This window comes from Leclercia sp. Colony189, assembly GCF_009740165.1.
Classification (GTDB): Bacteria; Pseudomonadota; Gammaproteobacteria; order Enterobacterales; family Enterobacteriaceae; genus Enterobacter.
The window spans coordinates 228153-285823 of record NZ_CP046557.1 but is presented as its reverse complement, the minus strand read 5'-3'; the positions used below and the strand labels follow the sequence as shown (position 1 = coordinate 285823).

Sequence of the window (57671 nt, the reverse complement as noted above, 5' to 3'; positions counted from 1 at the left end):
GTTCAGTTTACGCCATTCGCCTGAGACGATACGGCCAATCACCAGCGAGGCAAAACCAATCATGATGCCGGTAACAATGTTACAGGTCAGCACGATAAATACCGCGGTGATAAGGCCGGACATTGCGTCGACGAAATCGGCAAAATCAATCTTCGCCACGTTGCTCAGCATCAGCAGACCCACATACATCAGCGCAGGGGCGGTGGCGTAAGCCGGCACCAGATACGAGAGCGGCGCGAGGAACAGGATCAGCAGGAACAGCACGCCGATGGTGATCGCCGTCAGACCGGTTTTACCGCCTGCCGCCGTACCCGCCGCCGATTCGATATACACCGCAGCAGGTGCCGCCCCGACCAGACCCGAGAAGACGCTGCTCAGGGAGTCGGTGGTCAGCGCTTTGCCGCCGTCGATAATCTGGCCATCTTTATCCAGCAGGTTAGCCTGACCGGCTACCGCGCGGATGGTACCGGTGGCATCGAAGACCGCGGTCATCACCAGCGCCAGTACGCTTGGCAGCACCACCGGGTTGAGCGCCCCTACGATATCCAGGCTGCCAATCAACGAGTTGCCGTTTTCGTCACTCAGGGATGGCATGGCGAATACGCCGGAGAAGTGTACGGCAGGATCGAAAATCAAGCCGACAATGGAGACGCCGATGATGGTCAGCAGGATGCCGCCCGGCACTTTCAGTTTTTCCAGACCAATGATCACCGCCAGGCCAATCAGCGACATGATCACCGGGAAGCTGGCGAAATTACCCAGCGCAACCGGCAGACCGTCCAGCGGGTTTTTGATAACCAGACCCACGCCGTTGGCGGCAATCAGCAGCAGGAACAGACCGATACCAATCCCCGTCCCGTGGGCAATGCCCTGCGGCAGGTTGCGCAGGATCCAGCTACGGATACCGGTGGCAGAGATAATGGTAAACAGCACACCCATCAGGAACACGGCGCCCAGCGCAACCGGCACGCTGATCTGCTGACCCAGCACCAGGCTGAACGCGGTAAAAGCGGTCAGCGAGATGGCACAGCCGATCGCCAGCGGCAGGTTAGCCCACAGGCCCATCACGATGGAGCCGACACCGGCAACCAGACAGGTGGCGACAAAGACCGCCGCCGGTGGGAAACCAGCTTTACCCAGCATGCCCGGCACCACGATCACCGAGTAGACCATCGCCAGGAAAGTCGTCAGACCGGCAACGATCTCCTGACGCGCGGTGCTGCCGCGGGCAGAAATTTTAAAAAAGGCGTCGAGTGAACCGCCGGTACGCGCAGATGGCGTAGACATAGAAAACATCCCCTGAAAATTATAATTGTCGTCTGTCAGCGTGACGGACACTCCACGACCCGCTAAACGTCATATCCTTGTGCTGCGTTTATGACAAAAAGGGGAGTCATAAAAAAAGCAAACGTTTAGCTTTGCGCTGACAAAACGGGTGTTGAAATGAAGGCAAACGATTATCCGTCCTCAATGCGGGCATTTTCAACTTAACTTTGACGTTTTTCGCTAAAATTCGTGCGAGGCGGTGAAGAAGTGAACAGAGTATGCGCAAACGTTATCGTGAATGCGCAATTTGATAACAATTTCAGGACCCGCCAGGGATCTCGAACGGCCCGCCCTGCTGGATCGCCCGCTGCCAGGCCGGACGCATTTCGACATTTTTCTTCCAGTTTTGCAGGCGGGGAAGATTATCTATGCCGCCGCGTTCCAGCAGGGCGAAGACCGGAAAGCTCATCTGCACGTCCGCCATGCTGAGATGATCCCCGGCGAACCAACGATGCTTCTGCAGCGAGGACTCCAGAAAGCGGGCATGCGTTTCCAGCTGGCGGTTAAGATAGGCCTTCTCTACCCCCTGCCCCAGCACCTTGCCGAGCGTTCGCAGGCCAAACGGGACGGGCGGTTTACCGAGGCTGGCGAAGACCAGCTTCATCAGCAGCAGCGGCATTAACGAGCCTTCTGCGTAATGGAGCCAGAAACGGTATTGCAGTTTTAGCTCACGCTCCTGCGGCTTCATCTGTCCCCCGGGATCGTAAGTTTCCTGCAAATATTCGAGGATAGCGCCCGATTCCGCCAGGATCAGGCCGTTGTCTTCCAGCACCGGAGATTTTCCCAGCGGGTGGATTTTACGCAGCGTGGCGGGGGCCATCATGGTCTTATCCCGCTGATAACGAACGATCTGGTAAGGCAGCGAGAGCTCTTCCAGCGCCCAGAGCACGCGCTGCGATCGGGACTGATTGAGGTGGTGGACCGTTATCATTGTTATCTCCAGTCAGGCGTATCCACTAACTATAGAAAATTGCACAACCTGGCGAAAAAATTTTGCCGAGTTTTTGCGCGATGAGGCTGGCAAAGCTAAGGCTGCGGCCTAGACTTAAAGTGTCAGCACAAGCCGGAACCTCCACCAGATGCTCGACTGAGGGGTGTTGATGTCGGGGGAAACCCTCCTGTGAACCAGCGGGATAGAGAGAAAGACAAAGACCGGGAATAACTAAAGCGCCCTGTTGTGGCGCTTTAGTTTTTTATATGTCCGGCTAATCCTCTTCCAGCAGCCGCGCGCCGGTACCCTGTTCGCCCAGCTTATCGCCAGGGTTACGCAGCGGGCAGTCGCTGCGCGACAGGCATCCGCAACCAATACATCCATCCAGCTCATCGCGCAGGGCCACCAGAGTGTGAATGCGCCGGTCCAGCTCATCGCGCCACTGGGAAGAGAGAGCCTTCCACTCCTTTGCGCTCAGGGTATGCCCTTCCGGCAGGATGCCAAACGCCTCGCCAATGGTGGCCAGCGGGATGCCAATACGCTGGGCAATCTTAATGATCGCCACATAGCGCAGCACGTCACGGGTATAGCGGCGCTGGTTGCCGGCGTTGCGGATGCTTTTAATTAACCCTTTGCTTTCATAGAAGTGCAGTGCAGAGACCGCCACACCGCTACGCCTTGCCACCTCGCCCGGCGACAGCAGCGGTTTAATCCGCGGTAATTTCTTTTCCATAAAACCTCTTTACCTCAAGTTAACTTGAGGAATTATACTCGCCCGCAGACAAAACGACGAATCAACCGATACAGGTGTATCCAGAGAGAGGCTGCTCTATGTCACATCAACAAATTATTCAGACACTTATTGAATGGATGGATGACCATATCGATCAACCTTTGAGTATTGATGTGGTGGCGAAGAAGTCGGGTTACTCGAAGTGGTACTTACAGAGAATGTTCCGCGCCGTCACGCACCAGACGCTGGGCGAATACATTCGTCAACGCAGATTATTGCTGGCTGCCCAGGCGTTACGCACCACCCAGCGGCCCATTTTTGATATCGCCATGGATCTGGGATATGTCTCCCAGCAGACGTTCTCCCGCGTCTTCCGCCGCGAATTTGATCGCACCCCCAGCGACTATCGCCATCAGCTTAACTAGTGGCTATGAGCAAGGGCTGCCGCGACGGGCTGATGTTGCCAGGTCATGAAATCCTGCGGTGACATCGCCTTGGCAAAGTGCCAGCCCTGGCAATACTGAACGCCGCGCTTGTTCAACCACATCACCTGCTCCACGGTTTCTACCCCTTCCGCAATGGTTTTCAGGCGCAGGCTTTGGGCCATTTCGATAATGTGCTCGACGATAAGATGGCTGGTGCTGTTGGTGGTCAACGTATCGATGAAGGTCTTGTCGATTTTCAGGATATCCACGTTCAGCGAGTAGAGGTTGTGCAGGTTGGAATAGCCGGTACCAAAATCGTCAATCGCCACTTCATATCCCGCCTGGCGGAATGCCTGGATCACCGGCGTGGTCCTGGGGACATCAATGAAACCGCGCTCCGTCACTTCAATTTTGATCTGCTGGGCCCGCACATTATAGTGTCGGGCTTTATCGGTGATCATCGCAATCAGGCGTGAAGAGTGGAAGTCCGTTGCCGAGAGGTTAATGGAGATATAGAGATGCGGGTTACAGGCCAGGAAATGGCCCAGATCGCTGAAGACTTCTTCTACCACATAATCGGTGATGCGTTCGCTCATCCCCTCTTTTTCTGCCAGCGGGATAAACTCTACCGGGCTCATTACCGGACCGTTAAAACCAGGCCAACGCAACAGCGCTTCTGCGCCGACACACGCATTTGTTTTTATGTCGATAATCGGCTGGTAATGCAGGCATAGTTGTCTTTTATTTAATGCCCGGTGCAATAAGCGGCCTGGTGAATTAAATTCGCGTCGCGTCCGCGACCACATCAGTAAAATGATAATACTGCTGATCATGCCCAGCGGCAGGGTTAACGTTGCCTGATAATAGAGAACTTCATAAAAACGCTGATTGGTGGTCGAAACAATCGCGGCAATCGGGCGTTTCTCGGAGCGAACAATAGTGTAAAAACGACCTTCTTTCTGGAATATAGCTTCGTTATCGCCAATCAGCTTTTTTAAGGCATTTTCTTTTGCCTGTTCGCTAATGGAGAAAAAGTCGTTGTTCACCGTATCAAATACCCCCCACGCCAGGGAGCGGTCGGATGACATGACTTCGCTATAGGTCAGAGGATTAACCACCACCACATAATTACCGACCTGCATATAGGTCATTTTATATCCCGCATAAAATGGCGTATCGCGGTAATAATAGATAGAGACGTCAGGCGCGCGTTGGTAATTGGCAGCAGAAATTAAATAGGGGTTTTCAGGCGTGCTGGTTGTTGAGCAGAGAAACTCTTTACCTTCGGCGTACAGCAGGTCGGCAATGTAGAGTCGGCCCCGGACAATATTTAACATATATTGTCGGTGTTCCGGTGTACAAATATCACCCGAGTATTTTTCAGCCGCCTGACGTGCCAGTTCAACCTGCTGAATAACCAGTTCGGTTTTGTCTAAAGCGAGTGCGGCAAATGAGCGAAGTTGACTGCTTGTTTCGTTGACCGCGCGTTGCTGAGCAAACCATAGCGCAAGCATCACAGGTAGCAAAACTACCATGATAACCCCGACTATCCTCAGCACCTTGTCCCGTGCGTTACGATTCATTTCCGCCCTATTATCCCTGCTTTTTATGTGCCTGTAGTCATGAAGGCCGGATGCTTTGCTAAACAGGTGATTACGTTGCATGAATCATGCGAAGTTAGCAACTGACTTTTAACGTCAATAACCTAATATTGAGTTATGCCGATAATATTTGTCCGTAAGCCAAACTGAAAGTATTCGTTTCGTGTTTATTAAGTTAAATAATTACCGTTCCAGGAAGCCAGGCTCCCGGATAACTCAACAGAAAATCGTCGATTAAGCCAAACTACCTACAGAATGAAAAAAGCGCAACTTCATCATGAAATTTTGTGCTATTTAACCCGTCAGGATGATTGAAGTGATTTATAAATAATCAACCGCGACGATTGTTTTACCTCTTCCGCCGCGCTTGGCATCGTAAAGTGCCTTATCTGCGCTAATGAGTAGCGATGAGGTATCGCGTGGTTTTCCATTCACCTCCACCACGCCCGCACTGAAAGAGAGTGTTAAGGTGCGGCTGCCGACCTTGAGCGGCGTGAGAGAGAGCGCCTGACGGAGCACCATGGAGAGCTGCACCGCCGCGTCACTGCGGGTTTTTGGCAGCAGCAGTAAAAACTCCTCTCCCCCTACCCGGCCCAGCGCTGCCCCCGAGGGGATCACCCTCCGCAGGCAGTCGCAAAAATGCATCAGCGCAGCATCACCCACCAGATGCCCCCACTTATCATTAATCTGTTTAAAGAAATCCAGGTCGAGCATCATGACAGAGAAGTGGCTATCCGCCTCTTCGCGCTGGCAGGCCTCCAGCGCAGCGCCAATCTGCTGCAGGATGGCAGAGCGATTCAGACAGCGTGTCAGATCGTCGGTGGTCGCCTTCATCTCCAGCTGCTGCTCCGCTTTTTTACGCGCGGTAATATCGAGCCCGATATTGAGGATTGAGCCGTCCGGCAGAGAGATATTCGACCACAGGATGGTCAGCTGAACCCCGTCCCGACGTAGCGGATGCCATTCGTACATATCGTTCAGCGGGGTGGTATTCACCGACTCGTGCACCCGGCGGCGCTCCTCCGGGTCTTGATAAAAGAGCGCCAGCGGATCGGCATGGGCGTTGATCTCCACCATCGTCCAGCCAAACACCTTTTCGCACTCGGCATTCCACAATACGCAGCGGCTATGGCGGTCAAAGGAGTTCATCAGTACCGGCGCCCGCTCAAACAGGGTTTTATACTGGGTGATCACCCGCTGCATCTCTTTTGCCGTGCGCTCACGGGCAACGAGGCCGGTCAAATAGTCCTTCAGTTTTTCGACCAGGATCACCACCACCTGTTTCAGCACGGTGATGCTGCTTTGCGGTTGCGCAAAGCCGAGGAAGAAGTAGCCGTTGCAGCGATCCTGTTGCAGCGACAATTTATACAGCACGCCACACTGTAGTTGCCTGTGTCCCGGATGCATGGCAGGAAATAAAAGCGTACCGGTCTTCTCTTTCCAACAGATGACCCGCCATGCGCGGTGGTGACGCTGCAATAACGTGCTGGAAAGAAAGGCTTTAATTTCTGAGGAATGGCAGGTTAATTCACCGACGCTGACTACCTGCTGCTGACCCGCATCGTCCTCCACCATTACCCAGCTGGTCTGGGCGCCAAAGGTATGATTAATCGTCTGCAGAAGATCCGTTAAGGTTTGCTGCGACGATAATTTTGGCATTAATTTAGCTAATGCGTGCAGAGCCCGCGTACTGTCATTTATATTCTCTCGATTTGCTTGCTTCATCGTTTTATTCGTCGCTCATTTAACGAGATAAAAAATGTCGCAACGAATAAATCAGGAGTGAAAGGATACGCAGCCAGCATCTATTATTACGGCTGTCTGACCCTGTCGAAAAAAGATGTGTGTGTAAAATTAAAAGTACAGCAAATAATAACCAGTAAAAGCCTGATTTATTTATTACGGGCTAATTACGTAACCGGATGAAGCATAATCCATAGGTCTGAGGCTGTAAATATTGTACAACCACAGGTTACCTGTACACGTTTTCTTATCTCAATGAATTATCGATAAAGTTACCGCAACCCGAGCAATTAGCTGATTAAAGATATATTCCTGCGGCCCTATAACCATATTAAATAAAGGGTTAAAAAAGGCCATTTTCATGCATTTGCCCACTGGCGAATAAAAGAACAAATGTGATATAGTTCACACATATGATGTAACGCAAAACATCGTTTCATTTTGTCAGTCTGAGCTTGCCGATAGCCAGTTTGCCACGTCCGGGCAACGTCGCGCTATACCCGGCGGCGGATATCTTTGAGGATCGGTCTTATGGCAGCTATTACCACCGGTGTTGTCTTTGCACGCTGGGAATTGTTGAGCGCGGTGCTGATGTTTCTGGCCAGCACCCTGAACGTTCAGTTTAAAAAGTCGGATTACGCAGTACTGGCGGTGATCAGCACCTGTCTGGGTCTGGCGGCGGCATGCTGGTTTGCCACCGGCCTGCTGGGCATCACCCTGCTGGATATGGCCGCGGTCTGGAATAACGTTAAAACGATCATGGTTGAGGCAATGAGCCATACGCCGCCGGACTGGCCAATGATGTACACCTAGTTCCAGCGATAAAAACCAGACCAGGGTCTGGTTTTTTTATGACCATCGCCGGCCTGATTGTCAGATCGCTAATTCACCTTATTCATTTGCATGCGCTTTGAGCTTATTGATAAACCAGCGTCCGGCCGGGCCTGGAGGGTATTCCCTCAAATGTACGGCGTACATTGAAAATCCCGCGCCAACGTCAGGCTGCATCTGTAAATTCAAAGCGACCAGCCGACCGCTGGCAAGATCTTCCTCAACCATTGGCAAAGGCATATAGCCCCAACCCAGCCCCGCGCGTAAGAATGCATGCTTCGCTCCCATGTCCCCTATACGCCATGTCTTGCCCGACATAACGCCGAAGTTGCGCCCCGCAGTGAGCGTGGAACGATCGGCCAACACCAGTTGCACCTGCTCCTGCACAACCGAACGAAGGAGAGGGCCGGCTATTTTAGCCAGCGGATGATCTGGCGATACCACGGCTACGGCGCCTACGCTGAGAAGATACTCAGCTGCACAACCCGCAGGTAAATCGGGTAGCGAGCCGATTACCGCCACCCGGCAGCTACCGGCCAGTAAAGGCTGAAGTACCCCACCCAACGCCTCCACGTACAGACGCAAGGGCGTAGCAGGAAAGGCCTGCTGAAAGGCTTGCACCGCGGCAGTCAATTTTTCAACAGGAAACATCACATCCACGGATACCACAAGTTCAGGCTCCAGCCCTTCAGCCAGGGTGCGTGCCTTAGCCTTGAACGCGTCCATTCCCGCCGTTGCAATACGCGCTGACTCCAGCAGGGCAAGCCCCGCCTCCGTCAGTCTGGGATAGCGCCCCGTTCGCTCAAACAACGGAAAGCCAACCTGAGACTCAAGGTTCGCCAGCGTCGCGCTGACGACCGACTGCGCCCGCCGTAATTTGCGCCCAGCGGCCGAGAAACTGCCCTCATCAACTGCGGCAATAAACGTACGCAGTTGATCAATAGACATACCGTCAAGCATGTATCGCTCCGTTAGATGGGATCCATCTAATTATATAGGCTACACAGATGGAATGGCGATGATTACTATTTGGTCAGCTTCTCAACCATACATTTAAGGAAACAAGCGATGAAAACAGAAACCGTGGGTATTATTGGCGCTGGCGCCATCGGGCAGGCTTTTGCCAGACAGCTTGTCAATTCCGGGCTGAACGTTATTCTGAGCAATAGCCGTGGCCCCGACAGCCTGGCGGAAGTGGTGAACGCGTTAGGCGACAGGGCTCGCGCGGGTACCGTGCAGCAAGCGGCTGAAGCCGGGATAGTTTTTGTAAGCACCAACTGGAGCAGCACCGAAGCCGCGCTAAGCGGTCTAAACTGGAGTGGACGTATCCTGATTGATGCCACCAATCCGGTGATTTTACCCGGCTTTACCCTGGCCGAACTGGGTGGAAAAAATTCCAGCCAGGTGATGACGCAGTGGGCACCCGGCGCCCGCGTCGTCAAAGCCTTCAACACGCTTCTGGCCAGCGTGCTGGCGCAGGATCCGGCCCAGGCGGGCGGACGCCGCGTCGTGTTTATCTCTGGAGACGATGCCGGGGCGAAATCCGAAGTGGAAGCATTGGCCGCGCGAATGGGCTTCGCCACTATAGATTTAGGCAGCCTTGAAACGGGTGGTCATCTGCAACAGTTCCCTGGCGGTCCTCTGCCAGCCCTGAACCTGGTAAAACTGGCATAGTCGATTAACATGACCCAGCGTACTTCCGCAGAGACATTCGAAGAATACATTCCCGGGGAGTTGCAGAAGGAACACCGGGCGCTCTCCTCCCGGGATGTATTTGTCCAAATCCTGACGCGTCGCCAGGTCCAGGAAAAGATTATTATTCCCGCCGTGCCGGAGCCCTTCATTGTGTGGATACTTTCAGGCTGTGCCCTGGTTGAAGAACGCTCCCCGGGAGAAGGGTGGATAGCAAACCCCGTTGTCGCAGGGGATTTTTTTCTCACTACGGCAGATTCGCCCACCGAAATGAGATGGCGAGCCGAGCCAGGCGCGCCGTTCATCGTAATGCACGTCTATATTGGCGTAGCCATGATGCAGGGCGTTGAATTGCGCGAAGTCTCCGGAGAGCGGGACGAAACGCTGTCCGCTTTGCTGGAACATATACGCGCGGAGCTTTACCAGCAAAATCAACCCAGCGGCCCGTTTATTCAGGGTATCGCCCAGGCGCTGGCGGTCCATCTGGCACGTACTTACCGGACCGATGCGAAGCGGCATCGCGGCGGCCTGCAGGCGTTTAAATTACACCGGGTCTTTAAGGCGATGCGTGAAGATCTGGCTCAGCCCTTTGACCTGGCGCGGTTGGCCTGTCTGACCGGACTGAGCGAATTCCACTTCAGCCGCGTCTTTAAGCAGTCTACCGGGCTTTCGCCTTCCCACTATTTTATCCGGCTGCGGATGGAAGAGGCGCGTCGCCTGCTTTCCGAAACAGATGATTCCATTATCAGTATCTCCCTGACCGTGGGTTACAACAGCCCCAGCCATTTTGCCTCAGCATTTCGCCGGGTAACCGGCATATCGCCTTCAAAATATCGCAGCGATTATCGTCGTAGCAAAATCACGACAGTTTGAGCAATCCGCCGCGCGAAGAGACCGGGTGAAAGAGACATGATTGTTCCGTACTTCAGAGGTTCTTTCTGAAGCGCTGAAATCCATTCACAAGAGGATCAATTATGGAACTCAACGGTAAAACCGCCATCGTGACCGGGGCATCAAGCGGCATCGGTGCTGCTACCGCCAAAAAATTAGCCGCACATGGCGTTAAAGTTGGCCTCGCCGCGCGCCGCCTGGATCGCCTGCAGGCTCTGGTCAGCGAAATTGAGGCTGCTGGCGGTAAAGCCATCGCGCTGGAAATGGATGTGACAGACCAGGCCTCCGTATCTGCTGGCGTGGCGACGTTGCACAAAACCTATGGCCGCATTGATATCGCCTTTAACAATGCCGGGCTGATGCCCATTTCGGACATCGCCAGCCTTAAACTTGAAGAATGGCATCGAATGGTAGACGTCAACATTAAGGGCCTGTTTAATACCGTCGCAGCGGTACTCCCTGTTATGCAGGCCCAGAAATCAGGACATATTATCAATACCTCCTCGATCGCCGGGCGTAAAACTTTTCCGGGACTGGGTGTCTACTGTGCGACCAAACACGCGGTAGCGGCCTTCAGCGATATTTTGCGCATGGAGATATCGCCTGAATTCAATATCCGTGTTACCTCGCTACAGCCTGGCGCGGTTGAAAGCGAGTTATTTGAGCATATCAGTGACGAGAATTACCGCGCCCGGATGGAGCAGTTAAAAGAGCAGATGACATTTCTGAAGTCTGCCGATATCGCTGACGCTATTCTCTACGCGTTACAGGCGCCGGACCATGTGGACGTGGCAGAGCTATTTATTATGCCTACCGAACAACCGTGGTAAAACGAAAAAAGCTGCCCGCCGGGCAGCTTTTTTTGCAGTAACCATGTGCACTTATTTATTTGGTCAATTCAGCCGTTACGTAAGCCTTATTATTAAAGCGCGCACTGATGATTTTATATGACGCACCGGCCTTTTGCGCCTGGGCCGCTATTTTTGCTTCCGCGCCATCCAGAGTGGAATCAACTGCGCTTACTGTCTGTGCCACACTACAGAATGACATCACAGATAAAGCAATACCTGCCATTAAGCCAGTCATATTTTTCATGTCTGATCTCCTTTAATCGGATCGGTATACGGCTGGATAGCTTTCCAGCGAAACGGAAATACTATCCCCACCTGATTTCAGCGAACGTTTTTTAACAGAATTAAATCTGCCGTAAACAAATGGGACGAATTTACTCAAGACCAGCGTTATTTTTTCATCACGCTTATTTATCAGGCCCTGTTAATAGCGAAACGCGTACAATATTCAGCTTTAATTTGCTGACGCAGTAGGTCTGATGGTTATTTCGGTTGTATCCACATTTTCGGGTGCCTCAATAACCTGCCGCACAGCGCGGGCAATATCAGCAGGTTTAAGCGAAATGGCGCGATAAGCATCCATCGCCGCCATGGTTTCTTTGTGGGTGATGGTCGAAGCCAGTTCGCTTTCCACCACGCCTGGATTGACGCAGGTGACGCGGATATTCGAACTTTCCTGGCGTAAACCATCCGAAATAGCCCGTACTGCAAATTTTGTTGCGCAATAGACGGCGGCCGTTGGCACAACGGAAAGGGCACCAATAGAGCCAATGTTGATAATCTGACCGCTGCCCTGTGCCTCCATAACGGGAAGTACCGCCCCAATTCCCCAGAGAACGCCTTTGATATTAACGTCAACCATGCGTTCCCATTCATCCTGTTTCCCTGCCGCAAGGGGTGAAAGCGGCATAATGCCTGCGTTGTTGATTAAAACGTCAACGCGCCCCCACTTTTCAACCGCCGCCTGGACGAAGTCAGCCATCGACTGACGGCTGGTGACATCCAGCTCATGGGCTTCAGCATGGCCGCCCGTATTGCGGATTTCTGTCGCAATGGCTTCTATGCGATCCAGCCTGCGCGCCCCCAGCAATACTTTCGCGCCGGCATGTCCAAGCTCTCTGGCAATACCTTCACCAATACCGCTGGATGCGCCCGTGATTAAGATAACTTTATTCATGATGTGCTCCTTCAGTTGAGTTCAGGAAGATAATAGAACCTTGAGATTGTTTCTTGTATCCTGCACTTACTTGACTCACTGGTTAGCAACGGTAAACAATGAAGGTCGATCTTAATCTCCTGCCTCTTTTTCTCGCGGTCGCCGAGGAACACAGCTTCAGCGCGGCCGCCGCACGCCTTGGCGTCACCCGGTCGGCAGTCAGCCAGGGTATAAGGCGTCTTGAGGACACTTTCGAAACCCTGCTTGTCATGCGCACAACGCGTTCGGTAAACCTGACCGAAGCAGGCGAGCGGCTGCGTAACGCCTTATCTTTGCCTTTATCAAATATTGAAGCGGCCTTCGAAGAGATCGCCTCGGACAGCGTGCCGCGCGGGCTTCTGCGGATCGCGGTGACCTCTATAGCCGAAGAATTTCTTTCAGGCCCCCTGCTCGCCTCTTTTGCGGCTGCGAACCCTGGCGTGACGATTGATGTTCTGGTGTCGGATGAGGAGTTCGATATCGTGGCGGCAGGTTATGATGCCGGCGTGAGGCTGGGAGAGGTTATCGAAAAAGATATGATCGCCGTGCCTCTGACGGGGCCGCAGCGGGAAATGGTGGTTGCATCACCCTCCTGGCTGGCAGCCAACAGCGCCCCCCGGCATCCCCGGGAGCTGGTTCGCCATCGCTGTATCGGCTGGCGCCCTTCCCCGGATGTAGCACCCTATCGCTGGGAATTTGAGGAGGCAGGCGTACCTTTCGATGTGGCCATCGATCCGCAGATCACCACTAACGATCTGCGTCTTATGCTGAACATCGCCCTTGCCGGCGGCGGCATCACTTTTGCTCCTCAGGAGACCTTCAGGCCCTATATTGAAAGTGGGCAGCTTGTATCCATACTGGATGAATATCTCCCTCATTTTCCGGGTTTTTATCTTTATTTCCCGCAACGCCGCAACATGGCGCCAAAATTGCGTGCCTTGATCGAGCATATAAGGCAGTGGCGACAGCCGTAACTCACCCTTTCCTGACCTACAGGTATAAAAAAACCCTGCCAGGCAGGGTTTTTATTTCGTTCTGCAAGAGATCAGAACGGGATGTCGTCGTCGAAGTCCATTGGCGGTTCGTTGGACTGCGCTGGCGCAGATGGCTGCTGCGGACGGGACTGCGCGCCGCCGCTGAACTGGTTGCCGCCCTGCGGCTGCTGAGGCTGACCCCAACCGCCCTGCTGCTGCTGGCCGCCTGCTGGCGCGCCACCGCCCTGACGGCCACCCAGCATCTGCATGGTACCGCCAACGTTCACCACCACTTCAGTGGTGTATTTTTCCTGGCCAGACTGATCGGTCCATTTGCGGGTACGCAGCTGGCCTTCGATATAGACCTGAGAACCTTTACGCAGATACTCACCGGCCACCTCGGCCAGTTTGCCGAACAGCACGACGCGGTGCCATTCGGTCTGCTCTTTCATCTCACCGGTCGCTTTATCACGCCAGGATTCGGAGGTAGCCAGCGTAATGTTGGCCACTGCACCACCACTCGGCATATAGCGTACTTCCGGGTCCTGGCCCAGATTACCGACGAGAATCACCTTGTTTACGCCTCTGCTGGCCATGATCGTGTCTCCTGAAAACAATTTCTAAATAGTGTAAACGCGCGAGTGTACCATTTCCATGCCGCATGTTCATAGCTGCGAGGCGGATTCCACCCAACTCTTTTCGTGGTCTATTTTTGCACAACGAATCTGAATTTGCATCTCAATACTGTATATCCAGCCAGGTCAATTTGTGTCATAATTAATCGTTTATGCCGGTTGTCCTTCAAACAAACCAGGCATTCCGTGTATCTACCTACCGGGAAAGGTGAATGGATAAGATCGAAGTTCGGGGCGCCCGCACCCACAATCTCAAGAATATCAACCTCGTCATCCCTCGCGACAAGCTGATTGTCGTCACCGGGCTTTCAGGCTCAGGCAAATCCTCTCTGGCTTTCGACACCCTGTATGCCGAAGGTCAGCGTCGTTACGTTGAGTCGCTCTCTGCCTATGCGCGCCAGTTCCTGTCGCTGATGGAAAAACCGGACGTCGACCATATTGAAGGGTTGTCGCCTGCCATCTCCATTGAGCAGAAGTCGACCTCCCACAACCCGCGTTCCACCGTCGGGACCATCACCGAAATCCATGACTACCTGCGTCTGCTCTATGCCCGCGTAGGCGAGCCGCGTTGTCCGGATCACGATGTCCCGCTGGCGGCGCAGACCGTCAGCCAGATGGTGGACAACGTGCTGGCGCAGCCGGAAGGCAGACGCCTGATGCTGCTTGCGCCAATCATTAAAGAGCGTAAGGGCGAACACACCAAAACGCTGGAAAACCTGGCAAGCCAGGGCTATATCCGCGCCCGTATCGACGGGGAAGTGTGCGATCTCTCCGATCCACCGAAGCTGGAACTGCAAAAGAAACACACTATAGAGGTGGTGATCGACCGCTTTAAGGTGCGTGACGACATGACCCAGCGCCTGGCGGAGTCGTTCGAGACCGCACTGGATCTCTCCGGCGGTACGGCGGTAGTTGCCGATATGGACGACCCGAAAGCGGAGGAGCTGCTCTTCTCCGCCAATTTCGCCTGCCCGGTGTGCGGCTATAGCATGCGCGAGCTGGAACCGCGTCTGTTCTCGTTCAACAACCCGGCGGGCGCCTGCCCGACCTGTGATGGCCTGGGCGTACAGCAGTACTTCGATCCCGATCGGGTGATCCAGAATCCCGAACTGTCGCTGGCTGGCGGCGCCATCCGCGGCTGGGATAAGCGTAACTTCTACTATTTCCAGATGCTGAAGTCGCTGGCAGAGCACTATAAATTTGACGTTGAAGCGCCGTGGGGCAGCCTGAGCCCAACCGTGCACAAAGTGATCCTGTTCGGTTCCGGCAAAGAGAACATCGAGTTCAAATATATGAACGATCGCGGCGATACCTCGGTGCGTCGCCATCCGTTTGAAGGCGTGCTGCACAATATGGAGCGCCGCTACAAAGAGACCGAATCCAGCGCCGTGCGTGAAGAGCTGGCGAAGTTCATCAGCAACCGCTCCTGCGCCACCTGTGACGGCACCCGTCTGCGTCGTGAAGCGCGCCATGTGTATGTGGAAAACACGCCGCTGCCAGCCATCTCAGACATGAGCATCGGTCATGCGATGGACTTCTTCACCAACCTGAAGCTCTCCGGCCAGCGGGCGAAAATCGCCGAGAAAGTGCTGAAAGAGATTGGCGATCGTCTGAAATTCCTGGTGAACGTTGGCCTCAACTACCTGACGCTTTCCCGCTCCGCAGAGACGCTCTCCGGCGGCGAGGCCCAGCGTATCCGTCTGGCGAGCCAGATTGGTGCGGGCTTAGTGGGCGTCATGTACGTGCTGGATGAGCCCTCTATCGGCCTGCACCAGCGTGACAACGAACGTCTGCTTGGCACCCTGATCCACCTGCGTAACCTCGGCAACACGGTGATTGTGGTCGAGCATGATGAAGATGCCATCCGCGCCGCCGACCACGTGATCGACATCGGGCCGGGCGCGGGTGTCCACGGCGGCCAGGTAGTGGCGGAAGGGCCGCTGGACGCCATCATGGCGGTGCCGGAGTCCCTGACCGGCCAGTACATGAGCGGTCAACGCAAGATTGAGGTGCCAAAACAGCGCGTGCCTGCCAACCCGGAAAAAGTGCTGAAACTCACCGGCGCCCGCGGCAACAACCTGAAAGATGTGACGCTCACCCTGCCGGTCGGCCTGTTCACCTGCATTACCGGGGTGTCGGGTTCCGGTAAATCGACGCTGATTAACGACACCCTGTTCCCGATTGCGCAGACTCAGCTGAACGGTGCAACGCTGGCAGAGCCTGCGCCGTACCGTGACATCACCGGGCTTGAGCACTTCGACAAGGTGATCGATATCGACCAGAGCCCGATTGGTCGTACCCCGCGCTCTAACCCGGCGACCTATACCGGTGTCTTCACGCCGGTACGTGAACTCTTTGCCGGCGTGCCGGAATCGCGCTCACGCGGCTACACGCCGGGCCGCTTCAGCTTTAACGTGCGCGGCGGGCGCTGCGAAGCCTGTCAGGGCGATGGGGTGATCAAAGTTGAAATGCACTTCCTGCCGGATATCTACGTGCCGTGCGACCAGTGCAAAGGCAAACGCTATAACCGCGAAACGCTGGAGATCAAATATAAAGGCAAGACCATCCACGAAGTGCTGGATATGACCATCGAAGAGGCGCGCGAGTTCTTTGATGCCGTTCCGGCGCTGGCGCGTAAGCTCCAGACCCTGATGGATGTTGGTCTGACCTACATTCGTCTGGGCCAGTCAGCAACTACCCTCTCGGGCGGGGAGGCGCAGCGCGTGAAGCTGGCGCGTGAACTCTCCAAACGCGGCACCGGGCAGACGCTGTACATTCTGGATGAGCCGACCACCGGTCTGCACTTTGCCGATATCCAGCAGCTTCTCGACGTGCTGCACCAGCTTCGCGATCAGGGCAACACCATCGTGGTGATTGAGCACAACCTGGACGTGATTAAAACCGCGGACTGGATTGTCGATCTCGGTCCGGAAGGCGGCAGCGGCGGCGGTGAAATTTTGGTTTCCGGCACCCCGGAAACCGTCGCGGAGTGCGAAGCCTCGCACACCGCCCGCTTCCTTAAACCGCTTCTGAAGTAGTTACACTGACAGCTGCTGCCGGGTCATCTCCGGCAGCAGTTCCACCGCCTGCGTGTAAGAGGCATCCACCAGGTAATAAATCTGCGAATCGGGAATCGACCCGTCCAGATAGACCGTGCTCCAGTGCGCTTTATTCAGGTGCTTGCTGGGACGCACGTCGCTGTGCTGCTGGCGCAACAGTTCTGCCAGTTCAGGGCTGGTTTTTAACGAGGCCGCCGGACGCCCCTCCACATCTTTCACCATCGCAAACAGCACGTCGGCGACTTTGATCTGGGTTGCCTTCCAGTCGCTGTGCACGCTTTGCTCCGCACCCGGCTTATTCATGCAGTACTGAAGTATCTCCGAAATTGTCATCTTTATTCCCCTTGTAGCGTGGCGATGATTTTGCGCGAACCGCCGTGGATACGATGTTCTCCCAGCCAGATCCCCTGCCAGGTGCCCAGCTGCAGACGGCCATGATTGACCGGCAGCAGCAAAGAGACGCCTAGCGTGGAGGATTTAATATGGGAAGGCATGTCGTCTGGCCCCTCGTCATCGTGTTCCCAGCGGGCACTGTCAGGAATGGATTTGAGAAAATGCTGCTCCATATCGGAACGGACGGTGGGATCGCAGTTCTCGTTAAGAGTGAGAGAGGCTGACGTGTGTTGCAGCAACAGATGAAGTAAACCCACGTTGATGCGGGGAAGATCGCGAATCTGACCGATGACCTCATCCGTCACCAGGTGAAAACCGCGAGACCTGGCGCGCAGGGTCAGGGTTTGCTGATACCACATGTGCTGCTCCGTTTTACAGGTTGATCCCTCTAAGTGTGCAGCAATACGACGAAAGGTAAAACCCGCAGCAGGTAAATCTGCTTAAAAAGTGTTCTTTCCTGCGCCAAAAGAGACTCAATATTCTGAGTTAACGATCACCTCTTCCCCAAAGTCTCCCGCCTGAGGCAGCGGTTTTTGGGTGGAGTTCGACGCCCGCAAAACCCGAATCCCCCTGGCACCCGCTTCACGCGCCGCGTTGATGTCGCTATCCGCGTCGCCGTAGTAAATCTTAATCTGTTTCTGGGCAATCCACGGCGTTTTGGTCCTCTCCCCCTTTCCGCCAATAAAAATCACCGGATTCATAGATACGGCGGGTATCAGAAAGGCGTCCTGCAAGGTTTTCGTGACCGTTTCGGTTTTAGTGAAATGACGCCCGGTAATAAACCAGATGTTGTCGCCGCGCTTCAGGTGCATGGCGATCAGCGCCCGCGCCACCTCTTTGGGAATGCTGAACGCATCCCAGCCGTTATTCATCTGCTCCCAGAATGCCGGATTTTTCAGGTACTCATCGCTCTCCGGAGACCAGGTTTTTTTACCCCGCCAGAAGCCAGGGCTGGAAAACAGGACGGTGTCATCAATATCAAACCCCACCGACATGGGTGGACGCCCGAGCAGACTTTTTTCAATTTGTGCGACGGAAACCCAGTGGACGGGCGCCTGCTCAGCCAATCTGGCGGCGGTTGTGCCCGGATATAACGGTGGAGGTGAAGAGGGGCGAGCCACGGCTGGGTTGCTGAGCGAGAGCAATAAGCAGGAAGCGCTGAGCGCCAGTATGATCTTGCGCATTTTTTACCCAGAATATTCAGATTGTTGTTTTATTTTTGAGCGGATGGTCAAAAGCCCCATCGAAAATAACCGCAGCGGGAGGGGAAGGAAAGGAGAATTTCTCTCTCTGTCGCAATAGAAAGAGGGATATCACAAAGCGCGGCTGTACTTCTTAACGACCCCCTTCGCTAAAGAAGGAGGTCGTGAGTAAGTGCTTACATTACAGCGGCAAAGGCCTTCGCCACACGCTGAACGTTGCCGCTATTCAGGCCTGCAACGCACATGCGTCCACTGGCAATCAGATAGACGCCGAACTCGTCGCGCAGGCGGTCCACCTGCTGTGCGCTGAAGCCGGTATAGCTGAACATGCCGCGCTGCTGTAGCAGGTAGTCGAAGTTGTGCCCCGGAACGGCATCCTTCAGCACATCCACCAGCGTCTGACGCATGGCGAGAATGCGGGTACGCATCGCTTCCACCTCTGCCAGCCACTCGGCTTTGAGTTCGTCATCGCCGAGCACGGTCGCCACCACCTGCGCCCCGAAGTTTGGTGGGCTGGAGTAGATACGACGCACGGTCGCCTTCAGCTGGCCCAGCACGCGCCCGGCGGCGTCCTGATCTTCGCAGACCACAGACAGACCGCCGACACGTTCGCCATACAGCGAGAAGATTTTGGAGAAGGAGTTGCTGACCAGCGCCGGCAGACCTGCGCTGGCAATGGCGCGGATGGCGTAAGCATCCTCTTCCATCCCGGCGCCAAAGCCCTGGTAGGCGATGTCGAGGAACGGGATCAGGTTGCGGGCTTTCAGCACCTCGATAACCGCATCCCACTGCGCATTCGTCAGATCGGCACCGGTCGGGTTATGGCAGCACGGATGCAGCAGCACGATGCTGCGTTCCGGCAGGGTGCTCAGTTTTTCCAGCAAGGCGCCAACGCGTACGCCGTTAGTCTGGTCGTCGAACCACGGATAGGTATTCACCGTGAAGCCCGCGCCTTCAAAGATGGCGACATGATTTTCCCAGGTCGGATCGCTCACCCAGACACCCGACTCCGGAAAATATTTGTGCAGGAAGTCGGCGCCGACCTTCAGCGCGCCTGACCCGCCCAGCGTCTGGATGGTTGCAACACGCTTCTGTGCCAGCACCGGATGGTCTGCGCCAAACAGCAGTGGGGCGATGGTGTGACGGTAGCTGTTGAGTCCTTCCATCGGCAGATAGAGCGACGCACCGTGTGGCGTGGCGTTCAGACGCGCTTCGGCTTTGGCAACGGCCTGCAGCTGCGGGATGATGCCCGCTTCGTTGTAGTAAAGACCGATACTGAGGTTAACTTTATCGCCACGCGGATCGTCTTTGAAACGCTCCATTAAGGAGAGGATAGGGTCGCCAGCATAGGCGTCGACTTTCTGGAACACGCGATGGTTCTCCGGATAATAATGAGGCAGGGAATTCAACAATAAACCGGAAGTGGAAGAAGATCGAGAGGATGTTAATGAAGATGGGGTATGGTCGACACGTTGCGTGGCACTTCATAAAAAACAGGCACAGTCGGCTTCTTCAACCTGAGGATGAGGGGGAACCTGCGACTCAGGTGGTGGTTCCGTTCACCTTACGTTCCTTGCTTCTCTGATACATCTGAACCGGTGAACGTGCCAGGGTGGCTCAATCGCCACCACCCTGGCGACCTGGGCTACCGGCAAGAAAATTACTGGCGCTCTCTCATCCCTACAAGCAAAGTCACGCTCAATCCAGGTACCGCATCGCCAGGCGCGACGTCAGTCGCGTGATAAGTTCGTAAGCACTTACTTTCGTGATTTCCGCGATCCGTTCCACGGGCAAACCTTCACCCCACAGCGTCACCGGATCGCCCGCTTTCTCCAGGGCCTCTGGCCCGAGGTCGACGCAGATCATATCCATCGCCACGCGGCCAGCGATGGTCACTTCCCGGCCATTCACCAGCACTGGCGTCCCGGATGGCGCCGCGCGCGGATAGCCGTCGCCGTAGCCCATCGCCACCACGCCTAAACGGGTGTCGCGCTCGCTGATCCAGGTCCCGCCGTAGCCCACCGGCTCCCCGGCTTTGTGCTCGCGCACCGCAATCAGGCTGGAGGTGAGCGACATTACTGGCTGAAAACCGAGGTCCGGCCCCCAGGGCTTACCCTCCAGCGGCGAGACGCCGTACAGGATTATGCCTGGACGTGCCCAGTCGAAATGAGACTGCGGCCAGAGCAAAATACCGCCGGATGCCGCAATCGAGCGCATGCCCGGCTTGCCTTCGCAGAAGGTGTTGAAGATATCGAGCTGCTGCTCGGTGGCACCACAGTCAGGCTCATCGGCGCGGGCAAAATGGCTGACGATATTGACCGGCTGACGTACATTCCTGCACTGGCTTAAGCGCTGGTAAAACGCCTCCGCCTGCTCCGGGCGCACGCCCAGACGGTGCATGCCGGTGTCGAGCTTCATCCAAACGGTGACGGGCTCGCTGAGCACCGTGTTTTCCAGCGCTTCGAGCTGCTCAAGATTGTGTACGGCGGTATGCAGCCGTTGCGTGGCGATAGTCGGGAGATCGGCGGCGTTAAAGAAGCCTTCGAGCAGCAGAATCGGCTGGGTGATCCCCCCTTCGCGCAGACGCAGGGCTTCTTCGAGACGGGCGACGCCAAAGGCGTCGGCATCAGGGAGCGTTCGCGCGGTCTCAATAAGACCGTGTCCGTAAGCGTTCGCTTTCACGACTGCAACGAGCTTGCTGGCGGGCGCCAGTTCACGCAGGCGTTGCAGGTTGTGTCGCAGAGCGCGGCGGTTAATGACAACTGTTGCCGCTTGCATTGCAAATCCTTGTTAAAAGAAGGTCGGAGAGTTATTCGTCATCGTATTGCGGGCCAGCATAGTTGTCGAAACGCGACCACTGGCCGTTAAAGGTAAGCCGCACCGTACCGATGGGGCCGTTACGCTGCTTACCGATAATAATTTCCGCGATCCCTTTCAGGTCGCTGTTCTCGTGATAAACCTCGTCACGATAGATGAACATGATTAAGTCGGCATCCTGCTCGATAGAGCCGGATTCACGCAGGTCGGAGTTAACAGGACGTTTGTCGGCACGCTGCTCCAGGGAGCGGTTAAGCTGCGACAGCGCAACCACTGGCACCTGCAACTCTTTCGCCAGCGCTTTCAGCGAGCGGGAGATTTCGGCGATCTCAAGCGTTCGGTTATCAGAGAGCGACGGGACGCGCATCAGCTGGAGGTAGTCGATCATGATCAGGCCAATGCCGCCGTGCTCGCGGGCGATACGGCGCGCACGGGAGCGCACTTCCGTTGGCGTCAGGCCGGAGGAGTCATCAATATAGATATTACGTTTTTCCAGCAGAATACCCATGGTGCCGGAGATCCGCGCCCAGTCCTCATCGTCCAGCTGCCCGGTACGAATCCGGGTCTGGTCCACGCGGGACAGCGAGGCCAGAGAACGCATCATGATCTGCTCGGAGGGCATCTCCAGACTGAAGATTAAAACCGGTTTATCCTGCAACATCGCCGCGTTTTCGACGAGGTTCATCGCAAAGGTCGTCTTACCCATCGACGGACGGGCGGCGACGATAATCAGATCCGACGGCTGCAAACCGGCGGTCTTTTTATTCAGATCGTCATAACCCGTGTTAACGCCCGTCACCCCATCGTGCGGCTGCTGGAACAGCTGCTCAATACGCGACACGGTGGCATCAAGCACGTCGGCGATGTTCTTCGGCCCTTCGTCTTTATTGGCCCGGCTTTCGGCAATTTTAAAGACCCGGGATTCGGCCAGGTCGAGCAGTTCATCACTGTTACGCCCCTGCGGATCGAAACCAGCTTCGGCGATTTCGTTGGCAACGGAAATCATGTCACGTACCACCGCACGTTCACGCACGATGTCCGCATAGGCGCTGATGTTCGCCGCGCTTGGGGTGTTTTTTGACAGTTCAGCTAGATAAGCGAAGCCGCCTACCGACTCCAGCTGCCCCTGACGCTCCAGCGATTCCGCGAGCGTGATCAGGTCGATAGGGCTGCCTGACTCCTGCAAACGCGCCATTTCGGTAAAGATATGGCGGTGCGGGCGGGTGTAGAAATCGTCAGTGACCACGCGCTCGGCGACATCGTCCCAGCGTTCGTTATCCAGCATTAAACCGCCCAACACCGACTGTTCCGCTTCGATCGAGTGAGGCGGGACCTTTAATCCGGCTAACTGGGGATCGCGTTCCCGGGGTTCAGTCTGTTTGTTGAAGGGTTTGTTTCCTGCCATAGTGAATGGAGTTACCGAGATAGAGAGTGGGTCGAAAGATTACCATATTTTCTAATTCTAATGGAGGGAGCATGGCAACGCGTATTGAATTTCATAAACACGGCGGCCCGGACGTTCTCAGGGCGGTAGAGTTCACTCCCACCGCGCCTGGGGAGAACGAAGTCCAGGTCGAAAACAAAGCCATTGGTATTAACTACATCGACACCTACATCCGCAGCGGGCTCTATCCGCCCCCTGCTCTGCCGAGCGGTCTGGGTACCGAGGCGGCGGGCGTGGTGGTGAAAGTCGGTAGTGCGGTAAAACATATTAAAGAGGGCGATCGCGTGGTGTATGCGCAATCGGCTCTCGGTGCCTACAGCTCGGTCCATAACGTCCCGGCAGATAAAGCAGCGATTCTGCCCGGCGCCATCTCCTATGAGCAGGCAGCCGCCTCCTTCCTGAAGGGGCTGACGGTCTTCTACCTGTTGCGTAAAACCTACGAAATCAAACCTGACGAACAGTTTCTGTTCCACGCTGCCGCCGGCGGTGTGGGCCTGATCGCCTGCCAGTGGGCAAAAGCGCTGGGGGCTAAACTCATCGGCACGGTGGGTAATGCGCAAAAGGCGCAGCGCGCGCTCCAGGCGGGTGCCTGGCAGGTGATTAACTACCGTGAAGAGAGCATTGTTGAGCGGGTGAAAGAGATCACCGGCGGCAAGAAGGTGCGTGTGGTGTATGACTCGGTGGGGAAAGATACCTGGGAAGCTTCGCTGGACTGCCTGCAACGTCGCGGTCTGATGGTTAGCTTCGGCAATGCTTCCGGCCCGGTGACCGGCGTTAACCTCGGCATTCTTAACCAGAAGGGGTCGCTGTTTGCCACCCGTCCTTCGCTGCAGGGCTATATCACCAACCATGACGAACTGGTCGAGGCCAGCAACGAGCTGTTCTCGTTGATTGCCAGCGGGGTCATTAAGGTGGATGTGGCCGAGGCGCAGAAGTATCCGCTGAGTGATGCGCAACGCGCGCATGAAGCGCTGGAGAGTCGGGCGACGCAGGGATCGAGTTTGCTTATCCCTTGATAAAAAATTGGGCTTCCCTTGGGAAGCCCTTTCTTGCTTTGCTTTTTTTTAGTTCGGCTGTATGTAGGGTACAGCGCGATGAATTCTTTAACGGCGGTCATAGTGACAGATTCGATAACTAAATCCTATTCTGTTCTAAGTGATGATGCCGTAAAAGTTGCAAGGATGTGACGAACCGCTCAATACCTTAGTAACGAAAACGGTTATTGCGCTGATAGCGTGGAAGTTTTGGCGATTTAATCGCCCGTATTGCCCACACCACCGCCACGGCTAACAGCAACCACGGCAACAGTTTCAACATCAGGGCAAACAGTCCCCCAATAAACATCACCACTGTCGCAACCACCAGTGCGGCGATGATCCCCAGCAACGAGACGCCGGTTGCCAACAGCATGACAAAAAATCCAATCACAAAAAGTAGTTCCAGCATGGCTCTCTCCCAAATGCATCACAACGATACGCTGATGTGATATTTACAAGATCCGTGCCAAAAATAACCTATTGATATTGAAAAAAAACGCCCGGCAATGCGGTGCCGGGCGTGGTGAATTTGACGAAGTATTGGTGAAAATTATCGTTTGTCTGCCACCAGACGCAGCGCCTGCTCCAGCACCTCGATATCGGCACCCGCTTTATGGGCGTTTTCACTCAGGTAACGGCGCCACTGGCGCGCCCCCGGAATACCCTGGAACAGCCCCAGCATATGACGGGTGATGTGGCCCAGATAGGTGCCGTTGCTCAGCTCGCGCTCAATGTAAGGGTACATCGCCCGCACCACCGCCACCGGGTCACGATCGGCAACGTCCACACCAAAGATTTCGCGATCTACCGCCGCCAGCACGCCCGGGTTCTGGTACGCCTCACGGCCCACCATAACGCCGTCCATATGCTGCAGATGCCCTTTCGCCTCTTCAAGGGACTTGATGCCGCCGTTAATGGACATGGTCAGCTGAGGGAAATCGCGCTTTAGCTGATACACGCGCGGGTAATCCAGCGGCGGGATCTCACGGTTCTCTTTCGGGCTCAGGCCAGAGAGCCAGGCTTTGCGGGCATGGATGATAAACATCTCGCACTCCCCCTTGCCAGCCACCGTACCGATGAAATCACAGAGAAATTCGTAGCTGTCCTGATCGTCGATGCCGATGCGGGTTTTTACCGTCACCGGAATGGAGACCACGTCACGCATCGCTTTCACGCAGTCGGCCACCAGCTGCGCATTACCCATCAGGCAGGCGCCAAACATGCCGTTCTGCACGCGATCGGAAGGGCAGCCGACGTTGAGGTTAATCTCGTCGTAGCCACGCGCCTCAGCCAGCTTCGCGCAGTGCGCCAGCGCCGCCGGATCGCTGCCGCCCAGCTGCAACGCCACCGGATGCTCCTCTTCGCTGTAGGCGAGATAGTCACCCTTGCCGTGAATGATCGCCCCGGTGGTCACCATCTCGGTATAGAGCAGGGTGTGGCGCGACAGCAGACGCAGGAAGTAGCGGCAATGTCTGTCTGTCCAGTCGAGCATCGGCGCGATGGAAAAACGGTGGGCAGGATAGCGGGACGAGTTTTCTGACGACATGGCGAAGTTTTAAGCATCTGGTGAAAATGGGGCGCTACTATAGCACATATTCGCCGGAGGCCGAGCGCCTCCGGATGCCTTCAGAAGGTCAGGCTCAACTGGGCCCCGGCCCCCCAGGTTTCATCTTCCCCGTAAATACCGGTCAAATCGATATGCACGGTATTAAACGGCGCAAAGCCTAACCCGCCCGTGAAGACGTTGCTGTCGGTGCCCCTCACGTCACCGCGAAAGCCTGCGCGTACCGCCAGCCAGCTCAGCGGGGTCACTTCTGCCCCCACGCCGACATACTGCGCGTTTTCTTCACTCTTAAAGCCGCGGGTTTCGGTCAGATCGCCATCGGCGCTGAGGGTAAGCAGGCCGGTATGCCAGGCGACACCCGCCGTTACCAGGGGGCGGATCTGGTATGTGTCCTGATAGCTCACCACCTGCCCGGTACGCCCGTTGAGAATGCGGATGTCATTGGTATCAATATCACGTGATAAGAGGTTCTGCCCGCTCAGGCCCACCGTCCAGTTCTCACCAAAGTCCACCGCCACGCCGACATCGACGTTAAAACTGGTATCGTCGTTACGGTAGCGGCTGCTGTTAAAGTCGCCGCTGTCGTAGGTATAAATGGAGGTGGTGTAGTTATAGAGCCAGGTTTGCTGCAGTTTCGGCGTGACGCCCACCGAAACCGGCAGGTCGCTTACCGTAAACTGACGGGCAATCGCCACGCCATAATCGGAGACGATGGCCCCTCTGCCCATGGCAACAGAGTTAAGATTGCGGGTAATCACGTCGCTGCCGTTGCGCGCCGCGCTCAGCGCCATCTGGTTGGTCATTCCCGGGCTACCCTGCAATCGGCGTAAAAAATCGATGTCCTGAGGATCGATTTCTGAGCTGACGCGGGCATGGGCATTAGCTTTGGCGACAAACGCCAGCGACAGGCCGGAACCCGGGATGCTCACGGCTATCCCACCGCCGGCGTTGGCATGCGCCGTTTTGCCATCAAGAAATTCCAGCTGATCGGTAAGGCTGCCGGCGGCTCTCTGCAGCTCACTAAGCGTGCCTTGCGGATCGGCGGCGATCTGCGCCACGGTCAGATCGTCGATCATCTGCCGATCGTCGGTGATCTCATCGCTGATTTCATCGATCTTATCCTGCAAATTGTCTTTATCGCTAATTTGCGCTCCCACGGAGGGGAAAATGACGGTGACATCATCTTCCTCTTTTGATTTTGCCAACAGCGCCGGGTTAATTAACACCCCGCTGCCATAATGGGCCGATGCAACGCCTGTTCCGCCCATTGCATCGCCGCGTGCTTCCGTCCAGGTATTTGTGGCTCCAGCCTGATGAGACAAAAGAATACCGATGGCAATTCCCGCCACAGAAAGTTTGAGTTTTATTTTCACAGGACACCTGACTTATTTTGGGTAAATTAACCCCGGCGGCTATACGCCGCGCAGGGAAATACGTCCTCTGTGAAAAAAGTATTAGAAGCTAAATATGTCTTAAACTTTAGTATTAGATAAGCTATTGATTTCCTTATGGCTTTAAATAGGTATAGAACAAGAATTTATTTTCGCCCGGGTTTTCCATCATGCGGACCGAAAAATTGTGGCGGGTGATCGATCCAGCGATCTTCACGGGTGGCGGCATATACTGCATTTAGCGGATAATAAATTCGGTTATATTTTTTATTGGCTTCGCCCACCACTAATAACCGCACTTCTTCAGTGGTGTTATTAATAAAGGTGTGGCAAACCCCCGTCCCGGCCGGAAATCCTACGCTGTCCCCCGGCTCCAGCTTCCATAAATACCCGTTGATCCAGGCTTCGGGATAACCCTCCAGCACAAAGACAAACTCCTCTTCATCGCTTTCGGCATGTGGATAGGAGGTACGACGCCCAGGCGGCAGGCGTTCATGGTGAATACCGAGGCGGCCTAAGCCAAGCGCTCGAGCCAGGGGCGCGCCAATGGAGAAACGCTCTGTGCTATCGGGATAGGTTGAATTGTCGGCCCCTTCTACCTCACGCCAGTGTCGAATACAGTCCGGTCTTTTCATCTTTTGGTCCCCCGTGGTTTTTCGTCAGGGTAGCACACCTGCTGGATCTCGGCGTTTAGGCCAGAACATGGTAAACTGGCGGTTTGTTATTCCACGTTATTCGAGGTGCAAAATGGAAACGACCACAATGCAGGCACTGTTAGCGCAAGCCGAAAAGCTCTGTGCGCAACGCAATGTGCGCCTGACTCCGCAGCGCCTTGAAGTGTTGCGCCTGCTGAGCCTGCAAAACGGGGCCATCAGCGCTTACGACCTGCTCGATCTGCTGCGCGAAAGCGAGCCGCAGGCGAAGCCCCCTACCGTATACCGGGCGCTCGATTTTCTGCTTGAGCAGGGTTTTGTGCATAAAGTGGAATCGACCAACAGCTATGTGCTGTGCCACCTTTTCGATCAGCCTACCCACACCTCAGCGATGTTTATTTGCGATCGCTGCGGCAGCGTGAAGGAAGAAGGCGCGGAAGGGGTGGAAGACATCATGCATACTCTGGCGGCGAAGATGGGATTTGCCCTGCGTCACAACGTGATTGAAGCGCACGGTCTGTGCCGCAACTGCGTAGAAGTCGAGGCCTGCCGCCATCAGGAAAATTGCCAGCATGACCACTCTATCCAGCTGAAAAAGAAGCCGCGTTGAGCACAAAAAAAGGGGCGACCTGAAGGTCGCCCTGGGCGTACATCCGTGTACCTGCGGGTAGAGCTGAATTACCAGCGATAGTTGTTACGGGTTTCCCAGTCACCAACTTCTTTCTCCGCCTGGTCTTTCTCATAACCATAGCGTTCCTGAATTTTCCCCACCAGCTGGTCACGTTTACCTTCGATAACGGTCATGTCATCGTCAGTCAGGTCGCCCCACTGTTCTTTTACTTTACCTTTGATCTGCTTCCAGTTACCGCCGACTTGGTCTTTATTCATCATCGATTCCTCTTCGCTCGGTCGTTAAGGATAAGTTCGTCCTGAAATAGATTTCGTGCTGGACGTGATAATAATTATAGATAAGCGTGCGGCGTTGGGTTTGTTATTCGGAATCTTTTACCATTCAGTAAGGTGAAGCCGTTATTGAAACCAGGTGCCGTTGCGCCAGTGCCGGCGCCAGATCCAGCCCAGAGAGAGCCCCCGCAGCGCCAGGAAAACGCTCAGGGCCAGCCACAGGCCGTGATTACCCAGCCAGGGCAAGGTGAACAGCGTCAGACCAAACCCGGCGGCCGCGACGGCCATACTGTTGCGCATCTCTGCGCCACGGGTTGCGCCGATAAACATGCCGTCGAGCAAATAGCACCAGACCCCCACCACCGGCAAAATCACCTGCCAGACAAGATAATGGCTCGCCAGCGCGCGCAGCTCTGGCAGCGAAGTCAGCAGCGCCACGATCGGGTTACCCGCCAGGGCATAGACAAGCGCGAAGGCCAGCGCCACCATGCCAGACTGACGGCAGGCTGCCCGCCATACTTCGCGCAGCTGGCCGCTTTCCCGGGCGCCATAGGCCTGCCCGGAGTGCGCTTCAACCGCATAGGCAAAACCATCCAGCGCGTAGGCGGTAAAGGTGAGTAGCGTCATCAGCACGGCGTTAACGGCGATAATCTCCGGCCCCAAACGCGCGCCCAGCACCGTCAGCGCGCCGAAACAGAGTTGCAGCAGCAGCGAGCGCAGCATAATGTCCCGGTTCAGGGCCAGCAGCTTGCGGATATTGCCGCGCCAGCTCGCTTTCAGCAGCGCCAGGGAAATGCCGCGCAGAGCCAGCACCCGCCAGACCATCCACAAGCCAAGCAACAGGGTGGCGTATTCGGCGACAGCGGTCGCCAGGGCGGCCCCCTGCACGTTCATTTTCAGCCCGATCACCAGCCATAGATCCAGCACGATATTGAGCAGATTACCCACCACCAGCAGGATCACCGGTGCCCGGGCATACTGCACCCCCAGCAGCCAGCCGAGCAGCACCAGATTAGCCAGCGATGCCGGGGCGCTGAGCCAGCGGATCTCAAGGAAGCGCCGCGCCTGATGCAGGACATCCTCGCTGCCACCCACGATATGTAGCGCCAGATCGATAAGCGGTGTGCGCAGCAGCACAATCAGCAGACCGGCGCCGAGCGCGAGGATCAGCGGCTGCACCAGCGCCCGGGCCAGACGCAGCGGATCTTTCGCGCCATAGGCCTGAGCGGTGAGACCGGTGGTGCTCATACGCAAAAAGAGCAGCAGCATAAACAGGAAACTGGTTGCCGTGGCGCCGATGGCGACACCGCCCAGATAGACCGGAGAGTCGAGATGGCCGATAACGGCGGTATCCACCAGCCCCAGCAGCGGGACGCTGATATTGGAGACGATCATCGGGAGGGCAAGACGCCACAACGCCTTGTCTGAAGCAGTCAGCAGAGACATGTGTATGACCGGGAGAAAAAAGAAAAGCAGACTGCGGGGTTGCCGCAGTCTGTCAGAAAGAGGTTATAACCATTCACCGTTGCGGATGACGCCTACCGCCAGCCCTTCGATGGAAAAGTTATGTTCACGCAGATCGACAACAATCGGGGAAAACTCGCTGTTTTCCGGCAGCAGCTGTACCGTGTTGCCCTGTTTTTTCAGACGCTTAACGGTCACTTCATCATCTATGCGCGCCACAACGACCTGGCCGTTGCGCACATCCTGCGTTTTATGTACCGCCAGCAGATCGCCGTCGAGAATGCCGATATCCTTCATGGACATCCCGCTGACGCGCAGCAAGAAGTCCGCGCTCGGTTTGAACATGCCCGGATCGACCTGATAGTGGCCTTCAATATGCTGTTGCGCCAGCAGCGGTTCCCCGGCGGCGACACGACCGACAAGCGGAAGGCCCTCTTCTGCTTCAACGAGCAGACGAATACCACGAGACGCGCCGGAGACAATCTCAAGCACACCCTTACGCGCCAGGGCTTTAAGGTGCTCTTCAGCGGCATTTGGAGAACGGAAGCCCAGACGCTGCGCGATTTCTGCACGCGTCGGCGGCATACCCGTCTGGCCGATATGATCCCGAATGAGATCAAACACCTCTTGCTGCCTGGTCGTTAACGCTTTCATTCCGCCCCCTGGGTGTATATACAGTTATGCTGTGAGTATATACAGCTAAAGGCGATTTTGGAACCACAAACCGCATAAAAAACCAGAGACTTGTTCGGTTTCTGAAGGCTTATCGCAAATGTCCCCAAAGCAGCGTGACCCAGGTAAACAGGGCAACGATAATCGCCATCAGCACAGCGGCAGAGCCCATATCTTTCGCCCGGCCCGAAAGCTCATGGAAGTCGCTGCCAATGCGGTCGACCACCGCCTCGATCGCACTGTTCAGAATTTCGACTATCATCACCAACATTACCGATCCAATCAGGAGTACGCGGGTGATGGGATCAACGTCCAGCCAGCAGGCAATAATAATCGCCGCGATGACTGCTACCCCCTCCTGGCGAAAAGCGGCTTCATTGATCCAGGCAGCACGAATGCCTTTCCAGGAATAGCCGGCAGCTTTAATGATTCGGGTTAACCCAGTGGTATTGTTGGCCATTAAAAGAAACCTTTCTTCGAAAATAGCGTCAGAAACGGTGGCTTAAGCGCGCTGCGCTGCCGCCGGAAGTATGACGGGTAACAACAGAAATTTTGCGCGCTTTCTGTTATCCTTGCGCCGCAATTGCATTTTTAACCAGAGGCTTTACATCGTTTATGTCTGGCTGGCCACGAATTTACTACAAATTACTTAATTTACCATTAAGCGTCCTGGTAAAAAGCAAGTCTATTCCGGCGGTTCCCACGCTGGAATTGGGACTCGATACCTCGCGTCCTATTATGTACGTTTTGCCTTACAACTCGAAGGCCGACTTGCTGACGCTCCGCGCCCAATGCCTGGCGCACGATCTCCCGGATCCGCTGGAGCCGCTGGAGATCGACGGCACCCAACTGCCACGCTACATCTTTATCCACGGCGGACCTCGCGTATTCACCTGGTACACGCCGAAAGAAGAGTCCATTAAGCTGTTCCATGATTACCTCGACCTGCACCGCAGCAACCCGCTGCTGGATGTGCAGATGGTGCCGGTATCGGTGATGTTTGGCCGTCGTCCGGGGCGCGATAAAGGCGAAGAGAATCCGCCGTTGCGCATGCTCAACGGGGTGCAGAAGTTTTTCGCCGTCAACTGGCTGGGCCGCGACAGCTTTGTCCGTTTTTCACCTTCCGTCTCCCTGCGCCGCATGGCCGATGAGCACGGCACGGATAAAACCATCGCCCAGAAGCTGGCCCGCGTGGCGCGTATGCACTTTGCCCGCCAGCGTCTTGCCGCGGTAGGCCCGCGCCTGCCTGCTCGCCAGGATCTGTTCAATAAGCTGCTGGCGTCGAAAGCCATTGCCCGTGCCGTCGAAGACGAAGCGCGCAGCAAAAAGATCTCCCATGAGAAGGCGCAGCAAAACGCCATCGCCCTGATGGAAGAGATTGCCGCCAACTTCTCCTACGAGATGATCCGCCTCAGCGACCGTATCCTGAGCTTTACCTGGAACCGTCTCTATCAGGGGATTAACGTGCACAACGCCGAGCGTGTGCGCCAGCTGGCCCATGACGGCCATGAAATTGTCTACGTCCCCTGCCACCGCAGCCACATGGACTACCTGCTGCTCTCGTACGTGCTCTATCACCAGGGGCTGGTGCCACCGCACATTGCGGCGGGCATTAACCTCAACTTCTGGCCGGCAGGGCCGATCTTCCGCCGTCTGGGTGCGTTCTTTATTCGCCGTACCTTTAAAGGTAACAAGCTCTACTCCACCGTCTTCCGCGAGTATCTCGGCGAGCTGTTCAGCCGCGGCTATTCCGTCGAGTACTTTGTGGAGGGTGGCCGTTCCCGTACCGGGCGTTTGCTCGATCCGAAGACCGGCACCCTGTCGATGACTATCCAGGCGATGCTGCGCGGCGGTACGCGTCCTATCACCCTGGTGCCAATCTACATCGGTTACGAGCACGTGATGGAAGTGGGCACCTACGCCAAAGAGCTGCGCGGCGCCACCAAAGAGAAAGAGAGCCTGCTGCAGATGCTGCGTGGTTTGAGCAAGCTGCGTAACCTCGGCCAGGGGTATGTTAACTTCGGCGAGCCGATGCCGCTGATGACCTACCTCAACCACCGTGTACCGGAGTGGCGTGAGTCCATCGATCCGATCGAAGCGGTGCGTCCGGCCTGGCTGACGCCGACGGTGAACGCCATTGCTGCCGATCTGATGGTACGCATTAACAACGCCGGGGCGGCGAACGCTATGAACCTGTGCTGTACCGCCCTGCTTGCCTCACGCCAGCGCTCGCTTACCCGCGAGCAGTTGACCGAGCAGATCGACTGCTACCTGAACCTGATGCGCAACGTGCCCTACGCCGCCGATGCCACGGTGCCGACGGCCAGCGCCAGCGAGCTCATCGATCACGCATTGCAGATGAACAAGTTCGAGGTCGAGAAAGACACGATCGGCGATATCATCATTCTGCCGCGCGAGCAGGCGGTGCTGATGACCTACTACCGCAATAACATCGCGCATATGCTGATGCTGCCTTCGCTGATGGCCGCCATCGTGACCCAGCATCGCCAGATCAGCCGTCAGGCGCTGCTGGAGCATGTCACCGCTCTCTACCCGATGCTGAAAGCCGAGTTGTTCCTGCGCTGGAACAGCGACGAGCTGGCAGAGGTGCTGGATAAGCATACTGAAGAGCTGGTCCGCCAGGGGCTGATGACGCAGAAAGAGGACGTTCTGGTGATCAACCCGTCCCGCTCACGCACGCTACAGCTGCTGGCGGCGGGTGCGCGCGAGACTGTGCAGCGCTACGCCATCACCTTCTGGCTGCTGAGCGCCAACCCGTCGATCAACCGCGGTACGCTGGAGAAAGAGAGCCGTACTCTGGCCCAGCGTCTGTCGATGCTGCACGGTATCAACGCGCCGGAGTTCTTCGACAAAGCGGTCTTCAGTTCGCTGGTATTGACGCTACGTGATGAGGGTTATATCAGTGACAGCGGTGATGCCGAGCCGGAAGAGACGATGAAGGTTTACCAGATGCTGGCAGAGCTGATCACCTCTGACGTGCGCTTAACGATTGAGAGCGCGACGCAGGGCGAATAAAAAACGCCCGGTGGCGCTAACGCTTACCGGGCCTACAGGGTTTGCCAGATTGTAGGCCGGATAAGGCGAAGCCGCCACCCGGCTTTTTTATGCCCAGTAACTCACCGCCAGGCCGAGGAACAATACCAGCCCGACATAGTTGTTATTGAGAAAGGCTTTAAAACAGGCCTCGCGTTCGCGGTTGGCAATGAGCTTTTGCTGGTAGATAAAGAGCACACCCGCCGCCGCAACCGCCCCGTAAAATGCCCCGTTCAGCTGGTTCAGGTAACCAATTGCCATCATCAGTGCCAACACCGCGACCTGCAAAATCCCAATGATCAGCTTGTCCTGACGACCAAACAGAATGGCCGTCGATTTAATGCCAATCTTCAGATCATCGTCGCGGTCAACCATCGCGTACTGGGTATCGTAGGCCACCGCCCAGAGGATATTGGCCAGGAACATCAGCCAGCAGCTCAGCGGCACACTTTCGCTGACGGCGGCAAAGGCCATGGGGATCGACCAGCCAAAGGCGGCGCCCAGCACCACCTGGGGCAGATGGGTATAGCGCTTCATAAACGGGTAGACCCAGGCCAGGGCCAGCGCTGCCACGGAGAGCAGGATGGTCATGGTGTTGAGGGTCAGCACCAGCAGGAAGGAGAGCAGGACCAGCACCACAAACAGCGTCCGCGCCTCTTTCTCCGTGACATCACCGCTCGGCAGCGGACGATTCGCGGTGCGTTTCACGTGGCCGTCAAATTTGCGATCGGCATAATCGTTAACCACACAGCCCGCGGCTCGCATCAACCAGACACCCGCCACAAATACCGCCAGGATCCACAGCGGCGGCAGCCCGGGGGTTGCTACCCACAGCGCCCACAGGGTCGGCCACAGCAGCAGTAGCGCACCGATCGGCTTATCCGTTCGCATCAGGCGGTGGTACGCCAGCAGCTTGTTCTGCGTCAGACTCCACTCCATTTTCTCTTCCTCTTAGTACAACGGTGACGCCGGTAAAAACAGCTCGGTCAGCATTAAGGGTTTACCACTTAAGCGCAAGCGGGAACGGCGTCCCCATAATCCGGCATCGCGTCCAATTTCAATAAAATCGCGGGTCAGCTCGGAGGAGGTGAACAGATAGCGTCCCAGCGGGGTTTTGCCCATCTGCTGCAGCGCCATCTCCGGCCCGGTAAGAGTGGATTCTGGCACCACCGTGCGCCCGGCCAGCCACGGCTCGCCGTCGGCACAGAGCAGGATCTCCCGCAGCCAGTAGCGCGCCTCTTTCGGCAATAATGGCAGCTCATCCGCCACCGCGTCAGGCGTGACGAATCCCTCCTGAATGAGGGTAACGGTGACGTTCTTGCCCTGCTGCTCAAAACGTTTAGTCATGGAATCTTCCAGCAGCAGCCAGTCGAGCTGCTCCGGTTCCAGCGCAGGGATTTCGTCAAAATAACGCAGCGCACGCAGGAGCAAAAGCGCGGGGTGTGACATGCCAGTCTCTCCAATACATAACGTAAAGCTATTGTATCGCAGAAACGCCTAATGGGGGCGGGCAAACGTGAGTTAGCGAACATTATCGCAACAGAGATGCAACAGCGGTGTAAATCACAAAAAAAAGTGCGCCCATAGGGGCGCACCAAACTACTGACAAAATCAGCATTGTGGGGAGACGGTCACCCCTTGCCTTTTACACTGCTGATAAAGGTGGAACGGGCAGTGGTCGAGCCTAAACGCTCTGCTTCATCCAGCAGTTTCAGCGCTTTATCGACATCACCTTTTGCGACTGCCTGCTTAATGGCCTGATTAAAGTAGGCTTCGGTATCGGTCAGTACCGGCTCGCTCTTCTTCGCCGGGGCCGGGGCAACGACTGGCGCGGCAGCCGGAGCCGCAGCAGGTGCAACCGCTGGCGCAGCATAGACCGGTGCCGCGGTATTGCCTACGGTGACCGGGCCAGGACCGGAGGAGCCAAACAGCGGACCGACCAGCACGCTGGAGGTGCTGTTAGTGGAGACTTTCAGCTTCAGCTGGCCATCCGTCACATGACGGGCAATCGGGTCCGGAATATCCGGTACGGCGTTGCCGGTGCCTTTGGCATAGGCTTTCGCCGGATCGATCAGTTTGGTGGTTTGCTGCAGATCTTTGTCGGTGGTAAAGACCAGGACGTACAGTTTCTGCTGACCCAGGGCTGGCGTCAGGCGCATGACCCCTTCCAGACGATCGGCGCTCATTACGCCCGGCTCCTGGTAGGTGAAGTATTCGCTTGGGAAGTAGGCAGACGGCGTCAGGTTCTGATCCAGAATCAGCACGTTCGGTGCAAATACGCTGGTCTGTTTCTCCACCACGCTTGTCAGCGTCAGGGTGATTTCGCCGATATTAGCCGGCACACTGTACGCCGCCACCGGGCCGGCGATCCCCGCCACGTTTAAGGTCTGGCCGCCGGTAGAAAGTTGGGTGGTCTGGGTTTTGGACTGATCGACAGGCGTCCAGACCAGCTGTTGCAGCGCGGCTGCCGGAACCGCAGGCGCAGCGCTGGTGTTTTGTGGGACGAAATTGACGTTCGCAAGCGTGATGGCAGGAGCTCCTGCCAGCAGACCTGCGGAGAGGCACAGCGCGACGAGACTTTTTTTCATTTTCATTATGTTTACCTCAGATTGCGTTAGCACTGCGGTGGCCAGGCAATAGCGCGCAGCACCCTATGAAGAGAGGGGCTTGCGCCCCTCTTTTAGGTCAATACATCAGGTGTTACGACTTACCACCAGATCTCCATCTGGGCACCGAAGGTCCACTCATCGTTGTCGCCACGGCTGAAGGTTTTCGCGGAGGTGTCGTTGTACGCTACGCCAGAGGTGTAGCCTGCATCGCCATTGTTCGCGTAACCCCATTTCTCATCCCACTTGGCGTAGGTTGCGAAGACGCGGATAGCCGGACGGGACCAGATGCTGTCGCCAGCCTGCCACTGTTGGGCCAGGGTGATTTTGTACTGGCTGTTGGTGTCGTCAGTTTTCTGAGATTTGACGTTGTCGTAGCCCACTTCCAGCAAGGTGGACATGATTGGCGTCCATTTGAACATCGGACGAACACCGACGGTCCACCACTCGGTACCGTTGTTGTTGTCCAGGTCGATGTTCTGGTACATACCGACGTACATCAGATCCCACTGGTCAGCCAGGGTGACAGCACCGTGGTCAAGAACGCGGATCATGGAGCCGTCGTTGTTCAGGCTCGCACCCTGCGGAATACCTTTACCGTTAGAAGTCATGGAGTCTGTTGCGTACTGAACAACAAACTTGTTAAAGCCTTTCAGCATGCTCTGAGTATGTTCAGCGGTGAACATCCAGCCATCTTTAGAGGCGCCAGGCTGCAGGTAGTAGTCGTCAGGAATGTTGGTGTGACCGTAGTCAACGCCCAGCTCCAGCGTACCGCCTGGGTTGATTTCCATACCGGCTAAACGAACGTCAAAGACATCGTTTGGTACGATATTGTCGTAAATACGGTCGCCATTTGCATCGAAGTCGGCAAATGCAGAAGAGCCGCCGGACTCAGAAGAACGGGTCGCTGCCAGAGAGAGTTTACCGAAGCCCAGATCGATGTTTTCGATACCTGCACCAGGACCGGAGATATCCCAGTAGTAGAAGTCGATCATGTGAACGTCATGACGCTGATAGAAGCGCTTACCGGCCCAGATAGTGGAACCTGGCAGCCATTCAATCAGGTTTTTACCCTGCACGTTAGCTTCGCGGAAGGCCGGGCTGGTTGATTCCCAGTCGTTCTGCTGAGAAACAGAGTAGGCTACGTTGGTGTCGAAGTAGAAGCTCTTGTCGCCCTCTTTCCACACTTCCTGACCCAGTTTCAGTTCGGCATAGGTTTCACATTCGTTACCAAGACGGTATTTGCTCTGTGCACCTGTTGCCTGGAAACACTGTTGTTCGCCACCACTCCCGGTCCAGCCAATGCCAGAACGAGCATAACCTTTGAAGTCTACAGCGCCGGCCTGGGCAGACAGGATGCCTGCCGCAATGGCGAGTGCCAGAGGGACTTTGCGCAGAGTAATCATTATTCTATCTCCTGAGATCATTGCTTTTCTTTGAACACTTCACCTGATGGTTTCGTGCTTATTATTGGGATTGCTTAAACGCCGGGCTCTTGATGCAGCCGACGACATGCGGTGCCATCCTCACGGAACAGATGGCAGCGCTCTGGCGGCAAGCCGATAGCGAATGTGGCACCCTCTTTTACCAACACCACGTCGTTCTGGCGGTAGACCAGGTTCTGACGAATGGCTGGGATCTGGATATGAATCTGTGTTTCGTGACCTAACTGCTCAACCACCTGAACCTCGCCCTCCAGGGTCACATCAGCGATGTGGCTTGGCAGCAGATGTTCAGGACGGATCCCGAGGGACATGTTGGCCCCCACGTTGACGTTTACGCTGTCTACCGGCAGCCACACCTGCTGGCGGTTCGGCAGCTCAACCTGAACCTGATCGATGGCAGTGGCGGTGACTTTTACCGGCAAGAAGTTCATCTTTGGCGAGCCAATAAAGCCCGCAACAAAGCGGTCTGCCGGGTAGTGATAGAGCTCCAGCGGTTTACCCACCTGCGCCACGCGACCGGCATCCAGCACCACAATCTTGTCGGCGAGAGTCATCGCTTCGACCTGATCGTGGGTGACGTAAATCATGGTGCGGCCAAGACGCTTGTGCAGACGGGAAATCTCAATACGCATCTGCACGCGCAGCGCGGCGTCGAGGTTCGACAGCGGCTCATCGAGCAGGAACACGCGCGGCTCTGCCACCAGCGTACGGCCAATCGCCACGCGCTGGCGCTGCCCACCGGACAGGGCCTTCGGCTTACGCTCCAGCAGATGCGCCAGCTGCAACACTTCAGCAACCTGGGTCACGCGCTGGTTGATGGTCTCTTTTTTGGCGCCCGCCAGCTTGAGGCCGAACGACATGTTCTCGGCAACGGAGAGGTGGGGATAAAGCGCATAGGACTGGAAGACCATCCCGACGCCACGCTCCGCAGGCGGAATATCGTTCATGCGGGTATCGCCAATCATCAGATCGCCGCTGGTGATGGTTTCCAGACCGGCAATCATACGCAGCAGCGTGGATTTACCGCAGCCTGACGGGCCAACAAAAACCACGAATTCACCTTCCTGGATATCGAGATTGATATCTTTCGATACCACCACGTCACCCCAGGCTTTCGTTACGTTACGCAGTTCTACGCTCGCCATGCCCTACTCCCTTCGTTACAGCCTGTCATCAACAGAAACATTCAATATGGGCTGACTATGCGGTATCGGGGCGTTTCGCGAATCCTCCACCCCCAGCCTTTTTTATGGGGGAGGAGGCGGGAGGATGAGAGAGTGGACTCCGCCAGCGCCCCCCGGGGGCGGAGGCAAAATTCGTGATGTCACCGGCAAAATTCATCGCTCTTTTGTGTGCGCCAGGACACATAACTGAAATTTATGCAACGCAGATCACATAAAGAGGGGGTGGGGCGTAGGGGCCAGGAGGATGGAAAGAGGATGTCAAATAAGGAGACTGAGCGACGTTGAACCACCTCAATGTATCCACAGCACATCACCAAAAAGGATGGCAGATATGAATATCAAGACTGGCGCACGCGTTTTCGCATTGTCCGCCCTTGCAGCAATGATGATTTCCGCACCTGCGCTCGCCAAAATTGAAGAAGGTAAGCTGGTAATCTGGATTAACGGCGACAAAGGCTATAACGGCCTGGCTGAAGTGGGTAAAAAATTCGAGAAAGATACCGGCATTAAAGTCACCGTTGAACACCCGGACAAGCTGGAAGAGAAATTCCCACAGGTTGCTGCAACCGGCGACGGCCCTGACATTATCTTCTGGGCCCATGACCGTTTCGGCGGCTATGCTCAGTCTGGCCTGCTGGCCGAGATCTCCCCGGATAAAGCCTTCCAGGACAAGCTGTTCCCGTTCACCTGGGACGCCGTGCGCTACAACGGCAAGCTGATCGCTTACCCGGTTGCGGTTGAATCGCTCTCCCTGATCTACAACAAAGACCTCGTACCGAACCCGCCAAAAACCTGGGAAGAGATCCCGGCGCTGGATAAAGAGCTGAAGGCGAAAGGTAAGAGCGCGCTGATGTTCAACCTGCAAGAGCCGTACTTCACCTGGCCGCTGATTGCAGCCGACGGCGGTTATGCGTTCAAGTTTGAAAACGGCAAATATGATGTGAAAGACGTCGGCGTGGACAACGCAGGCGCGAAAGCGGGTCTGACCTTCCTGGTTGACCTGATCAAGAACAAACAGATGAACGCGGATACCGACTACTCCATCGCAGAAGCGGCCTTCAACAAGGGCGAAACCGCGATGACCATCAACGGTCCGTGGGCGTGGTCCAACATCGACAAGAGCAAAATCAACTACGGCGTCGCGGTGCTGCCAACCTTCAAAGGCAAGCCGTCTAAACCGTTCGTTGGCGTGCTGAGTGCCGGTATCAACGCCGCCAGCCCGAACAAAGAGCTGGCGAAAGAGTTCCTCGAAAACTACCTGCTGACCGATCAGGGTCTGGACGAAGTGAACAAGGACAAACCGCTGGGCGCCGTCGCGCTGAAATCCTTCCAGGAGCAGTTGGCGAAAGATCCACGTATCGCCGCCACCATGAGCAACGCCGAGAAGGGCGAAATCATGCCTAACATCCCGCAGATGGCTGCCTTCTGGTACGCCACCCGTACCGCGGTGATCAACGCCGCCAGCGGTCGTCAGACTGTGGATGCTGCGCTGAAAGATGCTCAGGGTCGTATCACTAAGTAAGTAAAAGCGGCGGGTGGCGCTTCGCTTACCCGCCCTACAACTACGGTTCGAGCCGTAGGTCAGGTAAGCGGAGCGCCACCTGACAATAAGTTTTCACAGTTGTAGAGGAAGAACCCCATGGATGTCGTTAAAAAGAAACACTGGTGGCAAAGCGACACGCTGAAATGGTCAGTGATTGGTCTGCTGGGTTTGCTGGTGGGTTACCTTATTGTTTTGATGTACGCCCAGGGGGAGTACCTGTTTGCCGCCATGACGCTGATTTTAAGCTCGGTCGGCCTCTATATTTTTGCTAACCGCAAAGCCTACGCCTGGCGCTATGTCTATCCAGGCGTTGCCGGGATGGGGCTGTTTGTCCTGTTCCCGCTTATTTGCACCATCGCCATCGCTTTCACCAACTACAGCAGCACCAACCAGCTCGCCCAGGAGCGCGCCCAGCAGGTACTGATGGATCGTTCCTATCAGGCCGGTAAGACCTTTAACTTTGGTCTCTATCCCGCAGGTGACGAATGGAAGCTGGCGCTGACCGACGATGCCGCAGGCAAATATTACGTCTCCGACGCCTTTAAATTTGGCGGCGAGCAGAAACTGGCCCTGAAAGAAGCTGATGCCCTGCCGGAAGGGGAACGCGCCAACCTGCGCGTCATCACCCAGAACCGTCAGGCGCTGACCCAGATTACCGCTGAGCTGCCGGACGAAAGCAAAGTCATTATGAGCTCGCTGCGCCAGTTCTCCGGCACCCGTCCGCTGTACACGCTGGGCGATGACAGCACGCTCACCAACAACCAGACCGGCGTGAAGTACCGCCCGAATAACGACGTCGGCTTCTACCAGTCCGTGAATGCTGACGGCACCTGGGGCGACGATAAGCTCAGCCCGGGCTATACCGTCACCATCGGCTGGGATAACTTTACCCGCGTCTTTACCGACGAAGGCATTCAGAAACCGTTCTTCGCCATCTTTGTCTGGACCGTGGTCTTCTCGATACTGACCGTGATCCTGACCGTGGCCGTTGGCATGGTGCTGGCCTGCCTGGTGCAGTGGGAAGCCCTGAAAGGCAAAGCGATTTACCGCGTCCTGCTGATCCTGCCATACGCCGTACCGTCGTTCATTTCGATTCTGATTTTCAAAGGGCTGTTCAACCAGAGCTTTGGTGAAATCAACATGATGCTGAGCAGCCTGTTTGGTATCAAACCGGCGTGGTTCAGCGACCCGACTACCGCCCGCAGCATGATCATCATCGTCAACACCTGGCTCGGCTATCCGTACATGATGATCCTGTGCATGGGGCTGCTGAAGGCGATCCCGGATGACCTGTATGAAGCGTCGGCCATGGACGGAGCCACCCCGTTCCAGAACTTCTTTAAGATTACGCTCCCGCTGCTGATCAAGCCGCTGACGCCGCTGATGATTGCCAGCTTCGCCTTTAACTTTAACAACTTCGTGTTGATTCAGCTGTTGACCAACGGTGGCCCGGACCGTCTCGGCACCACTACGCCAGCCGGTTATACCGACCTGCTCGTGAGCTACACCTACCGCATCGCCTTCGAAGGCGGCGGTGGTCAGGACTTCGGTCTGGCGGCAGCGATTGCCACCCTGATCTTCCTGCTGGTGGGCGCGCTGGCAATCGTGAACCTGAAAGCAACCCGCATGAAGTTTGACTAAGGAGGGTACTGAAAATGGCTATGGTCCAACCCAAATCGCAGAAATTACGTTTACTGATCACCCACCTGGGTCTGCTGATTTTTATCGCGGCAATCATGTTCCCGCTGCTGATGGTTATCGCCATCTCCCTGCGTTCGGGTAACTTCGCCACCGGTAGCCTGATCCCGGAGCAAATCTCCTGGGAGCACTGGAAGTTAGCGCTGGGCTTCAGCGTGGAACATGCTGATGGCCGCGTCACCCCGCCGCCGTTCCCGGTGTTGCTGTGGCTGTGGAACTCGGTGAAAGTCGCCACCATCACCGCGATCGGTATCGTGACGCTCTCCACCACCTGCGCCTACGCCTTTGCCCGTATGCGCTTCAAAGGGAAAGCGACGCTGCTGAAAGGGATGCTGATTTTCCAGATGTTCCCGGCGGTCCTGTCCCTGGTGGCGCTGTACGCCTTGTTTGACCGCCTCGGCCAGTATGTGCCGTTTATCGGTCTGAACACCCACGGTGGGGTGATTTTCGCCTACCTCGGCGGGATCGCGCTGCACGTCTGGACCATCAAAGGCTATTTCGAAACCATCGACAACTCGCTGGAAGAGGCCGCGTCGCTGGATGGCGCCACCCCGTGGCAGGCGTTCCGTCTGGTGCTGCTGCCGCTCTCCGTACCGATTCTGGCGGTGGTCTTTATTCTGTCGTTTATCGCCGCCATTACCGAAGTGCCGGTCGCCTCACTGCTGCTGCGTGATGTGAACAGCTACACCCTGGCGGTAGGGATGCAGCAATACCTCAACCCGCAAAACTATCTGTGGGGCGACTTTGCCGCAGCCGCTGTCCTCTCCGCTATCCCGATCACCGTCGTCTTCCTGCTGGCCCAGCGCTGGCTGGTGAACGGCCTGACCGCGGGGGGCGTGAAAGGTTAATTTTCATTGTTATTCCACTGCAACCCTCAACTTTGCCTTGATGTCTTGATCCAAACTTGTGACTGTTTTCGGCGGCCCTCGGGCCGCCCTTTTTTTATTCCCGTTTCAGTCGCTTCGAGTTGCACAGCCAGAGGGTGACCACCAGCAGCAGGATAGCCGCCGAGTAGAGCAGCACGTCGAGGGGCGATTTATGATCGACGATGATCAGTCGCACAATCGCGGTGATACCAATGTAGACAAAGTAGCGCAGCGGGAAGTGAAAGCCAGACTGAAAGTACTTGACGATCAGGGCGATAAATTCGAAGTAGAGAAAGTAAACCACCAGCCCTTCAACCAGCTCGTATTTGCTGGTTTGCTCAGGGGCGAAAAGCACATCAGCCAGATGCACCGTCTCTTTACCGAGGAAGACGACCAGGATCAGGCCAAGGCTCAGCAGACCCAGGTTCAACACGGTCTGCAGAATGGTTGAGATAAACTCAACACGCGGGCGAGTCAGGGATGTCATACAGCACCTCATTCTCCGGGACGAGATTCCTGTATAACGCAAAAATGTGACGGGGATCTATATTTTTTGTTTATATTTTGTGCAGATCTGCCGGGCGGCACTCAGTTTGCCCGGCCTACGGGGTTTTGTAGGCCCGGTAAGCGTAGCGCCACCGGGCAGACAGACCGCAGCAGAATTATGCGCGCCAGGCTTTATAACGGTTAATCAGGCCGTTGGTGGAGCTGTCGTGGCTGCTAATGTCCTGGTTATCCCCCAGCTCAGGCAGGATGCGGTTAGCCAGCTGTTTGCCCAGCTCAACGCCCCACTGGTCAAAGGTGAAGATGTTCAGGATCGCGCCCTGGGTGAAGATTTTGTGCTCATACAGGGCAATCAGCGCACCCAGGCTGAACGGGGTGATCTCACGCAGCAGGATGGAGTTAGTTGGACGGTTGCCTTCGAACACTTTGAACGGCACCACGTGATCCAGGGTCGCCGGATCTTTACCCTGATCGCGATACTCCTGCTCAACCACGTCACGCGCTTTACCGAACGCCAGCGCTTCGGTCTGCGCGAAGAAGTTCGACAGCAGCTTCGGATGGTGGTCAGACAGCGGGTTATGAGTGATAGCCGGGGCGATGAAATCGCACGGTACCATTTTGGTGCCCTGGTGGATCAGCTGGTAGAACGCGTGCTGGCCGTTGGTGCCTGGCTCACCCCAGATGATTGGGCCGGTCTGGTAATCCACGGCGTTGCCGTTACGGTCAACGTATTTACCGTTGGATTCCATGTTGCCCTGCTGGAAGTAGGCTGCGAAACGGTGCATGTACTGGTCGTACGGCAGGATCGCTTCGGTTTCTGCACCAAAGAAGTTGTTGTACCAGATGCCGATCAGCGCCAGCAGCACCGGCAGGTTTTTCTCTGCCGGCGTGGTAGAGAAATGTTTATCCATCGCATGCGCGCCGGAGAGCAGCTCAACAAAGTTGTCGTAGCCCACGGAGAGTATGATAGACAGACCGATCGCGGACCACAGGGAGTAACGACCGCCAACCCAGTCCCAGAACTCGAACATGTTGGCAGTGTCGATGCCGAACTCGCCGACCGCTTTAGCATTGGTGGAGAGCGCCGCGAAGTGTTTCGCCACGTGCTGCTCGTCACCGGCACTCTGCAGGAACCAGTCGCGCGCGCTGTGGGCGTTGGTCATGGTTTCCTGGGTGGTGAAGGTTTTGGACGCCACCAGGAACAGGGTGCTTTCCGGGTTCACTTTTTTCAGCACTTCGGCGATGTGAGTGCCATCGACGTTAGAGACAAAGTGCATGTTGAGGTGGTTTTTGTACGGGCGCAGCGCTTCGGTCACCATAAATGGGCCAAGGTCGGAGCCGCCGATACCGATGTTCACCACATCGGTGATCGGTTTGCCGGTGTAGCCTTTCCACTGACCTGAGATGATTGCTTCCGAGAAGGTTTTCATCTTTTCCAGCACGGCGTTCACTTCAGGCATCACATCTTTGCCGTCAACGATGATTGGAGTATTGCTACGGTTACGCAGTGCAACATGCAGTACGGCGCGATCTTCAGTACGGTTGATCTTCTCGCCAGAGAACATGGACTTGATGGCACCGCTCAGATCGGTCTCTTTCGCCAGATCCTGCAGTTTTGCCAGCGTCTCTTCAGTGATGCGGTTTTTGGAAAAATCGACCAGCATCTGATCGTCAAACGTCGCGGAGAACTTATTGAAACGATCGCCGTCTTTCGCGAACAGCTCCGCGATAGTAACGTCTTTCATCTCATCAAAGTGTTTCTGTAATGCCTGCCAGGCTGCAGTCTGCGTTGGGTTGATATTTTTCATAGCAATACTCTTCTGAATTGAGAATTGTGACCTCGGTCGATTGTAGCCTCTGCCGCTAAAAATTGTGATGGTTTTTATGCCATTGGCCTGGCTTGCATCAAGTGCAGTGCAAAAGCTCCAAAAGTATAGCTGTTATAAGTCCTGTTTCTCATATGGAATGCAGCATGAAAAATCCGCATAATCCCAGCGTTGACAGGATCCCCTGCACATTTTATTTATACACACGGTATTTGCGCCTGCACCGATAAAACTATTTTGTCCTTGTGCCATGGTCGCTTTTTTCCTTCCCTGACACGAGGTTGTTATGACGAGTTTTGTTGTCGCCAAGTTTGGCGGTACCAGCGTGGCCGATTTTGATGCCATGAACCGCAGCGCCGATGTGGTGCTGGCCGATCCGAATACCCGGCTGGTGGTGTTGTCCGCTTCGGCGGGCGTCACTAATCTGCTGGTAGCCCTGGCAGAAGGGCTGGAAGCGAGCGAGCGCCAGGCGAAGCTGGAAGCGCTGCACAAAATTCAGTTCGATATCCTTAGCCGTCTGCGCGATCCGAGCGTCATCAGCGAAGAGATTGAGCGCCTGCTGGAAAATATCATCACCCTGGCCGAAGCCGCCTCTCTGGCCACCTCCACCGCCCTGACCGACGAGCTGGTCAGCCACGGTGAGCTGATGTCGACCCTGCTGTTTGTCGAAGTGCTGCGCGAGCGTAACGTTCAGTCGCAGTGGTTTGACGTGCGTAAAGTGCTGCGCACCAGCGACCGTTTCGGTCGTGCCGAGCCGGATATTGAGGCCATTGCCGAGCTGACCACCCAACAGCTGGCGCCGCGTCTGGCGGAAGGGATTGTCATCACCCAGGGCTTTATCGGTAGCGAAGCCAAAGGCCGCACCACCACGCTGGGCCGTGGCGGCAGCGACTACACCGCAGCCCTGCTGGGCGAGGCGCTGCGCGCCTCCCGCGTGGATATCTGGACGGACGTGCCGGGTATTTACACCACCGACCCGCGCGTGGTGCCGGCGGCAAAACGTATTGACGAGATCGCCTTTGAAGAGGCCGCCGAGATGGCGACCTTCGGCGCGAAAGTGCTGCACCCGGCGACATTACTGCCGGCAGTGCGCAGCGACATTCCTGTGTTCGTCGGCTCCAGCAAGGATCCAAAAGCGGGCGGCACCATGGTGTGCAACACCACCGAAAACCCACCGCTGTTCCGCGCCATCGCCCTGCGTCGCAAGCAGACCCTGCTGACCCTGCACAGCCTGAGCATGCTGCACTCCCGCGGCTTCCTGGCCGAGGTATTCAGCATTCTGGCGCGCCACAGCATCTCGGTTGATCTGGTCACCACCTCAGAGGTGAACATCGCCCTGACGCTGGACACCACCGGCTCAACCTCCACCGGCGATACCCTACTGACGCAATCTCTGCTGATGGAGCTCTCTGAGCTGTGCCGCGTCGAGGTGGAAGAAGATCTCGCCCTGGTGGCGATCATCGGTAACGAGCTGTCCCGCGCCAGCGGCGTGGGCAAAGAGGTGTTTGGCGTGCTGGATCCGTTTAACATCCGCATGATTTGCTATGGCGCATCCAGCTACAACCTCTGCTTCCTGGTACCAGGCCATGAAGCCGAGCAGGTCGTGCAGAAACTGCATCATAACTTGTTTGAATAACAAAAAAGGGCCCGGACAACCGGGCCCTTTTTTTATCCTGCCAGCACCGTTCTCATCAGCAGCGCATCCAGCGAGGCTACCTTGCCATGACGGCTGTCCGGCAGCGTGGGCGGGTTTTCGCCCCGCGCCAGCTCCTGGGTGATGAAAGCGTGCAGCAAAGGGCGTCTGGGACCATATTGCGCTTCCCCGGCACGCTGTTTTATTGCCAGCAGGGCATCGATTTCCTGACGTAATGGCGCATCAAGCTCGCTTCCCGCCAGCAGTTCAGCAAAACGCATCGGCGGCATCCCTTTTCCGGCCTCCACCCACCGCACTGCCAGCAGCGGACGCAGGACGTAAAAGTACTTCTTCAGCCGCACCTCTTCGCCCTGTAAATAACCGCGGAAGTTTTTACGCGCCATAGAGTAGTAGTGCCAGCGCGCACGCACGGGTGAAAACCAGGCGGGTACCTGCGCGCGCAGCTCCGTGATTACCGTATCGCTCTGCTGATAGACCACCGGCGAATCCAGCCACTCGATAAGCGTGGGGTTGGCCGCTTTCAGCAAACCCAGCGCCTTGCGCCACTCCCAGCCGCTTATGTCCAGTTCGTCGTCTATGGGCAGCTCGATCACATCCCGCTGCGGTTCGACGCGCAAATACCAGTCAGGTTTATGCACATACAGGAAGCGCACGTCATAATCGCTGTCCGGCGACGCAAAGCCCCAGCCCCGGCTGCCCGACTCACAGGCGTACAGCACGGACACATTGAACCGTTGCTCTATCTCGTTAAGTTGCTGCCGCACGCGCTCGCGCATGGCGGCATCTACACCGTTATCAGCCATCTCTTTTATCCTTTTACACAGACCACCTGGCGCAAGGTATGGACGATTTCGACCAGCGACGCCTGCGCCGCCATGACGGCATCGATATCTTTATAGGCCATCGGGATCTCATCGATGACCTCGCTGTCTTTTCTGCACTCGACGTGGGCCGTGGCACGAACCTGATCGGCAACGGTGAAGCGTTTTTTGGCCGCCGTGCGGCTCATCACCCGCCCTGCCCCATGGCTGCAGGAGCAGAAGCTCTCTTCATTGCCCAGGCCGCGCACGATAAAGCTTTTCGCCCCCATCGACCCGGGGATGATCCCCATCTCGCCCTTCTGCGCCGACACTGCCCCTTTGCGCGTCACCAGGACCTCTTCACCAAAATGACGCTCCTTCTGGACATAGTTGTGATGGCAATTCACCGCCTCCTGCTGCGTGAGGAAAGGCTTTGGCACAATGCGCGAGAGCGCGGCCAGCACGCGGGACATCATCACCTCGCGGTTATGGCGCGCAAAATCCTGTGCCCATTCCACGGCTTCGATGTAGTCGTTATAGTGCCGGCTCCCCTCCTGGAAATAGGCCAGGTTTCTGTCAGGCAGGTTGGCAATATGCTGCTGCATATCCTTCTGCGCCAGCGTGATAAACACATTGCCGATGGCATTGCCCACGCCACGCGAACCGCTGTGGAGCATGACCCAGACGCGTTGCTGCTCATCCAGGCAGATCTCGATAAAGTGGTTCCCGGTGCCCAGCGTCCCCAGATGCTGATGGTTATTGGTTTTCAGCAGTTGCGGATATTTATCCGTCAGCCGTTTGAAGCGCGGCGCCAGCCGGGCCCAGTGGTTATCCACCTCATCCGGCGTCTTTGCCCATGCTCCCTTGTCGCGACGGGAGCGGGTGTTGGTCCGCCCGTGCGGCACCGCCTGTTCAATGGCGCTGCGCAGCCCGTGAAGGTTATCCGGCAGATCGCCTGCCAGCAGAGATGTCCGCACGGCAATCATTCCGCAACCAATATCCACCCCCACCGCCGCGGGAATGATCGCCCCTTTAGTGGGGATTACGCTGCCAATGGTGGAGCCTTTTCCGAGATGCACATCCGGCATCACCGCCAGATGCTTAAAAATAAACGGCATCTTTGCGGTATTGAGCAACTGTTCGCGCGCCTCTGGCTCAACGGGCACCCCGTGCGTCCACATTTTTACCGGTGCGCTGTGCTGCGCGCTTAAAACATCAAAATCAGTCTGTTTCATGGTACTCACCCTCAGGGTCGCCTGAAACTTTCACGGCCAACCCATTTACTTTGTCTGTTAGTAACAGGTATTGCCAGAAGTGTGCCAAAAGGTACAGCCAGCACCGATTAAATATATCTCATTGATTAAACTGAAATTAATTTAGAAGGCCTTCACGGGCATTGCTTAATCCACAGAATATTTTTATCTTTCAATATCACTTTTTATCTTTCAGGATAAACATGAAAAAGCGGCGAGTGGTTATTGGGGTACTGGGTACGGTGATGGATAAGCGCGGCAAGCGGGCTAACCGCTTACGTAAATGGCGCCCAACGGTCGCACTTTGTCTGCAGCCCGATCTCCCCGTCGACAGGCTTGAACTACTCCACCAGCCGCAGGACCGGGGGATGGCGGAACAGATAACGGAAGATATCAGCCAGCTTTCCCCCCATACCACCGTGCGCGCATGTCCCGTCACCATAGCCGATCCCTGGGATTTTGAAGAGGTCTACGCCGCCTTCCTCGACTTCGCCACACACTATCAGTTTGACACCGAACATGAAGAGTACCTGGTCCATATCACCACCGGCACGCACGTGGCGCAGATTTGCTGGTTTTTGCTGACCGAAGCGCGGTATCTCCCCGCCAGCCTGATCCAGACCGGCCCTGCCAGCAGGGAGGCGCCAGAAGAGGCCGTCCCCGTCGGACGTTATTCGATCATCGACCTGGATTTAAGCCGTTATGCCACATTGACCAGCCGCTTTCAGCGTGAACAGCAGGAATCCGTTTCGTTCCTGAAAGCCGGGATTGATACCCGCAATGCCACCTTCAACGCCCTGATCGATCAGATTGAGCGTGTGGCGCTGCGCTCAACCGCTCCTCTCCTGCTGACTGGCCCAACGGGGGCCGGAAAATCGTTTCTCGCCAATCGCATTTACCAGCTTAAGCAATCCCGTCATCAGCTTTCCGGCAGGCTGGTGGCGGTAAACTGCGCTACGCTGCGGGGCGACAACGCCATGTCGACTCTTTTTGGCCATGTTAAAGGGGCATTTACCGGGGCAGTCGCCGCCCGCGCCGGGCTGCTGCGTGAGGCCGACGGCGGCGTGCTGTTCTTAGATGAGATTGCCGAACTGGGTCTCGATGAACAGGCCATGCTGTTAAAAGCTATCGAAGAAAAAACCTTCTTCCCGTTTGGCTCCGATAAAGAGGTCAGGAGCGATTTTCAGCTGATTGCCGGCACGCACCGGGATATGCGCCAGTGGGTGGCGGAAGGTCGTTTTCGCGAAGATCTCTACGCCCGTATCAATATGTGGAGTTTTGCCCTGCCCGGCCTGGCGCAGCGCCGGGAAGATATCGCCCCCAACGTGGAGTACGAACTGCAACGCTTTGCGACCGAAGCACAATCTCAGGTTCGCTTCGACAAAGAGGCGCGCGAGCGCTATCTGCGTTTTGCTGACTCTCCGCAGGCGTTATGGCGCGGTAACTTTCGTGAACTGGGCTCTTCTGTGGCGCGAATGGCCACGCTTGCCGAGCAGGGTCGCATCACGCTGGCATTGGTTGAGGAGGAAATTGCCCGTCTGCTTAGTGACTGGCAGGCTGTTTCGCTACCGGCTACGGCAGAAATGGCGATCGACCTTTTCGATTTGCGTCAACTGGAAACCGTGCTGGAGGTATGTCGCCGCAGTGCCTCCTTGTCTGAGGCCGGACGCGAACTTTTTGCCGTCTCGCGTTTGAAAAAAGCGAATCCTAACGATGCCGACAGGCTCCGCAAATATCTGGCCCGCTTTGGCCTGAGCTGGGAGAGCGTACGTCAGCGATCATGAATATTATTTGATTGAACAAAATTACTTAGCACGATAAACAATACCTCTAAGCCGGGCTCGATCCCGGCTTTTTTAATAACGACACAACACAACAAATCGCAAGGAATCTGTATGTTATCCGCCATCACCCGGCTGTTCCCGCTATGGGCGCTGCTGCTCTCTGTTATAGCCTATTATACGCCCACCACGTTTACCCCTGTCGGCCCGTGGGTCACTACGTTGCTGATGCTGATTATGTTCGGCATGGGCGTGCACCTGAAAATCGACGATTTTAAACGCGTCCTGTCACGTCCCGCCCCGGTCGCGGCGGGGATCTTTCTGCACTATCTGGTGATGCCCCTGGCAGCATGGGCGCTCGCTATCGCCTTTAAGATGCCGCCAGACCTCTCCGCCGGGATGGTGCTGGTGGGCAGCGTGGCCAGCGGTACCGCCTCCAACGTGATGATCTATCTGGCGAAAGGAGATGTGGCGCTGTCGGTGACTATCTCCTCTGTCTCCACCCTGGTTGGCGTGGTCGCCACTCCGCTGCTGACGCGTCTGTATGTGGATGCCCACATTCAGGTGGATGTGATGGGAATGCTGCTGAGCATTCTGCAAATCGTGGTGATCCCGATTGCGCTGGGGCTGGTGATTCATCACCTGTTCCCACGGCTGGTGAAAGCCGTTGAGCCGTACCTGCCGGCGTTTTCCATGGTCTGCATTCTGGCGATCATCAGCGCCGTGGTCGCCGGTTCTGCGGCGCATATTGCCTCTGTCGGTTTTGTGGTGATTATCGCCGTGGTGCTGCACAACATTATTGGCCTGATGGGCGGCTACTGGGGCGGGAAGCTGTTCGGCTTTGACGAATCCACCTGCCGCACGCTGGCGATTGAAGTGGGGATGCAGAACTCCGGGCTCGCCGCGGCCCTCGGCAAAATTTACTTCTCGCCGCTGGCAGCGCTGCCGGGCGCGCTCTTCTCGGTATGGCATAACCTTTCCGGCTCGCTGCTGGCGGGTTACTGGTCGGGTAAGCCGCTCGACGGACAAAAGAAAAGCGATGTGGTGAAGGAAGGTTAATTCACTTCGCCGCAGCGAAGGCATGCTTTACACTGAAGCCTCTTTCACAGGAGGCTTCAGGTATGTCCACACCAAGATTGACCCAGAAAGAGATGACGGAAAGCGAGCAGCGCGAACTGAAAACTCTGCTCGACCGCGCGCGTATCGCCCATGGCCGTCTGCTGACCAACGCCGAAACCAATCACCTCAAAAAAGAGTACATCGACAAACTGATGGCGCAGCGTGAGCTGGATGCCAAAAAAGCCCGCAAACTTCGAAAAGAGCAGGCTTATAAAGTAGATAAAGAGGCGACGTTTTCCTGGTCGGCGAATACCCCAACCCGTGGAAGGCGCTGATTAGCGCCCTTTCTTTTTACGGCCTGGCGACGTAAAGCGCTTTCCGTTTCCGGCAGGCTTCGCCCGGCTTTTCTCTTCCGATTGCGGAGCCTTAACCACCGGGCGTTTGATGCCCTGGGTTTTCGGTTTGGCTTTGGCTTTGGGTTTTGCTTCCGAGGATGAATTCTCAATCAGCTTAAAGAGCTCAATCAGTTCATCATCGGTCAGATCGCGCCACTCGCCCAGCGGGATGCCGGAGAGGCTGACGTTCATGATGCGCGTACGTTCCAGCTTCGTCACTTCGTAACCGAAATATTCGCACATGCGGCGGATCTGCCGGTTTAACCCCTGAACCAGGGTAATGCGGAACGCGAACGGCGCCTCTTTCTTCACCTTGCACTTTTTCGTCACCGTGCCGAGGATCGGAACGCCTGCCCCCATGCCGCGGATAAAGTCGTCCGTCACCGGTTTGTTAACCGTGACGATGTACTCTTTTTCGTGGTCGTTACCGGCACGCAGGATCTTGTTCACCAGATCGCCGTGGTTGGTGAGGAAAATCAACCCCTGGGAGTCTTTGTCCAGGCGGCCAATCGGGAAGATACGGCTGCTGTGGTTGACGAAATCCACGATGTTGTCACGCTCGCCATCTTCCGTGGTACTGACAATGCCAACCGGTTTATTCAGCGCGATAAACACCAGGTCTTCTGCGTTACGGGGCTCGATCGTTTGACCATTCACTTTGACCACATCGCCAGGAACGACCTGATCGCCAATGGTGGCGCGTTTACCGTTGATAAACACGTTGCCCTGTTCGATGTAACGATCAGCCTCGCGGCGCGAGCAGATCCCGCTCTCGCTAATGTATTTGTTTAATCGGGTGGATTGAGTTGGCAGCATAATTTCTCCTGTAGAGGCGAAATATACCTTAGGTTTCGGCTGGTAAAAAGATCAGCCTACCGTCACTGAGACAGGTTTCCCAAGTTTGCTGAGCATCATCACCAGGGTATCAAGAGTAAACTTGCTGGTTTTAAGATTCACGACATCTGACACACGCGGTCGTGAGACATTGAGCTTCTCCGCGGCGTCCGCCTGACGAAGGTTATGCTCAGCAATCCATGCTGAAATTTCTTGCATCAGCTGTCGTTTAAGCAGCAACAGTTGTTCGACTTCTTTCTGGGCATCCTCCTGCAGATGTTTAGATTCATGCTCGTTAAAGCCGAGTTCGGCAAAAATATTTGCCTCTGTAGGGGTGATATGGCGAATTTTACAATCAATGGCCTGACTCATTTTCCACTCCTTAGCTCCTCCATTACGCTCTGAAAACGCGCTTTCGCGATACGCTTATCGTGCTCGGATGTACGTCGGCTTTTTTTTATAAAACAGTGCAGGATATAAACAGCCTCTTCAAAACGGGCCAGGTAGAGGATACGGTAAGCCCCTGAACTACTGCGCAATCTGACTTCTTCCACGCCTCTGCCAATCTCTGTCATTGGCTTCCAGTCTGCCGCCTCTAACCCTGCCTGCAGGCGGTGCAACTGATAGCCAGCCTCCCGGCGGACCTCTTCGGGAAAACAGAGCAAATCATCGAACGCACTCCCTACCCAGGCTATCGGGCGCAGGGTCGGTCTTTCTGGCAGCATAACACATCCCTGTATAAAATTTTATACATATCATCCATGGCATAACATTAAACCAGGCGATGTGTTTACTCACGCCTCGCCGCTCCGTTCTGCGAGGCGCTTTCCAGATCAATACTCATCCCGATCATCGTCCTCATCCGGCTGCTCCATGACGCTGTAAGCCACCGCGCAGAACAGGGAGTTAAGGCGCTTCATGTCGCCAAGCAGCCCCAGGTGCAGGGAGCTGGTCTCAATGCTTTGCACGTTCTGCTGGTGCAGACGGTCAACGTGCGCGTGGGAATAGCGACGGTTGAGAATACGGAACCGGTGTTTATTACGGCGCAGACGGCGGGCGCTGGGTACGTCGCCGGAGAAAAAGACCGACATCGCCAGCTTCAGGTTGGCGAGCAGCTGATCGTGCAGTGCGTCCAGCTCTTTAACCCCTTCCAGGGAGAATGCCCGGCGGGCCGCCAGCGATTTGTCGGCGATTTCGCTCCCCATGCGCTCGACGATATCGGAGGCCTGCTCCAGGTTGAGCGACATTTCGATGATCTCCGCCCAGCGGCGGGACTCCTCTTCCGCCAGCTCATCTTTTGGCATCCGCGCCAGATAGAGTTTGATGGCGGTATAGAGCACGTTGATATCGTCGGCGAGTTTACGCAGCGCTTTCTCTTCCCGCGGCTCGCCATGCACCACCTTTTTCAGCCCCTCCAGCATTAACTCCATTGCATCGCCCATGCGCAGCGTTTCGCGGGCGGCATTGGCCAGTGCCAGCGCCGGGGTATCCAACGCGCTGGTATCAAGATGTTTCGGTTTCAGACGGGTATCAAGCTCCGGTTCATCACGGATGATACGTTCACAGAAGCGCGCCATTGGCCCAGCAAAGGGCACCATCGCCACGCAGCGCACCAGGTTATAGAAGACGTGGAAGTAGATGACCATCTCCGATTCCGGCAGCGACAGGTTATCCATCAGGTCCGCCAGCGGCTTAACGAACGGCAGAATAATCAGGCTTCCCACCAGCTTAAACAGCAGGCTGCCAAGCGCTACGCGGCGCGCTGCGGCATTGGCGGCGCTGTTGTTTAGTACCGCCAGCAGGCCGGAGCCAAGGTTCGCACCAATCACCAGACAGAGGGCGACCGGGAAGGAGATGATCCCCGCCGCGGTCAGGGTCGCGGTTAACAGTACCGCCGCCAGGCTGGAGTAGCTGATAAGCGCAAACACCGCACCAATCAACGCATCCAGCATGATGTCGCCGGTCAGCGAAGCGAAGATAACCTGGACGCCGCTCGCCTGCGTAATGGGGGTGACGGCCTGAACGATCAGCTCCAGGGCCAGCAGAATCAGCCCAAGGCCGATCCCCACGCGCCCCAGCTGTCCGGCCCGGGTCTGCTTACGGCCAAGGAAAAATATCACGCCGATAAAGATCAGCAGCGGCGACAGCCAGGAGAGATCAAAGGTCAATACCCGCGCCATCAGCGCGGTCCCTACATCGGCACCGAGAACAATCACCAGCGCAGGCGTCAGCGCCACCAGATCCTGGGCCACAAACGAGGTGACCAGCATGGTGGTGGCATTACTGCTTTGCACCAGCGCGGTGACGCCAATGCCTGCGCAGAACGCGAGCGGCTTTTTCTCAACGCTGCGGCTGAGAACGGTACGTAAGCGGGCGCCAAAAACGCGCATTACGCCGGTACGGACAATATGGGTGCCCCAGACCAGCAACGCCACGGCAGAAAGCAGATGTAGCAGAGTCAGCACGGATACAGATTCTCCTTTTCGTTATGCGTTGTCCTGAGGCTCATTGCGCGCGGTATTGCCGGATGGCGGCTACGCCTTATCCGGCCTACGTTGTGGCGCGGATCGCTGAGCCTTCTTCCAGTATAAGGGCTTAAATGTAAGAAAGAGACAGGGCACCCATTGGGTGCCCTGTTTGTTGTAAGGAAACGTGACGTGAGCCGGGCCCTGACCGTCGGCGGCGCAGTCAGGTCAGTCGGCGTCGTAGCCGAGGTTTGGCGCTAACCAGCGCTCCACCTCCGCCACGCTCATCCCTTTACGCAGGGCATAATCTTCCACCTGGTCACGCTGGATCTGCGCCACGGCGAAGTATTTGCTGTCAGGGTGACTGAAGTACCAGCCGGAAACCGATGCACCCGGCCACATGGCGAAGGACTCGGTGAGCTTCATGCCGGTATGGGTTTCGACATCCAGAAGCTGCCAGATAGTGCCTTTCTCGGTATGCTCCGGGCAGGCCGGGTAGCCTGGCGCCGGACGGATCCCCTGGTAGTTCTCGCGGATCAGATCCTCATTGCTGAGATTCTCAGTAGGCGCGTAACCCCAGTGCACCTTACGCACCCGCTCGTGCAGGTATTCCGCAAAAGCCTCTGCCAGACGGTCGGCAATCGCTTTGATCATGATTTTGTTGTAATCATCATGCTGCGCTTCGTAGGCATCCGCCAGCGCGTCCTCCTCCAGCCCGCCGGTCACGGCGAAGGCACCGATGTAGTCCGCTTTACCGCTCAGCTTCGGCGCGACGAAATCGGCCAGGCAGTAGTTGGCAAACCCGACCTTCTCGGTCTGCTGACGCAGATGATGGCTTACGGTCAGCACATGAGTACGCGTCTCATCGCGATAAATTTCGATGTCGTCGCCCACGCGGTTCGCCGGGAACAGCCCCACCACGCCGCGCGGGTTGAGGGTTTTCTCGGCGCTGAGCTTGTCGAGCAGGTCGTTGGCGTCTTTAAACAGGCGCTTCGCCTCCTCGCCTACCACCTCATCTTCCAGAATACGCGGGTACTTCCCGGCCAGCGACCAGGTCATAAAGAACGGCGTCCAGTCGATATAGTTACGCAGGGTCTCGATGCTGGCCGTCACCTCCTGCACGCCCAGGCGATGGGCGACCGGCGGCGTATAGCTCGACCAGTCAAAGGCCAGGTCGTTATCCCGCGCCGCAGCCAGCGTTACCGGCGGGGTACGCGGCTTTTTACGCCCGTGCTGAATGCGCACCGTTTCATACTCTTTGCGGGTTCTGGCAACAAAGTCGTCGCGCTGGGTTTCGGACAGCAGCGCCGAAACCACGCCAACCGTGCGCGAGGCGTTCTGCACGTATACCGTCGGCCCGCTGTAGTTCTGCTCAATCTTCACCGCGGTATGCGCTTTTGAGGTGGTCGCCCCGCCAATGAGCAGCGGAAGGGTAAAGCCCTGGCGCTCCATCTCTTTTGCCACGTTGACCATCTCATCCAGCGACGGGGTGATCAGTCCGGAAAGGCCAATCAGATCGGCATTCACTTCGCGTGCGGTTTTGAGGATTTTCTCCGCCGGCACCATCACGCCCAGATCGATAATCTCGTAGTTATTACACTGCAGCACCACGCCGACGATGTTTTTGCCGATATCATGCACGTCGCCTTTTACGGTGGCGATGACCATCTTGCCGTTACTGGAGCCCTTCTCTTTGCTGGCTTCGATAAACGGCTCCAGATACGCTACAGCCTGCTTCATTACGCGGGCGGACTTCACCACCTGCGGCAGGAACATTTTGCCCTCGCCGAACAGATCGCCAACCACGTTCATGCCGTCCATCAGCGGCCCTTCGATCACTTCAATCGGGCGCGTGGCCTGCTGGCGGGCCTCTTCGGTATCCTGCTCGATAAACTCGGTGATCCCTTTTACCAGCGAATATTCGAGGCGTTTTTTCACATCCCAGGTACGCCACTCCGCCTGCTGAACGTTGGCGCTGTCATCAGCTTTGCTGCCGCGATACTTTTCGGCCAGCTCCAGCATGCGCTCGGTGGCGTCGTCGCGGCGATTCAGGATCACATCCTCAACCGCGTCGCGCAGCTCCAGTGGCAGGTCGTCATAAATCGCCAGCTGGCCAGCGTTGACGATCCCCATGTCCATCCCGTTGCGGATGGCGTAGTAGAGGAATACGGCGTGGATCGCTTCACGTACCGGGTCGTTGCCGCGGAACGAGAACGACACGTTCGAGACGCCGCCGGAGATCAGCGCATGCGGCAGCTCACGTTTGATGTCTTCACA

Annotated in this window: 54 protein-coding genes (2 of these 54 cut by a window edge); 17 read left to right on the top strand and 37 right to left on the bottom strand. The window is 56.2% G+C overall.

All coding sequences use genetic code 11. The annotated features are described in order from the left end of the window. The 3 genes from ghxP to soxR all read right to left on the bottom strand — a co-directional run. Positions 1-1287, bottom strand: the 5' portion of a protein-coding gene (gene ghxP, locus GNG29_RS01335; RefSeq protein ID WP_103177872.1) for a guanine/hypoxanthine transporter GhxP. 63 nt of this gene lie to the left of the window's left edge; only the first 1287 of its 1350 coding nucleotides appear in the window; the start codon lies at positions 1285-1287; its stop codon lies beyond the left edge, outside the window. A gap of 298 nt (positions 1288-1585) precedes the next feature. Next, complete coding sequence (locus GNG29_RS01330) at positions 1586-2257, bottom strand: glutathione S-transferase family protein (RefSeq protein ID WP_156653733.1); 672 nt, start codon at positions 2255-2257, stop codon at positions 1586-1588. 274 nt (positions 2258-2531) lie between these two features. After that, positions 2532-2990, bottom strand: coding sequence for a redox-sensitive transcriptional activator SoxR (gene soxR / locus GNG29_RS01325; RefSeq protein ID WP_103177870.1), 459 nt, complete (start codon positions 2988-2990; stop codon positions 2532-2534). A gap of 98 nt (positions 2991-3088) precedes the next feature. Between soxR and soxS the strand changes: the two genes are divergently transcribed. Next, the gene (gene soxS / locus GNG29_RS01320) at positions 3089-3415 is read left to right on the top strand and encodes a superoxide response transcriptional regulator SoxS (protein WP_103177869.1); all 327 of its coding nucleotides are present in this window, start codon (positions 3089-3091) and stop codon (positions 3413-3415) included. Here soxS and GNG29_RS01315 read toward each other — a convergent pair. Together GNG29_RS01315 and GNG29_RS01310 are read right to left on the bottom strand one after the other, a co-directional pair. After that, complete coding sequence (locus GNG29_RS01315; RefSeq protein WP_103177868.1) at positions 3412-4998, bottom strand: EAL domain-containing protein; 1587 nt, start codon at positions 4996-4998, stop codon at positions 3412-3414. The genes soxS and GNG29_RS01315 overlap by 4 nt on opposite strands. 339 nt (positions 4999-5337) lie before the next feature. After that, positions 5338-6741 carry a sensor domain-containing diguanylate cyclase gene (locus GNG29_RS01310; RefSeq protein ID WP_156653732.1) on the bottom strand — a complete coding sequence of 468 codons (1404 nt, stop codon included), beginning with the start codon at positions 6739-6741 and terminating at the stop codon, positions 5338-5340. 549 nt (positions 6742-7290) lie between these two features. On the opposite strand from GNG29_RS01310, the gene GNG29_RS01305 reads away from it, so the two are divergent. Beyond that, the gene (locus GNG29_RS01305; RefSeq protein WP_103177866.1) at positions 7291-7572 is read left to right on the top strand and encodes a YjcB family protein; all 282 of its coding nucleotides are present in this window, start codon (positions 7291-7293) and stop codon (positions 7570-7572) included. Positions 7573-7650: 78 nt separating this feature from the next. Here GNG29_RS01305 and GNG29_RS01300 read toward each other — a convergent pair whose 3' ends face one another. Next, the gene (locus GNG29_RS01300; protein WP_156653731.1) at positions 7651-8550 is read right to left on the bottom strand and encodes a LysR family transcriptional regulator; all 900 of its coding nucleotides are present in this window, start codon (positions 8548-8550) and stop codon (positions 7651-7653) included. Between the two features lie 69 nt (positions 8551-8619). On the opposite strand from GNG29_RS01300, the gene GNG29_RS01295 reads away from it, so the two are divergent. The 3 genes from GNG29_RS01295 to GNG29_RS01285 all read left to right on the top strand — a co-directional run bounded on the left by GNG29_RS01295 (position 8620) and on the right by GNG29_RS01285 (position 11003). Beyond that, positions 8620-9264: an NADPH-dependent F420 reductase gene (locus tag GNG29_RS01295; RefSeq protein WP_259935564.1), complete on the top strand. Its 645-nt coding sequence runs from the start codon at positions 8620-8622 to the stop codon at positions 9262-9264. Between the two features lie 9 nt (positions 9265-9273). Beyond that, positions 9274-10155 (top strand): helix-turn-helix domain-containing protein, encoded by an 882-nt coding sequence (locus GNG29_RS01290; RefSeq protein WP_156653729.1) that lies wholly within the window; start codon positions 9274-9276, stop codon positions 10153-10155. A 101-nt stretch (positions 10156-10256) separates the two neighbouring features. Further along, positions 10257-11003: an SDR family oxidoreductase gene (locus tag GNG29_RS01285; protein WP_156653728.1), complete on the top strand. Its 747-nt coding sequence runs from the start codon at positions 10257-10259 to the stop codon at positions 11001-11003. 55 nt (positions 11004-11058) lie between these two features. Here GNG29_RS01285 and GNG29_RS01280 read toward each other — a convergent pair whose 3' ends face one another. Both GNG29_RS01280 and GNG29_RS01275 read right to left on the bottom strand, forming a co-directional pair. Beyond that, the gene (locus GNG29_RS01280; protein ID WP_156653727.1) at positions 11059-11268 is read right to left on the bottom strand and encodes a YdgH/BhsA/McbA-like domain containing protein; all 210 of its coding nucleotides are present in this window, start codon (positions 11266-11268) and stop codon (positions 11059-11061) included. Between the two features lie 210 nt (positions 11269-11478). Then, positions 11479-12201, bottom strand: a complete 723-nt coding sequence (locus GNG29_RS01275; protein WP_156653726.1) for an SDR family oxidoreductase — start codon at positions 12199-12201, stop codon at positions 11479-11481. A 98-nt stretch (positions 12202-12299) separates the two neighbouring features. Between GNG29_RS01275 and GNG29_RS01270 the strand changes: the two genes are divergently transcribed. Next, complete coding sequence (locus GNG29_RS01270; protein ID WP_156653725.1) at positions 12300-13193, top strand: LysR family transcriptional regulator; 894 nt, start codon at positions 12300-12302, stop codon at positions 13191-13193. A gap of 71 nt (positions 13194-13264) precedes the next feature. Here the strand turns inward: GNG29_RS01270 and ssb1 are convergent, their stop codons facing one another. Then, a complete protein-coding gene (ssb1, locus tag GNG29_RS01265; protein ID WP_156653724.1) occupies positions 13265-13789 on the bottom strand; it encodes a single-stranded DNA-binding protein SSB1 in 525 nt (174 codons plus the stop codon). Positions 13790-14040: 251 nt separating this feature from the next. On the opposite strand from ssb1, the gene uvrA reads away from it, so the two are divergent. Continuing rightward, a complete protein-coding gene (gene uvrA, locus GNG29_RS01260) occupies positions 14041-16866 on the top strand; it encodes an excinuclease ABC subunit UvrA (RefSeq protein WP_156653723.1) in 2826 nt (941 codons plus the stop codon). Here the strand turns inward: uvrA and GNG29_RS01255 are convergent, their stop codons facing one another. From GNG29_RS01255 to dnaB, 6 genes are all read right to left on the bottom strand, one after another. After that, positions 16867-17220: an MmcQ/YjbR family DNA-binding protein gene (locus GNG29_RS01255; RefSeq protein ID WP_103177856.1), complete on the bottom strand. Its 354-nt coding sequence runs from the start codon at positions 17218-17220 to the stop codon at positions 16867-16869. A 2-nt stretch (positions 17221-17222) separates the two neighbouring features. Continuing rightward, on the bottom strand, positions 17223-17639 hold the full coding sequence (locus GNG29_RS01250; protein WP_114316150.1) for a secondary thiamine-phosphate synthase enzyme YjbQ: 417 nt from the start codon (positions 17637-17639) through the stop codon (positions 17223-17225). A 114-nt stretch (positions 17640-17753) separates the two neighbouring features. Beyond that, positions 17754-18464, bottom strand: a complete 711-nt coding sequence (gene aphA / locus GNG29_RS01245; protein ID WP_103177854.1) for an acid phosphatase AphA — start codon at positions 18462-18464, stop codon at positions 17754-17756. A gap of 194 nt (positions 18465-18658) precedes the next feature. Next, a complete protein-coding gene (gene tyrB, locus GNG29_RS01240; RefSeq protein WP_103177853.1) occupies positions 18659-19852 on the bottom strand; it encodes an aromatic amino acid transaminase in 1194 nt (397 codons plus the stop codon). 328 nt (positions 19853-20180) lie between these two features. Further along, the gene (gene alr / locus GNG29_RS01235) at positions 20181-21260 is read right to left on the bottom strand and encodes an alanine racemase (RefSeq protein ID WP_103177852.1); all 1080 of its coding nucleotides are present in this window, start codon (positions 21258-21260) and stop codon (positions 20181-20183) included. Positions 21261-21291: 31 nt separating this feature from the next. After that, complete coding sequence (gene dnaB, locus GNG29_RS01230; RefSeq protein WP_103177851.1) at positions 21292-22704, bottom strand: replicative DNA helicase; 1413 nt, start codon at positions 22702-22704, stop codon at positions 21292-21294. 71 nt (positions 22705-22775) lie between these two features. Here dnaB and GNG29_RS01225 point away from each other — a divergent pair, with 71 nt between their 5' ends. Further along, on the top strand, positions 22776-23759 hold the full coding sequence (locus tag GNG29_RS01225) for a quinone oxidoreductase (RefSeq protein ID WP_103177850.1): 984 nt from the start codon (positions 22776-22778) through the stop codon (positions 23757-23759). A gap of 187 nt (positions 23760-23946) precedes the next feature. On the opposite strand, the gene pspG is transcribed toward GNG29_RS01225, so the two are convergent. The 4 genes from pspG to GNG29_RS01205 form a co-directional block, all read right to left on the bottom strand. Beyond that, the gene (gene pspG / locus GNG29_RS01220; RefSeq protein WP_039031939.1) at positions 23947-24189 is read right to left on the bottom strand and encodes an envelope stress response protein PspG; all 243 of its coding nucleotides are present in this window, start codon (positions 24187-24189) and stop codon (positions 23947-23949) included. A gap of 141 nt (positions 24190-24330) precedes the next feature. Further along, positions 24331-25326, bottom strand: coding sequence for a tRNA dihydrouridine(20/20a) synthase DusA (gene dusA / locus GNG29_RS01215; RefSeq protein ID WP_103177849.1), 996 nt, complete (start codon positions 25324-25326; stop codon positions 24331-24333). An 80-nt stretch (positions 25327-25406) separates the two neighbouring features. After that, positions 25407-26717, bottom strand: a complete 1311-nt coding sequence (locus GNG29_RS01210) for a conjugal transfer protein TraF (protein WP_156653722.1) — start codon at positions 26715-26717, stop codon at positions 25407-25409. Between the two features lie 164 nt (positions 26718-26881). Next, a complete protein-coding gene (locus tag GNG29_RS01205) occupies positions 26882-27370 on the bottom strand; it encodes a cupin domain-containing protein (RefSeq protein WP_156653721.1) in 489 nt (162 codons plus the stop codon). A gap of 112 nt (positions 27371-27482) precedes the next feature. Between GNG29_RS01205 and zur the strand changes: the two genes are divergently transcribed. After that, positions 27483-27998 (top strand): zinc uptake transcriptional repressor Zur, encoded by a 516-nt coding sequence (gene zur / locus GNG29_RS01200; RefSeq protein ID WP_039031935.1) that lies wholly within the window; start codon positions 27483-27485, stop codon positions 27996-27998. Positions 27999-28066: 68 nt separating this feature from the next. Here zur and GNG29_RS01195 read toward each other — a convergent pair whose 3' ends face one another. The 4 genes from GNG29_RS01195 to GNG29_RS01180 all read right to left on the bottom strand — a co-directional run bounded on the left by GNG29_RS01195 (position 28067) and on the right by GNG29_RS01180 (position 30887). Then, positions 28067-28276, bottom strand: a complete 210-nt coding sequence (locus tag GNG29_RS01195; protein ID WP_103177846.1) for a CsbD family protein — start codon at positions 28274-28276, stop codon at positions 28067-28069. A gap of 141 nt (positions 28277-28417) precedes the next feature. Beyond that, positions 28418-29737, bottom strand: coding sequence for an MATE family efflux transporter DinF (gene dinF / locus GNG29_RS01190; protein ID WP_103177845.1), 1320 nt, complete (start codon positions 29735-29737; stop codon positions 28418-28420). A 63-nt stretch (positions 29738-29800) separates the two neighbouring features. Next, positions 29801-30409, bottom strand: coding sequence for a transcriptional repressor LexA (gene lexA, locus GNG29_RS01185; protein WP_103825393.1), 609 nt, complete (start codon positions 30407-30409; stop codon positions 29801-29803). 109 nt (positions 30410-30518) lie between these two features. Beyond that, complete coding sequence (locus GNG29_RS01180) at positions 30519-30887, bottom strand: diacylglycerol kinase (RefSeq protein ID WP_103177843.1); 369 nt, start codon at positions 30885-30887, stop codon at positions 30519-30521. A gap of 155 nt (positions 30888-31042) precedes the next feature. On the opposite strand from GNG29_RS01180, the gene plsB reads away from it, so the two are divergent. Then, entirely contained in the window at positions 31043-33463 is a 2421-nt protein-coding gene (gene plsB / locus GNG29_RS01175; RefSeq protein ID WP_103177842.1) for a glycerol-3-phosphate 1-O-acyltransferase PlsB, read from the top strand. An 87-nt stretch (positions 33464-33550) separates the two neighbouring features. Here the strand turns inward: plsB and ubiA are convergent, their stop codons facing one another. From ubiA to malK, 5 genes are all read right to left on the bottom strand, one after another. Next, positions 33551-34420: a 4-hydroxybenzoate octaprenyltransferase gene (gene ubiA, locus GNG29_RS01170; RefSeq protein ID WP_103177841.1), complete on the bottom strand. Its 870-nt coding sequence runs from the start codon at positions 34418-34420 to the stop codon at positions 33551-33553. A 12-nt stretch (positions 34421-34432) separates the two neighbouring features. Next, entirely contained in the window at positions 34433-34930 is a 498-nt protein-coding gene (gene ubiC, locus GNG29_RS01165; RefSeq protein ID WP_156653720.1) for a chorismate lyase, read from the bottom strand. 182 nt (positions 34931-35112) lie between these two features. Beyond that, entirely contained in the window at positions 35113-36075 is a 963-nt protein-coding gene (gene malM, locus GNG29_RS01160) for a maltose operon protein MalM (protein WP_156653719.1), read from the bottom strand. Positions 36076-36188: 113 nt separating this feature from the next. Next, positions 36189-37496: a maltoporin gene (locus tag GNG29_RS01155; RefSeq protein ID WP_103181013.1), complete on the bottom strand. Its 1308-nt coding sequence runs from the start codon at positions 37494-37496 to the stop codon at positions 36189-36191. Positions 37497-37567: 71 nt separating this feature from the next. Continuing rightward, a complete protein-coding gene (malK, locus tag GNG29_RS01150; protein ID WP_103177838.1) occupies positions 37568-38677 on the bottom strand; it encodes a maltose/maltodextrin ABC transporter ATP-binding protein MalK in 1110 nt (369 codons plus the stop codon). Positions 38678-39047: 370 nt separating this feature from the next. Between malK and malE the strand changes: the two genes are divergently transcribed. The 3 genes from malE (at position 39048) to malG (ending at position 42805) form a co-directional block, all read left to right on the top strand. After that, positions 39048-40238: a maltose/maltodextrin ABC transporter substrate-binding protein MalE gene (malE, locus tag GNG29_RS01145; RefSeq protein WP_139156313.1), complete on the top strand. Its 1191-nt coding sequence runs from the start codon at positions 39048-39050 to the stop codon at positions 40236-40238. Positions 40239-40355: 117 nt separating this feature from the next. Then, positions 40356-41900: a maltose ABC transporter permease MalF gene (gene malF / locus GNG29_RS01140; RefSeq protein WP_103177836.1), complete on the top strand. Its 1545-nt coding sequence runs from the start codon at positions 40356-40358 to the stop codon at positions 41898-41900. 14 nt (positions 41901-41914) lie between these two features. Next, on the top strand, positions 41915-42805 hold the full coding sequence (malG, locus tag GNG29_RS01135; protein WP_032615951.1) for a maltose ABC transporter permease MalG: 891 nt from the start codon (positions 41915-41917) through the stop codon (positions 42803-42805). 94 nt (positions 42806-42899) lie between these two features. Here malG and psiE read toward each other — a convergent pair whose 3' ends face one another. Then, a complete protein-coding gene (gene psiE, locus GNG29_RS01130; protein WP_103825384.1) occupies positions 42900-43310 on the bottom strand; it encodes a phosphate-starvation-inducible protein PsiE in 411 nt (136 codons plus the stop codon). A 175-nt stretch (positions 43311-43485) separates the two neighbouring features. Continuing rightward, a complete protein-coding gene (gene pgi / locus GNG29_RS01125) occupies positions 43486-45135 on the bottom strand; it encodes a glucose-6-phosphate isomerase (RefSeq protein WP_156653718.1) in 1650 nt (549 codons plus the stop codon). A gap of 304 nt (positions 45136-45439) precedes the next feature. Between pgi and lysC the strand changes: the two genes are divergently transcribed. Then, entirely contained in the window at positions 45440-46789 is a 1350-nt protein-coding gene (gene lysC, locus GNG29_RS01120; protein WP_114388200.1) for a lysine-sensitive aspartokinase 3, read from the top strand. Positions 46790-46821: 32 nt separating this feature from the next. Here the strand turns inward: lysC and GNG29_RS01115 are convergent, their stop codons facing one another. Both GNG29_RS01115 and GNG29_RS01110 read right to left on the bottom strand, forming a co-directional pair. Beyond that, positions 46822-47610, bottom strand: a complete 789-nt coding sequence (locus GNG29_RS01115) for a nucleotidyltransferase domain-containing protein (protein WP_156653717.1) — start codon at positions 47608-47610, stop codon at positions 46822-46824. 5 nt (positions 47611-47615) lie between these two features. After that, positions 47616-48842, bottom strand: coding sequence for an RtcB family protein (locus GNG29_RS01110; protein ID WP_103177831.1), 1227 nt, complete (start codon positions 48840-48842; stop codon positions 47616-47618). Between the two features lie 221 nt (positions 48843-49063). Between GNG29_RS01110 and rtcR the strand changes: the two genes are divergently transcribed. The 3 genes from rtcR (at position 49064) to GNG29_RS01095 (ending at position 52035) form a co-directional block, all read left to right on the top strand. After that, positions 49064-50644 carry an RNA repair transcriptional activator RtcR gene (gene rtcR, locus GNG29_RS01105; protein ID WP_103177830.1) on the top strand — a complete coding sequence of 527 codons (1581 nt, stop codon included), beginning with the start codon at positions 49064-49066 and terminating at the stop codon, positions 50642-50644. 111 nt (positions 50645-50755) lie between these two features. After that, positions 50756-51700, top strand: a complete 945-nt coding sequence (panS, locus tag GNG29_RS01100; RefSeq protein WP_103177829.1) for a ketopantoate/pantoate/pantothenate transporter PanS — start codon at positions 50756-50758, stop codon at positions 51698-51700. A 62-nt stretch (positions 51701-51762) separates the two neighbouring features. Then, positions 51763-52035: a DUF3811 domain-containing protein gene (locus tag GNG29_RS01095; RefSeq protein WP_103177828.1), complete on the top strand. Its 273-nt coding sequence runs from the start codon at positions 51763-51765 to the stop codon at positions 52033-52035. Here GNG29_RS01095 and rluF read toward each other — a convergent pair whose 3' ends face one another. From rluF to metH, 5 genes are all read right to left on the bottom strand, one after another. Next, positions 52036-52911 (bottom strand): 23S rRNA pseudouridine(2604) synthase RluF, encoded by an 876-nt coding sequence (gene rluF / locus GNG29_RS01090; protein ID WP_103825377.1) that lies wholly within the window; start codon positions 52909-52911, stop codon positions 52036-52038. A 51-nt stretch (positions 52912-52962) separates the two neighbouring features. After that, positions 52963-53301 carry a helix-turn-helix domain-containing protein gene (locus GNG29_RS01085; RefSeq protein WP_103177826.1) on the bottom strand — a complete coding sequence of 113 codons (339 nt, stop codon included), beginning with the start codon at positions 53299-53301 and terminating at the stop codon, positions 52963-52965. Continuing rightward, the gene (locus GNG29_RS01080; RefSeq protein ID WP_103177825.1) at positions 53298-53654 is read right to left on the bottom strand and encodes a type II toxin-antitoxin system RelE/ParE family toxin; all 357 of its coding nucleotides are present in this window, start codon (positions 53652-53654) and stop codon (positions 53298-53300) included. The genes GNG29_RS01085 and GNG29_RS01080 overlap by 4 nt, the downstream gene beginning before the upstream one ends. Before the next feature lie 108 nt (positions 53655-53762). Continuing rightward, the gene (locus GNG29_RS01075) at positions 53763-55394 is read right to left on the bottom strand and encodes a Na/Pi cotransporter family protein (protein ID WP_156653716.1); all 1632 of its coding nucleotides are present in this window, start codon (positions 55392-55394) and stop codon (positions 53763-53765) included. 228 nt (positions 55395-55622) lie between these two features. After that, positions 55623-57671, bottom strand: the 3' portion of a protein-coding gene (gene metH, locus GNG29_RS01070) for a methionine synthase (RefSeq protein ID WP_156653715.1). Its footprint extends 1635 nt past the window's final position; 2049 of the gene's 3684 nt are visible here — the last part of the coding sequence; its start codon lies beyond the right edge, outside the window; it ends in the stop codon at positions 55623-55625.

Bases quoted from the DNA above. Each gene is read 5' to 3' on its own strand.
- GNG29_RS01315 (WP_103177868.1), bottom strand. From the start codon at position 4,998: ATGAATCGTAACGCACGGGACAAGGTGCTGAGGATAGTCGGGGTTATC.
- ubiA (WP_103177841.1), bottom strand. From the start codon at position 34,420: ATGGAGTGGAGTCTGACGCAGAACAAGCTGCTGGCGTACCACCGCCTG.
- dusA (WP_103177849.1), bottom strand. From the start codon at position 25,326: ATGTCGTCAGAAAACTCGTCCCGCTATCCTGCCCACCGTTTTTCCATC.
- GNG29_RS01080 (WP_103177825.1), bottom strand. From the start codon at position 53,654: ATGCTGCCAGAAAGACCGACCCTGCGCCCGATAGCCTGGGTAGGGAGT.
- soxS (WP_103177869.1), top strand. From the start codon at position 3,089: ATGTCACATCAACAAATTATTCAGACACTTATTGAATGGATGGATGAC.
- panS (WP_103177829.1), top strand. From the start codon at position 50,756: ATGTTATCCGCCATCACCCGGCTGTTCCCGCTATGGGCGCTGCTGCTC.
- uvrA (WP_156653723.1), top strand. From the start codon at position 14,041: ATGGATAAGATCGAAGTTCGGGGCGCCCGCACCCACAATCTCAAGAAT.
- GNG29_RS01110 (WP_103177831.1), bottom strand. From the start codon at position 48,842: ATGAAACAGACTGATTTTGATGTTTTAAGCGCGCAGCACAGCGCACCG.
- GNG29_RS01280 (WP_156653727.1), bottom strand. From the start codon at position 11,268: ATGAAAAATATGACTGGCTTAATGGCAGGTATTGCTTTATCTGTGATG.
- malK (WP_103177838.1), bottom strand. From the start codon at position 38,677: ATGGCGAGCGTAGAACTGCGTAACGTAACGAAAGCCTGGGGTGACGTG.
- rtcR (WP_103177830.1), top strand. From the start codon at position 49,064: ATGAAAAAGCGGCGAGTGGTTATTGGGGTACTGGGTACGGTGATGGAT.
- GNG29_RS01255 (WP_103177856.1), bottom strand. From the start codon at position 17,220: ATGACAATTTCGGAGATACTTCAGTACTGCATGAATAAGCCGGGTGCG.
- GNG29_RS01285 (WP_156653728.1), top strand. From the start codon at position 10,257: ATGGAACTCAACGGTAAAACCGCCATCGTGACCGGGGCATCAAGCGGC.
- lexA (WP_103825393.1), bottom strand. From the start codon at position 30,409: ATGAAAGCGTTAACGACCAGGCAGCAAGAGGTGTTTGATCTCATTCGG.
- GNG29_RS01205 (WP_156653721.1), bottom strand. From the start codon at position 27,370: ATGAAAAGACCGGACTGTATTCGACACTGGCGTGAGGTAGAAGGGGCC.
- pspG (WP_039031939.1), bottom strand. From the start codon at position 24,189: ATGCTGGAACTACTTTTTGTGATTGGATTTTTTGTCATGCTGTTGGCA.
- zur (WP_039031935.1), top strand. From the start codon at position 27,483: ATGGAAACGACCACAATGCAGGCACTGTTAGCGCAAGCCGAAAAGCTC.
- ubiC (WP_156653720.1), bottom strand. From the start codon at position 34,930: ATGTCACACCCCGCGCTTTTGCTCCTGCGTGCGCTGCGTTATTTTGAC.
- lysC (WP_114388200.1), top strand. From the start codon at position 45,440: ATGACGAGTTTTGTTGTCGCCAAGTTTGGCGGTACCAGCGTGGCCGAT.
- GNG29_RS01330 (WP_156653733.1), bottom strand. From the start codon at position 2,257: ATGATAACGGTCCACCACCTCAATCAGTCCCGATCGCAGCGCGTGCTC.
- GNG29_RS01305 (WP_103177866.1), top strand. From the start codon at position 7,291: ATGGCAGCTATTACCACCGGTGTTGTCTTTGCACGCTGGGAATTGTTG.
- GNG29_RS01300 (WP_156653731.1), bottom strand. From the start codon at position 8,550: ATGCTTGACGGTATGTCTATTGATCAACTGCGTACGTTTATTGCCGCA.
- alr (WP_103177852.1), bottom strand. From the start codon at position 21,260: ATGCAAGCGGCAACAGTTGTCATTAACCGCCGCGCTCTGCGACACAAC.
- GNG29_RS01290 (WP_156653729.1), top strand. From the start codon at position 9,274: ATGACCCAGCGTACTTCCGCAGAGACATTCGAAGAATACATTCCCGGG.
- GNG29_RS01095 (WP_103177828.1), top strand. From the start codon at position 51,763: ATGTCCACACCAAGATTGACCCAGAAAGAGATGACGGAAAGCGAGCAG.
- malE (WP_139156313.1), top strand. From the start codon at position 39,048: ATGAATATCAAGACTGGCGCACGCGTTTTCGCATTGTCCGCCCTTGCA.
- pgi (WP_156653718.1), bottom strand. From the start codon at position 45,135: ATGAAAAATATCAACCCAACGCAGACTGCAGCCTGGCAGGCATTACAG.
- GNG29_RS01310 (WP_156653732.1), bottom strand. From the start codon at position 6,741: ATGAAGCAAGCAAATCGAGAGAATATAAATGACAGTACGCGGGCTCTG.
- aphA (WP_103177854.1), bottom strand. From the start codon at position 18,464: ATGCGCAAGATCATACTGGCGCTCAGCGCTTCCTGCTTATTGCTCTCG.
- GNG29_RS01270 (WP_156653725.1), top strand. From the start codon at position 12,300: ATGAAGGTCGATCTTAATCTCCTGCCTCTTTTTCTCGCGGTCGCCGAG.
- soxR (WP_103177870.1), bottom strand. From the start codon at position 2,990: ATGGAAAAGAAATTACCGCGGATTAAACCGCTGCTGTCGCCGGGCGAG.
- dnaB (WP_103177851.1), bottom strand. From the start codon at position 22,704: ATGGCAGGAAACAAACCCTTCAACAAACAGACTGAACCCCGGGAACGC.
- dinF (WP_103177845.1), bottom strand. From the start codon at position 29,737: ATGTCTCTGCTGACTGCTTCAGACAAGGCGTTGTGGCGTCTTGCCCTC.
- rluF (WP_103825377.1), bottom strand. From the start codon at position 52,911: ATGCTGCCAACTCAATCCACCCGATTAAACAAATACATTAGCGAGAGC.
- GNG29_RS01250 (WP_114316150.1), bottom strand. From the start codon at position 17,639: ATGTGGTATCAGCAAACCCTGACCCTGCGCGCCAGGTCTCGCGGTTTT.
- psiE (WP_103825384.1), bottom strand. From the start codon at position 43,310: ATGACATCCCTGACTCGCCCGCGTGTTGAGTTTATCTCAACCATTCTG.
- malF (WP_103177836.1), top strand. From the start codon at position 40,356: ATGGATGTCGTTAAAAAGAAACACTGGTGGCAAAGCGACACGCTGAAA.
- GNG29_RS01115 (WP_156653717.1), bottom strand. From the start codon at position 47,610: ATGGCTGATAACGGTGTAGATGCCGCCATGCGCGAGCGCGTGCGGCAG.
- ssb1 (WP_156653724.1), bottom strand. From the start codon at position 13,789: ATGGCCAGCAGAGGCGTAAACAAGGTGATTCTCGTCGGTAATCTGGGC.
- malG (WP_032615951.1), top strand. From the start codon at position 41,915: ATGGCTATGGTCCAACCCAAATCGCAGAAATTACGTTTACTGATCACC.
- malM (WP_156653719.1), bottom strand. From the start codon at position 36,075: ATGAAAATGAAAAAAAGTCTCGTCGCGCTGTGCCTCTCCGCAGGTCTG.
- plsB (WP_103177842.1), top strand. From the start codon at position 31,043: ATGTCTGGCTGGCCACGAATTTACTACAAATTACTTAATTTACCATTA.
- GNG29_RS01180 (WP_103177843.1), bottom strand. From the start codon at position 30,887: ATGGCCAACAATACCACTGGGTTAACCCGAATCATTAAAGCTGCCGGC.
- GNG29_RS01195 (WP_103177846.1), bottom strand. From the start codon at position 28,276: ATGAATAAAGACCAAGTCGGCGGTAACTGGAAGCAGATCAAAGGTAAA.
- GNG29_RS01225 (WP_103177850.1), top strand. From the start codon at position 22,776: ATGGCAACGCGTATTGAATTTCATAAACACGGCGGCCCGGACGTTCTC.
- GNG29_RS01085 (WP_103177826.1), bottom strand. From the start codon at position 53,301: ATGAGTCAGGCCATTGATTGTAAAATTCGCCATATCACCCCTACAGAG.
- GNG29_RS01275 (WP_156653726.1), bottom strand. From the start codon at position 12,201: ATGAATAAAGTTATCTTAATCACGGGCGCATCCAGCGGTATTGGTGAA.